The sequence below is a fragment of the Enorma burkinafasonensis genome, assembly GCF_902150035.1.
In the GTDB taxonomy this organism is placed as follows: domain Bacteria; phylum Actinomycetota; class Coriobacteriia; order Coriobacteriales; family Coriobacteriaceae; genus Enorma; species Enorma burkinafasonensis.
In genome coordinates, this window is the sequence record NZ_LR597501.1 from 113,673 (window position 1) to 170,781 (window position 57,109).

General features: G+C 69.6%; 53 protein-coding genes and 1 tRNA gene (2 of these 54 only partly in view). 9 read left to right on the plus strand and 45 right to left on the minus strand.

Annotation, left to right across the window (positions count from 1 at the left end):
* The 21 genes from rpsP to FS885_RS00670 all read right to left on the minus strand — a co-directional run.
* Positions 1-109, minus strand: the 5' portion of a protein-coding gene (rpsP, locus tag FS885_RS00570) for a 30S ribosomal protein S16 (protein WP_144743014.1). The gene continues 239 nt to the left of window position 1, outside the view; the window shows 109 of its 348 coding nt (coding positions 1-109); the start codon lies at positions 107-109; its stop codon lies beyond the left edge, outside the window.
* A 213-nt stretch (positions 110-322) separates the two neighbouring features.
* Positions 323-1,612, minus strand: a complete 1,290-nt coding sequence (gene dinB / locus FS885_RS00575) for a DNA polymerase IV (RefSeq protein ID WP_246060668.1) — start codon at positions 1,610-1,612, stop codon at positions 323-325.
* A gap of 10 nt (positions 1,613-1,622) precedes the next feature.
* Entirely contained in the window at positions 1,623-2,096 is a 474-nt protein-coding gene (gene rsfS / locus FS885_RS00580) for a ribosome silencing factor (RefSeq protein WP_144743015.1), read from the minus strand.
* A gap of 21 nt (positions 2,097-2,117) precedes the next feature.
* Entirely contained in the window at positions 2,118-2,753 is a 636-nt protein-coding gene (gene yqeK, locus FS885_RS00585) for a bis(5'-nucleosyl)-tetraphosphatase (symmetrical) YqeK (RefSeq protein ID WP_246060669.1), read from the minus strand.
* Positions 2,740-3,444 (minus strand): nicotinate-nucleotide adenylyltransferase, encoded by a 705-nt coding sequence (nadD, locus tag FS885_RS00590; RefSeq protein ID WP_144743016.1) that lies wholly within the window; start codon positions 3,442-3,444, stop codon positions 2,740-2,742. Before nadD ends, yqeK begins: the two co-directional genes overlap by 14 nt.
* Positions 3,437-4,897, minus strand: coding sequence for a GTPase ObgE (obgE, locus tag FS885_RS00595; protein WP_144743017.1), 1,461 nt, complete (start codon positions 4,895-4,897; stop codon positions 3,437-3,439). The genes nadD and obgE overlap by 8 nt, the downstream gene beginning before the upstream one ends.
* A 79-nt stretch (positions 4,898-4,976) precedes the next feature.
* Positions 4,977-5,234, minus strand: coding sequence for a 50S ribosomal protein L27 (gene rpmA / locus FS885_RS00600; protein WP_144743018.1), 258 nt, complete (start codon positions 5,232-5,234; stop codon positions 4,977-4,979).
* Between the two features lie 27 nt (positions 5,235-5,261).
* Positions 5,262-5,636 carry a 50S ribosomal protein L21 gene (gene rplU / locus FS885_RS00605; RefSeq protein ID WP_102372082.1) on the minus strand — a complete coding sequence of 125 codons (375 nt, stop codon included), beginning with the start codon at positions 5,634-5,636 and terminating at the stop codon, positions 5,262-5,264.
* A gap of 112 nt (positions 5,637-5,748) precedes the next feature.
* Positions 5,749-6,501, minus strand: coding sequence for a TIGR03936 family radical SAM-associated protein (locus tag FS885_RS00610; RefSeq protein WP_144743019.1), 753 nt, complete (start codon positions 6,499-6,501; stop codon positions 5,749-5,751).
* Positions 6,498-8,375: a TIGR03960 family B12-binding radical SAM protein gene (locus FS885_RS00615; protein WP_144743020.1), complete on the minus strand. Its 1,878-nt coding sequence runs from the start codon at positions 8,373-8,375 to the stop codon at positions 6,498-6,500. Before FS885_RS00615 ends, FS885_RS00610 begins: the two co-directional genes overlap by 4 nt.
* Positions 8,376-8,384: 9 nt before the next feature.
* On the minus strand, positions 8,385-9,290 hold the full coding sequence (locus FS885_RS00620) for a hypothetical protein (RefSeq protein ID WP_144743021.1): 906 nt from the start codon (positions 9,288-9,290) through the stop codon (positions 8,385-8,387).
* Positions 9,291-9,299: 9 nt separating this feature from the next.
* Entirely contained in the window at positions 9,300-10,499 is a 1,200-nt protein-coding gene (locus tag FS885_RS00625) for an FtsW/RodA/SpoVE family cell cycle protein (protein ID WP_144743022.1), read from the minus strand.
* Positions 10,500-10,511: 12 nt separating this feature from the next.
* Positions 10,512-12,578 (minus strand): penicillin-binding protein 2, encoded by a 2,067-nt coding sequence (mrdA, locus tag FS885_RS00630; protein WP_144743023.1) that lies wholly within the window; start codon positions 12,576-12,578, stop codon positions 10,512-10,514.
* A 12-nt stretch (positions 12,579-12,590) separates the two neighbouring features.
* On the minus strand, positions 12,591-13,169 hold the full coding sequence (locus FS885_RS00635) for a hypothetical protein (RefSeq protein ID WP_246060670.1): 579 nt from the start codon (positions 13,167-13,169) through the stop codon (positions 12,591-12,593).
* Positions 13,170-14,198 carry a rod shape-determining protein MreC gene (gene mreC / locus FS885_RS00640; RefSeq protein ID WP_246060671.1) on the minus strand — a complete coding sequence of 343 codons (1,029 nt, stop codon included), beginning with the start codon at positions 14,196-14,198 and terminating at the stop codon, positions 13,170-13,172.
* A gap of 15 nt (positions 14,199-14,213) precedes the next feature.
* A complete protein-coding gene (gene mreB, locus FS885_RS00645) occupies positions 14,214-15,245 on the minus strand; it encodes a rod shape-determining protein (protein WP_144743217.1) in 1,032 nt (343 codons plus the stop codon).
* A 119-nt stretch (positions 15,246-15,364) separates the two neighbouring features.
* Complete coding sequence (locus FS885_RS00650) at positions 15,365-16,756, minus strand: tetratricopeptide repeat protein (protein ID WP_144743024.1); 1,392 nt, start codon at positions 16,754-16,756, stop codon at positions 15,365-15,367.
* 2 nt (positions 16,757-16,758) lie between these two features.
* Positions 16,759-17,322 carry a peptidylprolyl isomerase gene (locus tag FS885_RS00655; RefSeq protein WP_144743025.1) on the minus strand — a complete coding sequence of 188 codons (564 nt, stop codon included), beginning with the start codon at positions 17,320-17,322 and terminating at the stop codon, positions 16,759-16,761.
* A 114-nt stretch (positions 17,323-17,436) separates the two neighbouring features.
* Complete coding sequence (locus tag FS885_RS00660; RefSeq protein WP_144743026.1) at positions 17,437-18,561, minus strand: zinc ribbon domain-containing protein; 1,125 nt, start codon at positions 18,559-18,561, stop codon at positions 17,437-17,439.
* Between the two features lie 18 nt (positions 18,562-18,579).
* Positions 18,580-21,249, minus strand: coding sequence for an aconitate hydratase AcnA (gene acnA / locus FS885_RS00665; RefSeq protein WP_144743027.1), 2,670 nt, complete (start codon positions 21,247-21,249; stop codon positions 18,580-18,582).
* Between the two features lie 7 nt (positions 21,250-21,256).
* Positions 21,257-24,160: an HAD-IC family P-type ATPase gene (locus FS885_RS00670; protein ID WP_246060673.1), complete on the minus strand. Its 2,904-nt coding sequence runs from the start codon at positions 24,158-24,160 to the stop codon at positions 21,257-21,259.
* A 217-nt stretch (positions 24,161-24,377) separates the two neighbouring features.
* Here FS885_RS00670 and FS885_RS00675 point away from each other — a divergent pair.
* From FS885_RS00675 to aroQ, 9 genes are all read left to right on the plus strand, one after another.
* Positions 24,378-24,454, plus strand: a tRNA-Arg gene (locus tag FS885_RS00675).
* 667 nt (positions 24,455-25,121) lie between these two features.
* Positions 25,122-26,153, plus strand: coding sequence for a 3-deoxy-7-phosphoheptulonate synthase (gene aroF, locus FS885_RS00680; protein WP_144743028.1), 1,032 nt, complete (start codon positions 25,122-25,124; stop codon positions 26,151-26,153).
* Positions 26,150-27,046 (plus strand): prephenate dehydrogenase, encoded by an 897-nt coding sequence (locus FS885_RS00685; RefSeq protein ID WP_144743029.1) that lies wholly within the window; start codon positions 26,150-26,152, stop codon positions 27,044-27,046. Before aroF ends, FS885_RS00685 begins: the two co-directional genes overlap by 4 nt.
* Before the next feature lie 38 nt (positions 27,047-27,084).
* Positions 27,085-28,188, plus strand: coding sequence for a 3-dehydroquinate synthase (gene aroB, locus FS885_RS00690; protein WP_144743030.1), 1,104 nt, complete (start codon positions 27,085-27,087; stop codon positions 28,186-28,188).
* A complete protein-coding gene (aroA, locus tag FS885_RS00695; RefSeq protein WP_144743031.1) occupies positions 28,185-29,492 on the plus strand; it encodes a 3-phosphoshikimate 1-carboxyvinyltransferase in 1,308 nt (435 codons plus the stop codon). The genes aroB and aroA overlap by 4 nt, the downstream gene beginning before the upstream one ends.
* On the plus strand, positions 29,493-30,617 hold the full coding sequence (gene aroC, locus FS885_RS00700; protein ID WP_144743032.1) for a chorismate synthase: 1,125 nt from the start codon (positions 29,493-29,495) through the stop codon (positions 30,615-30,617).
* A gap of 38 nt (positions 30,618-30,655) precedes the next feature.
* Positions 30,656-31,801 (plus strand): bifunctional chorismate mutase/prephenate dehydratase, encoded by a 1,146-nt coding sequence (locus tag FS885_RS00705; protein ID WP_144743033.1) that lies wholly within the window; start codon positions 30,656-30,658, stop codon positions 31,799-31,801.
* Positions 31,802-33,100, plus strand: coding sequence for a shikimate kinase (locus FS885_RS00710; RefSeq protein ID WP_144743034.1), 1,299 nt, complete (start codon positions 31,802-31,804; stop codon positions 33,098-33,100).
* Positions 33,101-33,103: 3 nt separating this feature from the next.
* Positions 33,104-33,559, plus strand: a complete 456-nt coding sequence (gene aroQ / locus FS885_RS00715) for a type II 3-dehydroquinate dehydratase (RefSeq protein ID WP_144743035.1) — start codon at positions 33,104-33,106, stop codon at positions 33,557-33,559.
* Positions 33,560-33,591: 32 nt separating this feature from the next.
* Here the strand turns inward: aroQ and FS885_RS00720 are convergent, their stop codons facing one another.
* The 24 genes from FS885_RS00720 to FS885_RS00835 all read right to left on the minus strand — a co-directional run.
* Positions 33,592-35,223, minus strand: a complete 1,632-nt coding sequence (locus FS885_RS00720; RefSeq protein ID WP_144743036.1) for a DNA repair protein RecN — start codon at positions 35,221-35,223, stop codon at positions 33,592-33,594.
* On the minus strand, positions 35,213-36,073 hold the full coding sequence (locus tag FS885_RS00725; protein WP_144743037.1) for an NAD(+)/NADH kinase: 861 nt from the start codon (positions 36,071-36,073) through the stop codon (positions 35,213-35,215). The genes FS885_RS00720 and FS885_RS00725 overlap by 11 nt, the downstream gene beginning before the upstream one ends.
* Positions 36,070-36,876, minus strand: coding sequence for a TlyA family RNA methyltransferase (locus tag FS885_RS00730; RefSeq protein ID WP_144743038.1), 807 nt, complete (start codon positions 36,874-36,876; stop codon positions 36,070-36,072). Before FS885_RS00730 ends, FS885_RS00725 begins: the two co-directional genes overlap by 4 nt.
* 14 nt (positions 36,877-36,890) lie before the next feature.
* Entirely contained in the window at positions 36,891-37,181 is a 291-nt protein-coding gene (locus FS885_RS00735) for an exodeoxyribonuclease VII small subunit (RefSeq protein ID WP_144743039.1), read from the minus strand.
* Between the two features lie 2 nt (positions 37,182-37,183).
* Positions 37,184-37,660 (minus strand): transcription antitermination factor NusB, encoded by a 477-nt coding sequence (gene nusB / locus FS885_RS00740; RefSeq protein WP_144743040.1) that lies wholly within the window; start codon positions 37,658-37,660, stop codon positions 37,184-37,186.
* Between the two features lie 3 nt (positions 37,661-37,663).
* A complete protein-coding gene (locus tag FS885_RS00745; RefSeq protein ID WP_144743219.1) occupies positions 37,664-38,023 on the minus strand; it encodes an Asp23/Gls24 family envelope stress response protein in 360 nt (119 codons plus the stop codon).
* A 31-nt stretch (positions 38,024-38,054) separates the two neighbouring features.
* Positions 38,055-38,618 (minus strand): elongation factor P, encoded by a 564-nt coding sequence (gene efp, locus FS885_RS00750; protein WP_144743041.1) that lies wholly within the window; start codon positions 38,616-38,618, stop codon positions 38,055-38,057.
* 134 nt (positions 38,619-38,752) lie between these two features.
* Positions 38,753-39,892 (minus strand): M24 family metallopeptidase, encoded by a 1,140-nt coding sequence (locus FS885_RS00755; RefSeq protein ID WP_144743042.1) that lies wholly within the window; start codon positions 39,890-39,892, stop codon positions 38,753-38,755.
* A gap of 65 nt (positions 39,893-39,957) precedes the next feature.
* Complete coding sequence (locus FS885_RS00760; protein WP_144743043.1) at positions 39,958-41,061, minus strand: dehydroquinate synthase/iron-containing alcohol dehydrogenase family protein; 1,104 nt, start codon at positions 41,059-41,061, stop codon at positions 39,958-39,960.
* Positions 41,058-41,603 (minus strand): shikimate kinase, encoded by a 546-nt coding sequence (locus FS885_RS00765; RefSeq protein WP_144743044.1) that lies wholly within the window; start codon positions 41,601-41,603, stop codon positions 41,058-41,060. Before FS885_RS00765 ends, FS885_RS00760 begins: the two co-directional genes overlap by 4 nt.
* A 3-nt stretch (positions 41,604-41,606) precedes the next feature.
* Positions 41,607-42,104 carry a YqeG family HAD IIIA-type phosphatase gene (locus tag FS885_RS00770; protein WP_144743045.1) on the minus strand — a complete coding sequence of 166 codons (498 nt, stop codon included), beginning with the start codon at positions 42,102-42,104 and terminating at the stop codon, positions 41,607-41,609.
* Complete coding sequence (mltG, locus tag FS885_RS00775) at positions 42,101-43,420, minus strand: endolytic transglycosylase MltG (protein ID WP_246060675.1); 1,320 nt, start codon at positions 43,418-43,420, stop codon at positions 42,101-42,103. Before mltG ends, FS885_RS00770 begins: the two co-directional genes overlap by 4 nt.
* A gap of 105 nt (positions 43,421-43,525) precedes the next feature.
* A complete protein-coding gene (gene ruvX / locus FS885_RS00780) occupies positions 43,526-43,960 on the minus strand; it encodes a Holliday junction resolvase RuvX (RefSeq protein ID WP_144743046.1) in 435 nt (144 codons plus the stop codon).
* Positions 43,961-43,971: 11 nt separating this feature from the next.
* Entirely contained in the window at positions 43,972-46,620 is a 2,649-nt protein-coding gene (gene alaS, locus FS885_RS00785) for an alanine--tRNA ligase (RefSeq protein WP_144743047.1), read from the minus strand.
* Positions 46,621-46,742: 122 nt separating this feature from the next.
* A complete protein-coding gene (locus FS885_RS00790; protein WP_246060678.1) occupies positions 46,743-48,113 on the minus strand; it encodes an AI-2E family transporter in 1,371 nt (456 codons plus the stop codon).
* Complete coding sequence (locus FS885_RS00795) at positions 48,110-48,901, minus strand: RNA polymerase sigma factor SigF (RefSeq protein ID WP_144743048.1); 792 nt, start codon at positions 48,899-48,901, stop codon at positions 48,110-48,112. The genes FS885_RS00790 and FS885_RS00795 overlap by 4 nt, the downstream gene beginning before the upstream one ends.
* A gap of 1 nt (position 48,902) precedes the next feature.
* Entirely contained in the window at positions 48,903-49,283 is a 381-nt protein-coding gene (locus tag FS885_RS00800) for an ATP-binding protein (protein WP_144743049.1), read from the minus strand.
* On the minus strand, positions 49,276-49,854 hold the full coding sequence (locus tag FS885_RS00805; RefSeq protein ID WP_144743050.1) for a hypothetical protein: 579 nt from the start codon (positions 49,852-49,854) through the stop codon (positions 49,276-49,278). Before FS885_RS00805 ends, FS885_RS00800 begins: the two co-directional genes overlap by 8 nt.
* 106 nt (positions 49,855-49,960) lie before the next feature.
* Complete coding sequence (locus FS885_RS00810) at positions 49,961-51,292, minus strand: replication-associated recombination protein A (RefSeq protein ID WP_144743051.1); 1,332 nt, start codon at positions 51,290-51,292, stop codon at positions 49,961-49,963.
* Positions 51,293-51,301: 9 nt separating this feature from the next.
* The gene (locus tag FS885_RS00815; RefSeq protein WP_144743052.1) at positions 51,302-52,567 is read right to left on the minus strand and encodes a deoxyguanosinetriphosphate triphosphohydrolase family protein; all 1,266 of its coding nucleotides are present in this window, start codon (positions 52,565-52,567) and stop codon (positions 51,302-51,304) included.
* Between the two features lie 397 nt (positions 52,568-52,964).
* The gene (locus tag FS885_RS00820) at positions 52,965-53,432 is read right to left on the minus strand and encodes a prepilin peptidase (protein WP_144743053.1); all 468 of its coding nucleotides are present in this window, start codon (positions 53,430-53,432) and stop codon (positions 52,965-52,967) included.
* An 8-nt stretch (positions 53,433-53,440) separates the two neighbouring features.
* On the minus strand, positions 53,441-54,832 hold the full coding sequence (locus FS885_RS00825) for a hypothetical protein (RefSeq protein ID WP_144743054.1): 1,392 nt from the start codon (positions 54,830-54,832) through the stop codon (positions 53,441-53,443).
* 51 nt (positions 54,833-54,883) lie between these two features.
* Positions 54,884-56,137 (minus strand): glycosyltransferase family 2 protein, encoded by a 1,254-nt coding sequence (locus tag FS885_RS00830; RefSeq protein ID WP_186365728.1) that lies wholly within the window; start codon positions 56,135-56,137, stop codon positions 54,884-54,886.
* Positions 56,138-56,311: 174 nt separating this feature from the next.
* On the minus strand, positions 56,312-57,109 hold the 3' portion of the coding sequence (locus FS885_RS00835; protein ID WP_144743056.1) for an RluA family pseudouridine synthase. The gene runs 213 nt beyond the window's last position; 798 of the gene's 1,011 nt are visible here — the last part of the coding sequence; its start codon lies off the right edge, out of view; the stop codon is at positions 56,312-56,314.

Consider the following 57,109-nt stretch of genomic DNA (forward strand, 5'->3'; position numbering starts at 1 on the left):
CCTCCTCGATGAAGCGGCCGTCGCGCGGCGAGCGCGAGTTGGCGACGACGATGCGGTAGTACGGACGCTTCTTAGAGCCGTGACGGGCAAGGCGAATCTTGACTGCCAATGAAAACTCCTCCAACCATGCAGCATGATGCTGCGCTTACGGACAAACAGGTTGTAATGATACGCCAACGGATGGAGCAGGTGAAGTGGCAGCCGCCAACTTCTTCGGTAGTTCCGCAGGCACCTCCACATATTACGCAAGATTTCCGCGATTGCAAGGCGCCGCGCGAACAATGCGCAAATCGCGACAGCTGCGCCTCCCCCGCGCGCAGGGTCACTTTGCGGGCTTGTTCTGGTTCAGGAACTTGTCGGCGCGGACCAGGTCCTCGCCGAAACGCGCCGCGCGGCCGAAGCCCACCGACGCGTCGCCGAAGCGCTCGCGCACGCGGTCGACCGCGACGGAGAGGTCGCGCCGGTCGCTTGCGACGGCGCCGCGCTCGTCGACCTCGCAGAAGAGATCGGTCTGGATACCGGAGGCGGCCTTGAAGTCGCTCACGCCGATGCCGAGCAGGCGGATGTGCATGCCCTCGCGCCAGACCTCGTCCATGAGGCCGAGGGCGGCCTCGACGAAGATGTTCTCGTCGTCGGTGGGGCGCGCGAGCTTGCGCTGGATGGTGCGGCCCTCGCCGTAGGAGAACTTGATCTTGACGGTGACGGTCCTGCCGGCGAGCCCGCGGCGCCGAAGGCGCCTGCCCACGGTCTCCCCCAGAAGGTGCAGGGCCGCGTCGACGTCGCGCCGGTCAGTGAGGTCGCGCGCGAACGTGCGCTCGTTGCTCACCGACTTGACCTCGTCCTCGACGTCCACCGCGGTGACGGCGCTCGCCTCGAGCCCGCGGGCGCGCAGGCGCATCTGCTCGCCGTTCACCCCGAAGACCGCGCCGAGCACCCCGCGGGGCGCCTCGGCGAGCTGGCCCAGGGTGTGGATGCCGGCCTTCTTGAGCGCCGCCTCGGCGCTCTTCCCGATCCCGCTCATCGCGCGCACCGGCAACGGGGCGAGGAAGCTCTCCTCCGTACCGGGTAGCACCACGGTGAGCCCGCGCGGCTTGTCGCGGTCGCTCGCGATCTTGGCGACCGTCTTGCTCGTGCCGAGCCCGATCGAGCACGTGATGCCGAGCTCGCTCACGCGCCGCGCAATCCGCTGCGCGATGGCGACGGGGCTCTCGCGGGCGAAGCGGCCGGGCGTCACGTCGAAGAACGCCTCGTCGATCGAGACCTGGTCGACGTAGGGCGTCTCGTCGGCGAGGATGGCCATGACCTGGGCGCTCATCTCGCGGTAGCGGTCGAAGTGCCCATGTGTCCAGATCGCGTCGGGGCAGAGCCGGCGCGCCTGCGCGGACGGCATCGCCGAATGCACGCCATAGGTGCGGGCCTCGTAGGAGGCCGTCGACACCACGCCGCGCTCGTCGGCCGCACCGCCCACGATGACGGGCTTGCCGCGCCATTCGGGATGGTCGAGCTGCTCGACGCTCGCGAAGAACGCGTCGAGGTCCATGAGGCCGATCGCCGACCCCTCCCATGCCCCGAAGAGCCCCTCGAGGCCGCCTATGCCGCCCGTGCCCCCCACCGGCTCGTTCTTAGTCGAGGTCGAGCTCGAGTGCGGGCGCGGCGCCCCAGAGCTTCTCCAGGCGGTAGTACGAGCGCGCCTCGGGCGTGAACACGTGCACGAGGACCGAGCCGTAGTCCATGAGGATCCAGGTGCGCTGGTCGCGGCCCTCGATGGAGAACGGGTGCTCGCAACAGCTCGTGGCGACCTTCTCCTCTACCTCGTCGACGAGGGTGTCGACCTGGCGGTTGTTGGCGCCCGTGGCGATCACGAAGTAGTCGCAGACGTCGGAGAGCTCGGTCAGGTCGAGGACGACGATGTCCTCGGCCTTCTTGGCGGACATCGCCTCGGCCGCGACGCGCGCGACCTCACGGGCGGAGACGCCCGCAGAGGAGAGCGAGGCGGCGCTGCGCTCGACGGATGCCACGGAGTCCTCGTGCGCGGGGGCCGCGGCCTCAAGCGCCTCGTCGGCGGCGTCGTTCAGGATCTCGATATCGTTTGCCATGGTCTGCCTTTCTGGTCGGTCCTAGCGCTTCTGCGCGAGCGCGTAGCGGTTGTAGATGGGAAGTGCCGTGGGGTACAGGTAGCGGCCGCCGCCGATGACGTAGACGAGCCCCTGCGCGAAGCAGGTGAAGAAGAGCCGCTCGAGGTCGACCTCGCCCACGAGCGCGCGGAGGTCGTCGGCGTAGCTGCCGCGCCTCCCGGGCTCGATGGCGTCGGCCACGAAGACCACCATGTCGAGCGGCCCCATGTCGAGGGCGCCCACCGTGTGCCTGTCGATCGCCTGGAAGACCGCGCGGTCGAGCTCGGGGAAGAGCTCGGGCAGCTCGCGCGCGGCGACAGGCCCGTGGAGCAGCGGCGCGGCGAGCGCGGGCGACCCCTCGATGGGGATGCGGTAGCGCACCGCGCGGGCCACGAGCTCGCCATCCTCGACGACCTTGTCCCAGTCGTGGAGGAACCCCGCCGCCGCGGCATCGAAGGCGTCCACGCCATAGGTGCGCGCGAGCCCCACCGCCGTGCGGGCGACGCCGAGCGAGTGGACATGGCGCCGGGGCTTCTCCTTCATGCGCACGGCGAGCAGCCCCTCGATGCGCTCGAGAGCCGTAAGCTCCGCGCCCGTGAACCCGAGCTCGGCGCTCACCGATACCTCATGCGTCTCCATCGGCGATCTCCTCCCTGTGGTGGATGGCCGCGAGCTCGTCGCGGTAGAGCCCGTTCTTGCGGATGAAGCCCAGGACCGACTCGGAGGTGAGGTACCGAGCGCTCTTGCCGCTGGCGACGCGCTGGCGGATGTTGGTCGAGCTGATCGCGAGCGCGGGGATCTCGATGTAGCGAACGTCGAAGGGGATGCCCGCCGCCGCGATGCGCATGCGCGCCTGCGCGATATCGTACCCCGGGCGCGAGGCCGCGATGAGCGTGGCGAGCTCGGCGATCTCGGCAGCGTCGTGCCACGAGACGATGTCCAGGATGGCGTCGGCGCCCGTGATGAAGTAGAGCTCGACGTTATCCGGGTAGTGGCTGCGGAGCATCCGCAGCGTGTCGACCGTGTAGGTGACCCCCGGCCGGTCGATCTCGAAGCGGCTCGCGTAGAACGCGTCGTTCGCCGCGGTGGCGAGCACCGTCATGGCGTAGCGGTCCTCGGCGCGCGTCACGCGCTTGTCGAGCTTGAACGCGGGCGAGCCCGCGGGCATGAAGAGCACCAGGTCGAGCGCGAGCGCCTCGCGGGCCTGCTCGGCGGTGACCAGGTGCCCGTAGTGGATGGGGTCGAAGGTCCCGCCCATGATGCCTAGGCGGTAGGTCCTGCCGGCGTCCTCACCGAGCGCGGGGAGCCCCAGCGCCACGCGCTCATCCATCGATATCAGCTCCCCCATCGGCTGCGGGCGGCGCGGCCTCGACGGCAACACCCTCCTCGGGGGCGTCAACGCCATCGGAGCCGTCCGCGGCCACGGCATCGGCCTCGATGGCGAGGTCCTCACCGTCATCGAACTCCTCGGCGCCCTCGTAGTCGAAGGCGCGGCCCACGATGCGCACCTCGTCGCCCGCGCGGCAGCCGGCGGCCTCGAGCGCGTCGTCGACGCCCATGCGGCTGAAGCGGTGCTGCAGGTAGAGGATGGCCTCCTCGTTCTCCCAGTCGGTCTGGACCACGAGGCGCTCGACCTGCGTGCCGATGACGCGGAACACGCCGGGCTCCTCCTGGACCACGCTGAAGCGCGCCTCGCGCTCGCGGCGGCGGCGCTCCCAGCGCTCGTCGTAGACCACCGGCGCGACGTCGCTCGCAAGCTCGCTGCGGAGCTCGGCCACGGCCTCGCCGCAGGCGAGCATGAGCGTGTTCATCCCGGCGCCCGTGACCGCCGAGACGGCGAAGAAGCGGTGCCCGTCGGCGAGCACGGCCTCCTTCAGCCGCGCGATGCGCTCCGCCGTGCCCGTCACATCGCACTTGTTCGCGACGACGATCTGCGGGCGCTCGGCGAGGTCGACGGCGTACCTGCGGAGCTCCTCGTTGATCACGCGGTAGTCCTCCACGGGGTCGCGCCCCTCGAAGCCGCCCGTGATGTCCACGACGTGCATGATGAGCGCGGTGCGCTCGATGTGGCGCAGGAACTGGTGCCCCAGCCCCTTGCCCTCGCTCGCGCCCTCGATGAGGCCGGGGACGTCGGCGACGACGTAGGAGTACTCCCCCGCCCGCACCATGCCGAGGTTGGGCACGAGGGTCGTGAAGGGGTAGTCGGCGATCTTGGGCCGGGCGGCGCTCATGCGGGCGATGAGCGAGCTCTTGCCCACCGACGGCAGGCCCACGAGGGCGGCGTCGGCCATGAGCTTCATCTCGAGCTCGATCCAGTGCTCCTGCGCGGGTTCGCCGAGCTGGGCGAAAGCCGGCGCGCGGCGCACCGACGAGACGAAGTGCGTGTTGCCGAGGCCCCCCTGGCCGCCGGGCGCCACGACGACCTGCTCGCCGTCGTGCGTGAGGTCGGCGATCTCGTACAGGGGCTCCTGCGTCTCGGGGTCGAGCTCGCGCACGACCGTGCCCATGGGCACCTTGAGCACGAGGTCCTCGCCGGCGCGGCCGTCCTTGCGGGCGCCCTTGCCGTGCGTGCCGCGCTCGGCGCGGAAATGGTGCTTGTAGCGGTAGTCGATGAGCGAGGAGAGCTGCGCGTCGGCCTTGATGACGACGTTGCCGCCGCGCCCGCCGTCGCCGCCGTCGGGGCCGCCCTTGGGGACGTGGGCCTCGCGCCTGAACGACATGCAGCCGGCGCCGCCGTCACCGCCCTTCACGTTGATGCGACAGATATCGGTGAACTGTGCCATCTCGCTCCTCGCTTTCAAAAAACGGGAGACCCCCGAAGCAAACGAGGGCCTCCCGCATATGCATGGTATGAAGGGTCTGCTATGCGTTGGCGAACGGACGCACGCTCACGCGATGCTTGATACCGCGCTTGTACTCGACCGTACCGTCGATGAGGGCGAACAGCGTATCGTCCTTGCCGCGACCGACGTTATCACCCGGGTGGATGTGGGTGCCGTGCTGGCGGACGAGAATCGTGCCCGCAGTGACGGACTGGCCGCCGAAACGCTTGCAGCCAAGACGCTGACCGCGCGAGTCGCGGCCATTACGGGAGGAACCGAGTCCTTTTTTGTGTGCCATGTCTCGTACCTACTCTCTCTGAGTGCGCTACTCGGCTACGGGAGCCTCGGCCGGAGCCTCCGCTTCCTTGGTGGTCTTGCGGGCGGCGCGCGACGTAGCCTGCACCTTGGTGATCTTCACCTTGGTGAGCTGCTGGCGGTGACCCTTGAGGCGACGGTAGCGCTTGCGCTTCTTGAACTTGAAGACAAGCTGCTTCTCGCCCTTGAACTGGTCGACGATCTCAGCCGTGACCTTGGCCTTGGCAAGCTTAGCGGCGTCGGTGACGATCTTCTTGCCGTCGTTCAGGAAGATGACGGGAAGCTCGACCTTGGAGCCGACCTCGCCCTCGATCTTCTCGACGGTAATCACATCATCCTGCGCGACCTTGTACTGCTTGCCGCCGGTTGAAACGATTGCGTACATTTGATAGCCCTTCATGCATCTGGTAGTGCAACAGCCGAATATAGTAGCAGCAGGTCGAAACCCCGTCAACAGATATTCGCAGAGTCTCCGCAACCTGCCTTGCCGCCCCGCATCAGAGCGGCGGGACGTGCCCGCCCCGCTCGTCGAGTCCGTACTGCGCGACGCGGTCCACGCGGTAGCGCTCGAAGCGGACGAGGTCCTGGATCCCCGTGGACTCGATCGGGACGTCCGGCTCGCCGCGGAGCTCGGCGTCGAGGGCGGCGAGGAGGATCTCGGGCCTGAGCGCGCCCTCGTTGTCCAGGTAGGTCTCGAGCTCGAGCACAAGGTCGCCGGTGGCGGCGTCGGGGTGCACGGCGAAGCCCGTGAGCGTGCGCGCGAGGTCGAGCCGCTTGGTCTTGCGGCCGCGCAGGTAGGGGATCTCGCCGCGGGCGCGGACGACCTCGAGCGCGCGGGTGAGCTCGTCCGCCGAGACGCCCCCGCCCGCGCACGGCGTGAGCGCGATGGCGTAGTCGGCACGCGTGATGAAGGCCGTGAGGGCCGCCGCGCGCACGTCGACGTAGCCGGCCTCTTGGGGCGCGAGGCCGACTGGCGTCGCCGCCGCGAGCCGTGCGAGCGCCTCGGGTGCCGGGACGAGCTCGGTCATGAAGAGGTCGTACCACTCGCACGACGAGCCCGTGCCCACCGGCAGCGCCGCCGAGAAGCCGGCGCGCAGGTGGGGCGAGAAGCCCTGCGTGACCGCATAGGGCAGCCCCGCGCGGCGCACGGAGCGCTCGATGGTGTGCATGACCTCGAGGTGGCCGAGGTACCTCAGCCGCCCCTCCTTTACGTAGCGCCCGCGGAGCCTGAACAGGCACTGCTCGCTCATGATCGATCACCTGCCAGAACGTTCGAGGCGCCGAGCGTGGGGCAGATCCCGCAGCCCGTGCACGAGGCGCGCGTGCAGTCCGCGGTGGTCTCTCCCGCGAGCGCGCGGCGCCACTCGCGCTCGAGGAACCCGCGGGACTCGCCCGGGCTCACGTGCTCCCAGGGGAGGCGCCACGAGAGCTCGAAGGGCTCGGTCGCGATGCGGCGCAGGTCCATGCCCGCCTCCTCGGCGGCATCGAGCCAGCGCTCGAGCGAGAACTGCTCGGTCCAGGCATCGAAGCGCGCGCCCCGGCGCCAGGCGCCCATGATGACGGGCGTGAGGTCGCGGCCGGCGCGCGAGAGCGCCGCCTCGATGAGCGAGGTCGACGCGTCGTGGTAGTGGACGCGCACCTGGCGGCTGCGCACGCTGTCGACGAGGAGCTGCTGGCGGCGGCGCACCTCGGCGTCGTCGAGCTGGCCGCACCACTGGAACGGCGTGTGCGCCTTGGGGATGAAGACCGAGACCGAGACGGAGACAGAGATGCCGCCGCGCTGGCCCTTGGGGACGACCTCGTGCGCGATGTCGACGACGCGATCGGCGAGGTTCGCGATGGCGACGATGTCCTCGTCGCGCTCGCCGGGCAGCCCCATCATGAAGTAGAGCTTGATGCGGCGCCATCCGGCCCCGAAGGCCGCGCGCGCGGCGCGCTCGAGGTCGTCCTCGGTGACGTTCTTGTTGATGACGTCGCGCAGGCGCTGGCTGCCCGCCTCGGGCGCGAAGGTGAGGCCGCCCTTCTTCTCGCCCGCCACCTCGAGCGCCATGTCCACCCCGAAGGAGTCGAGGCGCTGCGAGGGGATCGAGACCGAGATGCCCGTGTCGGCGAGGCCCCGGTTGAGGCGGCGGAGCACCTGCGCGCAGCAGGAGTGGTCGGTCGTGGAGAGCGAGGTGAGCGAGACCTCGTCGTAGCCCGTGCGCTCGAGGCCGCGCGTCACCGCCGCGACGATCTGGTCGGGCGTGCGCTCGCGCACGGGGCGGTAGGTCATGCCCGCCTGGCAGAAGCGGCAGCCGCGCGCGCAGCCGCGCAGGATCTCGATCGAGAGGCGGTCGTGCACGAGCTCGGCGTAGGGCACCACCGTCTGGCTCAGGGGGTCCGTGGCGCCGAAGTCGGCGACCACGCGCTTGTAGACGACCTCGGGCACGTCCTCCCCCGCCCGCGGCACGGTGTAGCCGTGCTCGGTGCAGGGGCCCTCGTGCGACACCTCGTAGAGCGAGGGCACGTACGTGCCGGGGATGCGTGCGAGCTCGCGCAGGATCTCCGCGCGCGAGGCGCCCGCGTCGCGCAGTCGCTCGTGCGCGCGGCAGACCTCGACGATGGACTCCTCGCCCTCGCCGATGAGCATGGCGTCGAAGAAGGCGCAGATGGGCTCGGGGTTGTAGACCGAGGGCCCGCCCGCGATCACGAGCGGGTCGTCCTCGCCGCGCTCGGCGGAAAGAAGCGGGATGCCCGCGAGGTCGAGCGCCTCGAGGTAGTTGGTGCAGGCCATCTCGTGCGGGACGTGGAAGCCCACCACGTCGAAGGACGAGACGGGCGCGGCGCCCTCGAGCGAGAGAAGGGGCACACCGGCCTCGCGCATGCGGTCGGCCATATCGACCCAGGGCACGTAGGCGCGCTCGCACGCGATGCCCTCCTGGCCGTTCAAGATCTTGTAGAGAATCGCGAGGCCCTGGTTGGGCAGGCCCACCTCGTAGGTGTCGGGGTAGATGAGGCAGGCGCGGTAGGACGCCTCGCCGCCCGCGAGCGCGCCCCATTCGTGGTCGAGGTAGCGGCTCGGCTTCTCGACCTGCGCGAGCAGGAGCTCGAGCTCGGAGAACCTATCTTCGTAGACGGTACGCACAGGCGCCCCCTAGCGCGCCGGGGCGACGGCGACCGAGGCGCCCTCGGCGCCCGCGTGCCCGCGGATGCGACCGAGAAGCGAGCGGATGGCGTCGTTCGCCGCGGAGTAGTCGACCCCGCGCCCGTAGATGCCGGCGAGCGCGCACCCCATGCCATAGGTGCCCGCGGCGGCGATGGCGGCCTTCACGATGAAGGAGCCGTGCGGGATGAGGCGGCAGACGCCGCGGGCCACGGAGCGCAGCGCGACCGCGCAGGCGATGACGCCCGCGACCTCGTAGCCGCGCTCGGGCTCGAGCCGGTAGCCGAAGATCGAGCTCAGCTTGAGCGCCATGCCGATCTGGGCGACGGTCATGACCGGGAAGTCGGCGCCCGGGATGAACACGAGCGCACCGGTCGCCATGTTGGCGAGCGCGCACGACGTCACGATGCGGTTGACCGCGGCGATGCGCATGAAGGGGAAGTTCGCGGCGAAGGCCACGTCCTTCTCCGTGCGGTCGAGGATCCAGCGGGCGAGCGTCTCGAGCAGGTAGGTCTTATCTGTCGCGGCGATGAGCCCGAGCATGGGCGTATCGGCCTTGATGAAGGGCACCTCCACGCTCGACTCGGCGACGACCGCCACGGGCGCCCCGGCGACGAGGAGCTCGCGCACGGCCCCCTCGAGGCGCGCGGACCCGCAGGAGAGCACGAGCACGACATCGGTGTCGGCGCGCGGCTCGAGCGGCTTCTCGGTGATGCGCTCCACGCGCACGAGCGCCGAGGTGGTCTCGGGCACGAACGCGTCGCGGACCGTCTCGACGAGAAACGGCGTCACGCTCCGGTCGAGGTAGACCGCCACGCGCACCGGCGTGTCGGAATCGCGCTTGGTGGAGACGCCCACCTTGAGCGCCTGGGCGAACATGTCGAGGGGGATACGCATTGCAACACCTCACTGAGCCGCATGGCGACGCCATATGGATTGGATGATACCGATGACCATGCACTGCACGAGCATGGACGACGATCCGAAGCTGATGAACGGCAACGGAATGCCGGTGATGGGCATGAGCCCGATGCACATGCCGATGTTCTCGAAGATCTGGAAGAGCCACATGCCCACGAACCCCACGCACACGAGCTTGTAGAACAGCGACTCGCAGCGGATGGCGACGCGGATCGTCGAGAACATGAGCAGGGCGAAGAGCGAAAGCAAAAGGAACGCGCCGGCGAACCCGAAGGTCTCGCTCAAAAGCGCGAACACGAAGTCCGTATGGGACTCGGGCAGAAAGCCCGCCGCGGACTGCGTCGCGTTGCCGAGCCCCTTGCCGAAAAACCCGCCCGAGCCCACGGCGATGAGCGACTGCTGCAGGTTGTAGCCCGCGCTCGAGGTGTCCGACTCGGGGTCGAGGAAGACGAGCAGGCGGTTCATCTGGTAGTCCTGGATGAGCGAGTTCTCGTCGCCGACGATGCCGTCGACGATCGAGTCGGTCGCCAGGATGAGCGAGACGAGGCCGATGATGATCGCGAGCGTGGCGAGGACCCATTCCTTGCGCGCACCGCTCATCATGATGATGATCGCGCCCGAGACGAACACGACGAGGCTCGAGCCCAGGTCGCCCTGGATGATGACGCAGACGAAGGGCACGGCGAGCATGCCGCAGAGCTTCAGGTACTCCTTCACGGAGTCGATGCTGCCGTGGTACTGCGCGCCGAGCGCCGCCATGTAGAAGATGGTGACCACCTTCACGAGCTCGACCGGCTGGAAGTTGAGGCCGATGAGCGGGATCTTGATCCACCCGGTCATGCCCATCGCCGTGACCGAGAGGCCCGGCACATACGGCAGGAAGATGAGCACGATGTCCACGACCATGAGCGTGCTCGACATGTTGGCGAGGTTCGACAGGTCGAGGTTCCACATCACGACGGCAAGCCCCGCGCCGAGGCCGATGCCGAGGAGGTGCCGGGCGAACGAGGCCTCGGGGTTGGTGAGCGACGCCGACCAGATGATGAGCGTGCCGTAGGCCACGAGCCCGATCCACGCCGCGAGCACGCCCAGGTGCACCTGCTGGCGGAACGTGCTCCTGGAGGAGCTCATCTTCTTGTTGACGTGCTTCAGGCTGCTCGCCTGGGCGCCCTGCTTGGCCGGCATGGATGCACCTCCCTATCTGGTCTGGTCGGTCGTGGTGACGGGGACGTCGTCGGGATCGTCGTAGATGACGCCGAGGACGTGGCGGATCGCGTACATGGCCGTCGAGGCGCCGAAGCCGCCCTCCTCGAGGAGGCAGGCGATGACGTACTTGGGGTCGTCGGCGGGCGCGTAGACGATGAACCACGCGTAGGGGTCCTCGTTGTTGCGCTCGCCCGTGCCCGACTTGCCCTCGACGAGCACGGAGAGGTTGTTGAAGTGCGCGGCGCACGAGGGGCTCTCCTCGTAGATGACGCCGCGCAGGCCCGCCTTCACGAGCGCGAGGTCGTCCTCGGAGTTGATGGACGCGGTCAGCCGCTCCTTCGTGCCCGTCTCGTTGTAGAGGTAGGCGTCTCCGCTCCCGTCGCGCGCGACGGCGGAGAGCAGGATATGGGGCGTCTGCTCGAGGCCGCCCATGGCGATGCCTGCGTAGGCCGTCGCCATCTGGAGCGGCGTGACCAGGATGTCGCCCTGGCCGATGACGATGTTCGTCATGTCACCGGGATTCCAGGCGCGATCCTGCTCGGAGTAGTCGGAGAAGTGCTCGTCCTTCCACGCGGCGTCGGGCACGCGGCCCGCGGCCTCGGCGGGAAGGTCCACGCCGGTCTTGGAGCCCAGGCCCCAGCGGCGGAACATCTCCTGCAGGCCCTCGGGGTGGTCCTTGTCGTAGAAGAAGTCCTTGCCCATGTCGTAGAAGACCGGGTCGCACGACCAGGTGATGCCGCCCTGCAGGTTCAGGGTGCCGTGGCCGGAGTGGTTCCAGCACCACTTGCCGTACTCCTCGCCGTTGCCCGTCCACCAGCCGGTGCAGGTGGTGGTGCGCGTCGCAGGGTAGATGCCGTACTCGAGCCCGGCGAAGGCCGAGAAGGGCTTGATGGTCGAGGCCGACATGTACTGGCCGCTCACCGCGCGGTTGAGCAGCGGGTTTCCGCTCTCCTCGCTGTTGAGCTCGGCCCATACGTCCGACGAGACGCCGCCCACGAAGACCGAGGGGTCGAAGGTGGGCGCGCTCGCGAGGCCCAAGATCTCGCCGTTGGTGCAGTCGAGGCACAGGCACGCGCCGTTGCGCGCCTCGCCGTAGCCCGCCTGCTGCGAGATGTTGATGGCGTAGGCGAGCCCCTCCTCGCAGGCGCGCTGGATGGTCAGGTCGAGCGTGAGCTTGATGTCGGTGCCCGCGCGCGGCGGGACCTCCCCCACCTGGCCGGTGACGTTGCCCACCGAGTCGACCGTGACGGTCTGCTCGCCGCGGATGCCCTGCAGGAGGTTCTCGTACTGGCTCTCGACGCCGGCCTGGCCCACGATGTCGCCGGACTGGTACTCGATGGCGCTCGCCGTGTCCTCGCCCGCGTCGATGCGCTCCTGCTGGGCCTGGAGCTGCTCTTGGGTCACGGTGCCGGTGTAGCCGAGCACGTGGCAGGCGAGCGAGCCGTACGGGTACTCGCGCTCCGTGCGGTCCTCGATGTAGACGCCCGGGAACTCGCCAGCGTGCTCCTGGATGTAGGCGACGGTCGAGCGGCGCACGTCGGTGGCGATGGTGTGGCGCGCCTGGGCGCCCTCAGTGTTGTCCTGGATGTTGCGCATGACCGCGATGTAGGGCATGCCGAGCACGTTCGCGAGGTGCCGCACGAGCACGGTGTCCTCGCGCAGGTCGCGGTAGGCGGTCACCGCGAGCGAGGCGCGGTTGCGCACGAGCTCCACGCCGTTGCGGTCGAGGATGCGCCCGCGCGGGGCGGCCGTGGTGACGGTCCTGGTCTGGTTCTTGACGGCGAGCTCGTCGTAGTGGTCCGAGCTCACCATCTGCATGCTCCAGAGCTTGACCGCAAGCGTCGCGAACATCGCGGCGACGCCGGCGGTGAGCAGGGTGAAGCGGCCCTTGTAGGCGAGGCCCTGGGTGTTGCCCTCGCCCTCGGCGGCGCGCGGGCGCGTGCCGTTCTTGGTGTCGAACGTGAAGCGGCCCGAATAGCTCCTCATGAAGATGAGGGAGCCCACGATGGCCGCGACGAGGACCAGACCGGCTATGACGACGAGGAGCTGCGCACTCACCGACGCCACCCCCTACCTGAGTCCCCTACCCCGGCCACGCGAGGCAGACTTGAAGCGGGTGCCGCGGCCGCGGGCGGAGAAACTCGCCCGCGCGGGCCCCATGAAGATCGAGAGCATGAGGAAGGGCACCGAGGCCAGCGTAGAGAGGACCGCGGTCATGAGACCGTGGCCGCCGAGCGAGAGCAGGATGTCGCGCTCCGTGCCCAGAAGGAGGAGCGCGATGCCGTTCACGAGGCACACCGCGAGCGCGAAGACGCCCATGAAGCGCATCGAGGTCGACGAGAGGCCGCTCGTGCCGGCGCTCGCCAGCTGGACGAGCGCGAACGAGCCGACGGTCAGGATGAGCGTCATGAGCCCCACGGGCACGGGCGAGGTGAGGTCGTAGAGAAGCCCCGCCCCGAAGCCGACGAAGACCGCCTGGTCGGGCTTGCCCATGAGGGCCACCGAGCCGGCGAGCGCGATCATGAAGTTGAAGCGGCCGCCCAGAATCGAGATCTGGGGGGCTATGGCCACCTGCAGCACGCAGGCGGCGATGATGAGGATGGCGAGCGTGCGCTGGCCATGTGCGCTGTCGCGGAAGTCCATGGCCATCTACTCCACGCTCCCCGCCTCGGCGATGGTGCCGGCGTCCTCGTCCGTCCCGTCGCCCGAGCCGCCCTCGGCGTCATCGGTATCCTGCGTGTCCTCGTCGGTCGAGGTGTCGCGGCCGGTCCCCTGGGGGTTGGCGTTGGCCTCGGCGACCTCCTCGTCGGTCGCCGCCTGCTCGCTCGTGAGCGAGGTGATGACGAGGACCTCCTCGTTGTTCTCGGTGCCGGACGACGCGGGCGCGACGACGATCGTGTAGTAGGTCGCGTTGTCGGCGCGCGTGACCGACGAGACGGTACCGAGCGGGATGCCCTTGGGGTAGACCCCGCCGATACCGGAGGTGACGATGATGTCGCCCTCCTTGACGTCGGAGTCGACGGTCACGTACTCGAGCCTGAGCGTCCCGTCGGGCTGGCCCTGGAGGATGCCCTGCGCGCGGGTCGCCTGGACCATGGCCGACACGCCCGAGTTCTCGTCGGTGATGAGGCGCACCGTGGCGGTGTTGGTCGAGACCTCGATGATCTGGCCGATCACGCCGGACGAGTTGCAGACGGGCATGTTGATGGCGAGCCCGTCGGCCGACCCCTTGTCGATCTGGACCGTGCGCGACCAGGCGTCACCGGACTCGCCGATGATGCGCGCCGCGGTGGACTGCAGGTTGTAGGTCGACTGGAGCCCGAGAAGCTGCTCCAGGCGGGTCGCCGTCTCCTCGGCCTCGGAAAGCTCGGCCACGCGGGCCGTGAGCTCCTCGTTCTCGGCACGGAGCTCCTCCAAGGTCTCCTGCGAGGCGGTGAGGTTGCCCATGACGTTGCCGAGCGCGTTGAAGGGCGAGGCCACGGCAGATCCCGCCATGCGCACGGGGCTCGTCACCGTGGTGACGAAGCCGCGGACGCCGTGGATGAAACCGGTGTCGCCCTCCCTCAGGTAGAAGGTGAGCACCAGAAGCGACACGATCGTGAGGATCACGAACGGGCGCATCCCCGTCTGGGGCCTGTTGTTGTTGAGCGAGGACGAGAACCCTTGCGAGCGAGGCACGGAGCGCACCCTCTCTTAGGCGTTGCTCTGGACGAACCCGCCGTCGAACGCGTTCGCCTCGAGCACGCGGGCGCACCCGTTGACCACGTTGTCGAGGGCGGTGGGGCTCACGTTGACCGAAACACCCGTCTCCTCGCGCAGAAGCACGTCCAGCCCGCGCAGCAGCGCGCCGCCGCCCGTGAGCAGGATGCCGTAGTACATGAGGTCCGAGGCCAGGTCGGGCGGGGTCGCGTCGAGCGCGTCCTTGACGGCCTTGGTCATCTCGTCGAGCGGCTTCTGGAGGGCGCGGCGGATCTCCTCGCTCTCGATGCGCACGGTCTTGGGCAGGCCCGTGATGACGTCGCGGCCGTTCACCTCGACGTCGAGCTCGTCCTTGAGCGGCACGGCGGAGCCGACCTTGATCTTGATGTCCTCGGCCGTGCGCTCGCCGATCGCCAGGTTGTAGGCGTCGCGCACGTGCGAGAGGATGGACTGGTCGAACTCGTCGCCCGCGACGCGGATGGACTGCGAGACGACGATGCCGCCCATGGCGATGACGGCGACCTCGGTGGTGCCGCCGCCGATGTCGATGACCATCGAGCCCGTGGGCTCCTCGACGGGCAGGTCGGCGCCGATCGCGGCCGCCATGGGCTCCTCGATGAGGTAGGCCTGGCGGGCGCCGGCGGACATGGTGGCCTCGAAGACGGCGCGCTTCTCGACCGACGTCACGCCCGACGGCACGCAGACCACGACGCGCGGGCGCGGCGTCCAGGGATAGCGCTTGTCGGATGCCTTGTCGATGAAGTAGCGAAGCATCGCCTCGGTGACGTCGAAGTCGGCGATGACGCCGTCCTTCAACGGGCGGACGGCGACGATGTTGCCGGGCGTGCGGCCGAGCATGCGCTTGGCCTCGATGCCCACGGCGAGGATGCGGTCGTCGTTCTTGTCGATGGCGACGACGGAGGGCTCGCGGATGACGATGCCCTTCCCGCGCACGGAGACCAGCGTGTTGGCGGTGCCCAGGTCGATGGCGAGGTCACCGGCGTACTGGCCGAACAGCATGTCCATCAAAGAAAACAAGGTTGCTCCAGAAAGGTCGTTGGTGGCGTCGATACGCTAGCAAGCTAGTGTAGAGCACCGCGCCGGGCGCGTGCGGGCGCGCCGCGGCTCTGTGCAAATTACACACGCTACTCGACGGGTGCCTCCTCGGTCGCGGGCTCTTCCGCGGTGTCGGTCGAGGCGGCGTCCTGCTCGGTCGCCTGGGCCTCGTCGGCGGCGGCATCGCCGGCGTCGTCGGCCTCGTCGGAGGACGCCTCGAACTGCATCTCGATCGAGGCGACGGCCCAGCCGACGTGGTTCGCGTTGCGCACGAAGGTAACCTCGTAGGTGGGCTGGCCGCCACGCGGCAGCTCGACGGTCACGAGCGCCGTGGACTCGGTCATCGACTGGTCCATGTTGGTGATCGTGGGCGTCGCGTCCTCGGGGATCGAGGCAACGATCTGCGAGCGGGCGCTGTCGGAGAGGCCGGGCGCCAGGTACTGGTCGGTGTCGCCGCCGTCGGTGACCGCGTCGAAGAGCCCCGTCAGGGCGTCCTGCTGCGAGGGGAAGCCGAAGCCGCGCGTGTAGGCGAAGGCGAGGCCGCCTGCCGCCGCGATGAGCAGGATCAGGATGACGAGGAACACCTTGAGCCCGGTGTGGCGGTGCTTGCGGCGGATCTTCATGTTCTGGCGGTCCTGCTGGATCATCTCGGACTCGGTGAGCGTGAAGAAGCCGGTGTCGGAGGGGTCGGGCATGAACTGGCCGGACTTGCCGAGCGGGTCGAGCGGGTCGAGGCCGCCGACCTCCTGGCCGCCGACGGGCGCCATGGCGTTTTTGGCCGATGCGGCGTCGAGCGCGTCCTGCGAGACGGCCTGGGCGTCGAGCTGCTCGGGCGTGAGCTGGTAGATGCCGTCGGCCGTGGCGAGGCGGAACGCCTCGGCGGCCTCCGTGTGCCGGCCGCAGGCGCTGTAGGCGCAGCCGAGCCCGGCGTTGAGCGAGCGCGTGTCGTCGCGCGGGCCCGCGAAGTCGAGCGCGGTGCGGTAGGACTCGACGGCGTCGGCCGGACGGCCGAGCTTGACGAAGCAGGCGCCGAGCTGGCCCAGGGCAGATGCGGGCGCGGGGTTGGCGCCGTCGATGGCCGCCTGACGGAAGGCCGTGCCGGCCTCAGCGACGCGGTCCTCGGCGAGCAGCGCGCGCCCAAGGCCCAGGTAGGCCTTGTAGGGCGTGGAGTAGGAGTTGTCCTGCGTCGCCTCGGTGAAGCAGGCGATGGCGCCGGCGTTGTCGCCGAGCGCGCTCAGGGCCTTGCCGCGGTTGGTGAGCAGCGCGCCGCGCTTGCCGTAGGCGGTGTCGAGCAGGGCCTGCGCGTAGGCGTCGGCCGCCTCGTGCACGAGACCGAGCCTCATGAGCGCGTTGCCGCGCAGGTGGTCGACCTCGCCCGAGACCTCGGACTCGCCCTTGCACGCCGTGAAGAACTGGACGGCGCCGGAATAGTCGCCCGCGCGATATGCAGCGCGCGCCTGCTCAAGAAGCTGTGAGTTCACGGTTACTCCCCCGCTCGCGTAGCGTCATGGATGATCTCGACGTGCTCGATCGCGTCGCCGGCGCGCAGCGCGCCGATGACGTCGAGCCCCTCGACCGTGGTGCCGAAGACGGTGTACCCCGCATCGAGGTTGTGCTGGGGCCCCAGGCAGAAGTAGAACTGGGAGCCCGCGGAATCCGGGTCCTGGGAGCGCGCCATCGCGAGCGCGCCGTCCACATGGCTGTTGCGCGGGTTCGTGGCGAACTCCGCCTTGATGCGCCAGCCGGGGCCGCCCGTGCCGGGCATGCCGTCCGGGCCTGGCTTGCCGGCCGCGACGTCCTCCCCGCTCATGTCGCGGGTGTTGGGGTCGCCGCCCTGGATGACGAAGCCGGGGACGTAGCGGTGGAACTTGAGGCCGTCATAGAAGCCCATGGTGGCCAGCTCGCAGAAATTGCCCACGTGGATGGGGGCGCCGTCGCCGTCGAGCGCGACGCGGACGGTGCCCTTCGAGGTCTCGATGACGGCGACCTCGTCGCCGCGGACGTCGTACTCGGGGGTATGGAGCTCGGGCCTGGCGAATCCGAACATGCTGATCCTTCCCACGGCAGATACCTTCAATCCATCCAATTCTAGCAATAACCGGGGGCGTTCACGAATTCGGCATGTAGATGGGCCAATTCAAGGAGGGCTTGAGGGCGGGCGCTACGAGCGCTCCGCAGGGCGCCACTCCGTCACGTGGTCGTAGTAGCTCTCGAGCGCGCTCGATCCCGCCTCACGCATGGGCGCGAGGATCTCGTCCTGGTGCTGGCCCATGTGCTCGCCGTCGGGGTAGCCGAGCGACACGTCCCACGACGCGCAGATGGCGTCGATGCGCTCGTACATCCACTGCGCGAGCTGGCGTACGTTCGCGCGGTCGGTCTCGTAGGCAGAGCCCTCCGTGAGCTGCATCTCGTCGAGCTCGTCGATGATCTGCTGCAGCTCGTCGCGGACCTCGTAGGCACCGCGCGAGGCGTCCTGGCGCTTCTGCAGGCTCGAGGCCATGTACCAGCCGTTGAAGGAGTCGATCGCGTCGCCGAAGGCGTCGCCGTCGTTGATGGCGACCACGCGCTCGTAGAGCTCGGTGAGCTCGGCGAGGGCCGCCTCGTCGGAAAGCGTGCGGTCCTCGAGGGTCTGCGGGGCGTCCTCGGCGTCCTCCACGGCATCGGTGCCGTCATCGGCGGCCTCGGCGCCCTCCCCCATCCCCTCGCGGCTCGGGAAGGACTCGCGGGCGGAGGTGCGCACGCTCTCGTAGATGCCCGGCATGACGCCGAGCGGGTCGAGGTAGACGAAGGCCACGGCCCCGCACACGAGCGCGATGGCGGCAAGCGCCACGAGCGCGCCGCGCGGCACGAGCCTGCGCGGGTGGTAGGGGTCCCCGCCGTCCTTGCGGCCGCCGCGGCGAGCGCCGTCCTTCGAGCGGCGCTCGACCTCGTCGCGGTCGAGCACGTTGGTCGCCGACGGGTCGAGCGACTCCGAGAGGACGTCCTGCACCGATGAGGAGCGCGCGAAGCGGCTCCCCCGGTCGCCCTCGAGCATGGCGTCGGTCAGCTTGGGGAAGCTCGCCGTCTTGCCCGCGGCGAGATCCGAGGCCGCCGCCTCGGTCGAGAGGATGCCGGGGGCGGGCCTGCCGCACTTGGGGCAGGTGCGGTCGCTCGGCGCGAGCCGCGCCCCGCACCCCTCGCAGAACACGAAGCTCTTGCGCGCGGGCGCGGAGGCGACGTAGGCATGGCAGTGGGGGCAGACCGACGCGTCGTCATCGATGTGCTTGAGGCACTGGGGGCAGATCACAGGGGGCCTTTCTGGTCGCTAGGATGCGTGCCCGCGGATGAGCCCGTCGAGCACATACGGTAGGATACCACCGCTCGCCATGTACGCGGCCTCGGCCGGGGTGTCCACGCGCGCGATCGCATCGAAGCGGGTCTCGGTGCCGTCGGGCGCGGTCGCGCAGACGCCCACGCGCCGCGATGCGGGCAAGCCGGCCGCCCAGTCGATGGGCTCGATCGAGAAGGTCTCGAGCCCCGTGAGGCCGAGCGAGGCGGCCGTGACGCCCTCCTCGAGCTCCAGGGGCAAGATCCCCATGCCCACGAGGTTGGAGCGGTGGATGCGCTCGAAGCTCTCGGCGATGACCGCGCGCACGCCGAGGAGCGCCGGGCCTTTCGCCGCCCAGTCGCGCGACGAGCCCGACCCGTACATCTTGCCGGCGATGACCAGAAGCGGGATGCCGGCAGCGCGGGCCGACTCCGCCGCGTCGAAGACCGTCACCGTCTCGCCGCTCACCGGGTCGCGGGTCCAGGCGCCGCTCCGGCCGCTCGCGAGCCGGTTCTCGAGGCGCACGTTCGCGAAGGTTCCGCGCATCATGACCTCGTGGTTGCCGCGCCGCGAACCGTAGCTGTTGAACGCGCCCTCCTCGACGCCGTGCTCCTCAAGGTAGCGCGCCGCGGGAGATGCGGGCGCGATCCGGCCCGCCGGCGAGATGTGGTCGGTCGTCACGAAGTCGCCGAGGTAGACGAGGCAGCGCGCCCCCTCGATGCCCGCACCCGGGTGGGCGATGTCGGCATCGTCGACGAACGGCGGGCGTCGCACGTACGTGGAGGCGGCGTCCCACGGGAAGGTCGATGCGGGCGCGCGGTCGCCGAGAAGGCGCCAGCTCGCGTCGCCCTCGAAGAGGCCGTGCGCGGCCCTATCGTAGAGCGCGCGGTCGGCAAAGCGCTCAACGAGCGCGGCGACCTCGTCGTCTGCCGGCAGCAGATCGGCGAGCATGACGGGGCCCCGTGCGCCCTGGCAGACCGGCTCGTGCTGAAGATCGACATCGACGGTGCCCGCAAGCGCGTAGGCCACGACGAGCGCCGGCGCGCACAGATAGTTCTGGGCGACCTCGGGCGCGATCCTGCCCTCGAAGTTGCGGTTGCCCGAGAGCACGCTCGCGAGCTCGAGCTCCCCTGCGCGCTCGGCGAGCTCGGGCGCGATGGGGCCCGAGTTGCCGATGCAGCTCATGCAGCCCCAGCCGCAGACCGAGAAGCCGAGGCGCGCGAGCGGCTCGATGAGGCCGGCGCGGGCGAGCAGGTCAGTCGTGGCATGCGAGCCGGGCGCGAACACGCGCTTCACCCAGGGCCTGGGCTCGCAGCCGAGCTCGACGGCACGGCGCGCGACGAGGCCCGCGGCGATCATCATGGCGGGGTCGGTCGCCGTGGTGCAGCTCGTGATCGCGGCGATGGCGACGGCGCCGTGGCGCACGCACTCGGCGCCCGCGGCGAAGTCGACCTCGACGCCCGAGCCGGGCTCGCGACCGTGGTCGCGAAGCACCGAGCGGAACCGCTCCCTCAGGCCGGGCACCGCGACGCGGTCGTGCGGGCGCGAGGGCCCGGCGAGCGAGGGCTCGACGGCCGAGAGGTCGAGCTCGAGCACGCGCGCGAAGACCGGCTCCGGGGCGTCTGCCGTGAAGCCCTGGGCTTCAAGGTAGACGCGGGCGAGCTCGAGCGTGCCCGGCTCGCGCCCGAAGGTGGCGAGCTGCGCAAGCGTGGCCTCGTCGGGCGGGAAGTAGGTCACGGTCGCGCCGTACTCGGGCGTCATGTTCGCGATCGTGGCGCGCTGCGTGGGCGTGAGCTCCGAGACGCCGGGCCCGAAGCACTCGACGAGCGAGCCCACCACGCGCTCCGCGCGCAGCAACTCCGCGAAGGCGAGGGCGACGTCCATGGCACTCACACCCGGGCGGAGCAACCCCGTGAGGCGCATGCCCACGACCTCGGGGATCCTGATGGCGCAGGGCTGGCCGAGCGCGGCGGGCTCGGCCTCGATGCCGCCCACGCCCCAGCCGAGGACGCCCACGCCGTTGGCGGTCGTGGTGTGGGAGTCCGTGCCGACGAGGGTGTCGAAGAAGGCGAAGGGCTCGCCGTCGTCGACGGCCGTGCGCACCACGGTGCAGAAGCGCTCTATGTTGAGCTGGTGGCAGATGCCTTTGCCGGGCGGGACGATCTCGACGTTATCGAAGCTCTTGGCGCTCCAGGAGAGGAACGAGAAGCGCTCGGCGTTGCGCTCGGCCTCGATGCGGGCGTTCTCGGCGGCGGCGTTCGCGCAGGAGGCGACGTCGGCGGTGACCGAGTGGTCCACGACGAGCGTGCAGGGGATCCGCGGGTTCACGAGGGCGGGGTCGGCACCGCGCGCGAGGGCGGCGTCGCGCATGGCGGCGAAGTCGACGAAGACCGGCACGCCGGTGAAATCCTGGAAGAGCACGCGCGCGGGCATGAACTCGATCTCGTCGCCCGCCGTGCCCGCGAGTCCGGAGCGCACGATGCGCTCGGCGACCTCGCGGCCCGCCTCGGCGGAGGGGGCGTGGCGCACCGCGTTCTCGAGGAGGACCTTCAAGGTCAGGGGCAGCCGCTCGGTGCCCAGGATGTCGGGGATGCTGACGTAGCGGTACGTGGCGCCGTCCACCGTGAGCTCGCGCTCGGCGAAACGGACCTGCTGTGCTGGTGCCATGGGGCTCCTATCTCGCGTGGGGGTCGTCCTCCCCCTGCATCTTAGTGCGCCGCCGTCCCGGCATGCGCACCCTGATCCCGGTTGTCGATTTCGTTACAGAACGAACCGACGTGGACCCCGACCGTCCAGCAGCAGTCGATTGAGCGGAAGAATTCGTTTTCGAGGAGGCGCGGGCCGCTCCCCCATCCGGCGACCCGGTGCCCCGGGGCGCGGGCGCCGCCTGGGAAGCGGGCGCGCCGGCGCGCGCGTTCGGAGCCTGGGCCTCCTGGTCAAGAGCCTGCGCGCCGACGTCATGGGCGTCGCGCTCGCGGCGGCGCGCCATGCGCTCCCTGACCGAGTCGACCATGCGGCGCGCGGACGAGCCGGTCGACGAGACGCGGCCCCGGGAGCCCTTGCGGCCGAGCGACACGCGCACGCCGCGGCCGAAGCCCGTGGCGAGGCGCGCCGTGCGCGGGGCCCGGGAATCCATGAGGGTGGCCACGCGGAAGAACAGGGCGCAGCAGGCGACCGAGATGACGACCATGAGGGCGGCGAGCCCCAAGCCCATGGGCGCGATCGAGAAGAACGCCGGGAAGCCCATAATCCCTGTGGCGAGGCCCGCCACGATCGAGGCGAAGAGCACCGTGCGCACGGTGGTGAACGGCTGCGAGATGCGCCAGATGAGGCAGCACCCCACGCCCGCCGTCGAGACGAGACACATGGTCGAGAGCGTGGCGACGTCGAAGGCGAACAGCGACCCCGCGAGCATGCACAGGCAGGCGCCCACGATGACCGAAAGCGACGCGGGCAGCGCGCGCTTCACCACGTTCACGAGGAAGCTCCCCTCCACGCGGGCTCGGTTCGTCTCGAGGCCGAGCACGAACCCGGGGTAACCGATGCAGAAGAAGTTGATGAGGGTCATCTGGATGGGCTGGAAGGGATAGGGCGGAAACGCGATGCATATGGCGGCGAGTCCCATCGAGAAGAGGGTCTTCGTGAGGAAGAGCGCGGCGGAGCGCTGGAGGTTGTTGATAGACCGGCGGCCCTCGGCGACCACGGCGGGCATGCTCGCGAAGTCGTTGTCGACGAGCACGAGCTCGGCGACGTTGCGCGCGGCGTCGGAGCCGGCCGCCATGGCGACCGAGCAGTCGGCCTCCTTCAGGGCCAGCACATCGTTCACGCCGTCGCCGGTCATGGCGACCGTGTGCCCGCGGCGCTTGAGCGCCTGCACGAGCTCGCGCTTCTGCTGAGGGGTCACGCGGCCGAACACGTGGTAGCGGTCGACCGCCGCATCGAGCTTCGCCGGGGTGTCGAGGGTGGTCGCGTCGACGTAGCTGTCGGAGCCGGGCACGCCCACGACGCGCGCGATCGAGGAGACCGTGCGCGGGTCGTCGCCCGAGATGACGTTCAGGGTCACACCCTGCTCGGTGAAGTAGGCGATGGTCTGCGCGGCAGAGGAGCGGATCTCGTCACGGATGGTCACGAAGCCGAGCGGACGGGCCCGACCCATGAGGTCGCCCTCCTCCGTGAAGCCGTCGACCTCGGCTACCACGAGCACGCGGCAGGTGCTCGCGAGCTCCGCCACGGTGTTCTCGACCTCGGCGAACGCCTCGTCGTCGAGCACGAACTGGGCCGCGCCCATCACGAACGAGCCCTCCGCGAAGGAGGCGCCGCTCCACTTCTTTGCCGAGGAGAACGGCACCACGCGCACCGGCTCGCTTGCGGGCACGGGGTTCTTCTCGAAGTGGTCGAGAAGCGCCTTGCAGGTCTCGTTCGCGTCGGCCGACGTCGCGCGGGCGATGTTGGCGAGCGCGAAGTCGGCGACGGAGACCGTCTCGGGGATGCCGGCGGGCACCCGCGCGCCCTCGACGGGCAGCGGGTAGGTGCCCTCGACCTCCATGCGTCCCGAGGTGATGGTGCCGGTCTTGTCCAGGCAGAGCACGTCCACGCGGGCGAGCGTCTCGATGCAGTAGAGCTGCTGGGCGAGGACGTTTCTGCGCGCGAGGCGGGCGGTCGAGATCGCGAGCACCGACGAGGTGAGCAGCACGAGCCCCTGCGGGATCATGCCGAGCAGCGCACCCGTGACCGAGAGGATCTCCGAGGAGGGCACGCGGCCCGCCGCGAGCTCGGAGAAAAACCACGAGCCCAGGCCGTCGCCGGGGCTCCCCGCGAGCGCGTAGGTCTCCTGGAGGCTCGAGATGAACAGCGCGATGCCCAAAGGCAGCATGATGACGCTCGCGAACCTCACGATGAGGTTCAGCGTGTTCATGATCTCCGAGTTCACCTTCTTGACGTACTTCGCCTCGTTGTTGATCTTGGCGACGTAGTTCTCGGCGCCGACGTGCACCACGCGGGCGTACACCAGGCCCGAATCGAGGAAGCTGCCGCTCATGAGCATGGAACCGGGCTCCTTGCGGATAAGGTTGCTCTCTCCGGTGAGCAGGCTCTCGTTCACCTGCGCCTCGCCGGAGACCACGACCGAGTCGGCGGGGATCTGGTCGCCGCGCCCGAGCTTGATGAGGTCGTCGGCCACGATCTCCTCGAGCTCGACATCGACTTCGGCCCCGTCGCGGATCGCCACGGCCTTCTTCGTGACGAGCAGCGTGAGCTTGTCGACCATGCGCTTTGAGCGCAGGGACTGGACGATGCCGATACCGGTGTTGAGCACGACGATCGCGAGGAACGTCAGGTTCTTGAAGGAGCCGGCGATGATGACGAGGATCGCGAGCACGAGGTTGATGAGGTTGAAGAGCGTGAGCAGGTTCTCTAGCACGAGCTGCTTGACCGATTTGGTCTTGAGCTCCATGTTGACGTTGACGCGGCCCTGGGCGATGCGCTCCTGGACCTCGGCGTTCGTGAGGCCGCGCACCTCGTCGGGCGCCGGCGCGGACGCGTGCGTCTCCTGCATGGGTCTATCGGGCTCCCCCGCCATCTATCCTCCTCGATGTGTAGGCAACGTCGAATAGCTTACCCGCAATCCCCGCGACGGATGCCCGCGCCGCGATATTCGCCCCGCGAACGCGGAACCAACACGAGCGCCCCGCCCTCGCGGGGCCGCCACCTTCCCGCACCATCGGATGGGGCGCCACGAGCTCCCGGCCGCCGCCGTTGCACCGCGCGGGCGTTTGGGTATAATGGCTGTCATCCGCGTCCCATTAGCTCAGTGGATTAGAGCGTCTGCCTCCGGAGCAGAAGGTCACAGGTTCGAATCCTGCATGGGACACCAGCTTATGGCACCCGGGCCGTCCAAGCGGTCCGGGTTTTTCTTAAACGTCCCGTGACGTTCGCCCCTCCCGCATCCGCACACCCTGCCTGGAGCCCGAGCTACCCGGATGTCTCCCCGGCGGATCATAGGCGGTGGCCGCGGCGTTCCCGATCAGGACGCATCGGAACATCGTCCTGGGATGCCGTATGCTATCGTACGTTTTCTTCATTTCTCGAGTGCCCTCGTAAGAATAATGCAGACTTTTATAGAATTCTGCATTATTCTTACGACTGCCTTCACGTTCTGCATTCTTTGTACGATACATTTTCTTGTTTTGCATATTCTGTACGATAGTATTTTCTGGTTTGCATTTTTCTTACGAAGAAGAACTTCATTTTGCAGAAATAGTTCGATAGATAATTTCTATATTGCATTCTTCTTACGATAGTAAACCTATTCGGAAGAAGCCGTACGATAACGCCTCGTATTGCGTCTGTGGACGCCCTCGATCCACGCGCGTCGGCAACGGAAAGCTGGCCGAAACGACGACCCAGACGATACGTTCCGGCGCAGTTGTTTCGATGCGGTTCCGTAAGCCCGTTCCTGCCGGGCGTTACCCCCAAGTACGCTAAACTTCTGCCTATCTGAACGCATCGCTGATGAAACCGGCATGGCCGCAGGAGGGCACATGATCGCGATACTCAAGAAGAGCGCCGACGAGCGCGCCGTAAACCAGCTCGTCGGCTGGATCGAGGGCAAGGGCCTGCAGGCCCACGTGAGCCACGGAGAGAACGAGCTCATCATCGGCCTGGTGGGCGACACCACCAAGATCGACCCCTTCCTCCTCGAGAGCATGGACATCGTCGAGCGGGTCCAGCGCGTCTCGGAGCCCTTCAAGAAGGCGAACCGCAAGTTCCACCCTGCCGACTCGGTCGTGGACTGCGGGAACGGCGTGCTTCTGGGCGGCGGCCACTTCCAGGTGATCGCCGGGCCCTGTTCCGTCGAGGGCGATAACCTCATCCGCATCGCGCGACGCGTGCATGAGGCCGGCGCGACGATGCTGCGCGGCGGCGCGTACAAGCCGCGCACGAGCCCGTACGCCTACCAGGGCATGGGCCCTGCCGGCCTCGACCTGCTCTGCGAGGCCCGCGCCGAGCTGGGCATGCCCATCGTGACCGAGATCATGGACGCGCGCGACGTGCCCGTCTTCCTCGACAAGAAAATCGACGTCATGCAGATCGGCGCCCGCAACGCCCAGAACTTCACCCTGCTCAAGGAGGTCGGCAAGACCCAGACCCCCGTGCTGCTCAAGCGCGGCATGTCCGGCACCATCGACGAGCTCCTCATGGCCGCCGAGTACATCATGAGCGAGGGCAACGACAACGTGATCCTCTGCGAGCGCGGCATCCGAACCTTCGAGACGCGCACCAGGAACACCTTCGACCTCAACGCCGTGCCGGTGCTGCACTACCTCTCGCACCTGCCCGTCGTCGCGGACCCCAGCCATGCGACGGGCTATACCCGCTACGTCGCGCCGATGGCGCTCGCGGCGACCGCGGCCGGCGCCGACGGCCTCGAGATCGAGGTCCACGACGACCCCAGCCGCGCCTGGTCCGACGGCGCGCAGGCGCTCACGCCCGACATGTTCGACGACCTCATGCGGCGCATCGCGCTCATCCGCGACGCGATCCGCCCCGCCGCTAGCGAGGCCGGGCGATGAGCGCGGACGGGCGTCGACTGCGCGTCGGCATCGTCGGCCTCGGGCTCATCGGCGGCAGCTTCGCGCGCGCCTACCGTGCGGCGGGCGCCGAGGTCCTCGCCTGCGATGTCGACCGCGACATCCTCGAGGCCGCCCGCGTGGACACCATCGCAGGCGAGCTCGATGCGGATAGCCTGGGGACGGTCGACCTCGTAGTCCTCGCGGCCTACCCGCACGCCTGCCTCGAATGGCTCGAGGCGCATGCCGAGGCGCTCGGCGCCGCATCCGACCCCGAGCGCGGGACGGGACCGCTCGTCATCGACACCGCCGGCGTCAAGTCGGCCGTCTGCGAACGCGCCTTCGAGCTCGCGCGCACCCATGGCTTCGCCTTCGTGGGCGCGCATCCCATGGCGGGCACCGAGAACTCCGGCTTCGCATACGCGCGGGCCGACCTCTTCCGGGGCGCGCCGATGGTGCTGGTCCCGCCCGAGGTGGACGACCTCGAGCGGCTCATGCTGCTCGACCGCGCCCACACGCTGCTCGCGCCCATCGGCTTCGGCTCCTTCAGCGTCACGACGCCCGGGGAGCACGACCGCACCATCGCCTTCACGAGCCAGCTCGCGCACGTGGTATCGAACGCCTACGTGAAGAGCCCCACCGCCCAGGGACACCACGGCTTTTCCGCCGGCAGCTACCGCGACCTCACGCGGGTGGCGCACCTCAACCCCACCATGTGGGCGGAGCTCATGTGCGAGAACGCCGAGAACCTCAGCCGCGAGCTCACCTGGCTCATCGATGCGCTCGACGCCTACCGCGCGGCGCTCGACGCCGGCGACCCCGAGCGGCTGCGCATGCTCCTCGCCGAGGGCGACCGCATCAAGCGCTCGCTCGACGACGGCGACGTGCGCGCGTAGGCGCCCCGTCTGGCAGAACCGACCCCAAGGAACGACCCATGCACACCATCGACATCCCCGCATCGACCCCCTACCAGGTGCATATCGGCACCATGCTCCTCGAGGCGTCCGGCGAGATCGTGCGCGACGCCTGCGGTGGCGGCCGCGCCGTGATCGTCACCGATTCCAACGTGGGGCCGCTCTACGCCCCCATCGTGAAGCAGAGCCTCGACCGTGCGGGCTACGAGGCCTCCACGTTCACCTTCCCCGCCGGCGAGTGCAGCAAGCGCGCGCCCACGCTCGTCGACATCCTCGAGTTCATGGCATCCCGTGAGCTCGGCCGCGACGACGTCGTCGTCGCGCTCGGCGGCGGGGTCGTAGGCGACGTCGCCGGGTTCGCCGCGGCGTGCTACATGCGCGGGTGCCGCCTCGCCCAGATCCCCACGAGCCTGCTCGCGATGGTCGACTCCTCCGTGGGCGGCAAGACCGCCATCGACCTCGAGGCGGGCAAGAACCTGGCCGGTGCCTTCTGGCAACCGCGCGTTGTCATCGCCGACGTGGGGTGCCTGGGCACCCTCGAGCCCGAGCAGCTCGCCGACGGCTGCGGCGAGGTCATCAAGCACGGCGTCATCGCCGACGCCGCCCTCTTCGAGCAGCTCGAGCAGACGCCGCTCACGACCGAGCTCCTCCATGAGAACCTCGGGCTCGTCGCGGCCATCATCGCGCGCAACGTCGAGATCAAGCGCGACGTGGTCGCCGCCGACGAGCGTGAGGCGCACACCCGCAAGCTCCTGAACTTCGGCCACAGCGCCGGCCACGCCATCGAGGCGCTCGAGGAGTTCCGCCAGGGCCACGGCACCTGCGTGGCCCAGGGCATGGTGCTCATCGCGCGCGCCGCCGTGGCGCGGGGCACCTGCACCGCCGACGTGCCCAGGCGCATCGAGGCGCTCGCGCGCCGCCACGGCCTCGACACCGCCTGCCGCTGGGACGCCGACGCGATCTTCACCGAGGCGCTCCACGACAAGAAGCGCGCCGGGAACGCCATCGATGTCGTCATGCCCCACGCGATCGGCTCCTGCGCGATCGAGCGGATGGGCCTCGAGGACTTCCACGCGCTCGTGGCGCTCGGCGTTGCCGAGAACGCGGAGGTGAGCGCCTCGTGATCGCGCGCATCGAGCCCAAGACCCTCTCCGGCGAGGTGCATGCCATCGCCTCGAAGTCCATGGCACACCGCCTCGTGATCGCGGCGGCCCTCGCCAACGGCCCCACCGAGGTGCTCTGCAACACCACCTGCGACGACATCGACGCCACGCTCGATTGCCTCGAGACGCTCGGGGCACGCATCGAGCGGCGGCCGGGCGTCTTCGAGATCCACCCCATCCCGCAGAGCCGTGAGCACGGCATCCTGCGCGCGCTCGCGGGCCGCACGCTCGACTGCCGCGAGTCGGGCTCGACGCTTCGCTTCATGCTCCCCGTCGCGTGCGCCCTGCGCGCCGACGCGACCTTCACGGGGGCGCCGCGCCTCGGCGAGCGCCCGCTCACGCCCCTCACCGGCGAGCTCATGGCTGCCGGCTGCGACATCGCGACCGCGGGCGGCTTCCCCCTGACCGCACGGGGCCGCATGCGCGCCGGCACCTTCGTGCTGCCCGGCAACGTGAGCTCCCAGTACGTCTCGGGGCTGCTGCTCGCACTGCCGCTTCTGGGCCAGGAGAGCACGGTCGAGGTGCGCGGTACGCTCGAGAGCAAGCCCTATGTCGACCTCACGCTCGAGGCCCTCGCCGCGTTCGGCGTGCGCGTCCGCGTGGAGAGCGACCCCGAGGCCGGCCTCACGCGCTACCTGCTCCACGGAGACTCCTACCGCACGCCCGGGCGCATCCAGGTCGAGGGCGACTGGTCCAACGCCGCCTTCTGGTTCTGCGCGGCGGCCATCGGCAGGCGCCCCATCACGGTGCGCGGGCTCTCGCTCGCTTCGGTGCAGGGCGACCGCACCGTGCTCGCGGCGCTCTCGCGCTTCGGCGCGCGCGTGAACCGAGCCACCGCCGCGGCGACCGTGCGCCCCGACAAGCTGCGCGGCTTCACCCTGAGCGCCCAGGACGTGCCCGACCTGGTGCCCGTCCTCTCGGCCGTCGCCGCCTGCTGCGAGGGCACGACCACGATCCGCGACTGCGCGCGCCTGCGCCTGAAGGAGTCCGACCGCCTGGCCACCACCGCCGCCACGCTCAACGCCCTCGGCGCCCGCGTGCGCGTGGTGGGAGACGACCTCGTCATCGAGGGCGTCCCCGAGCTCACGGGCGGCACGGTGGACGCCTGCCGCGACCACCGCATCGCCATGACCGCCGCCGTGGCCGCCGTGCGCGCGACGGGCCCGGTCGAGATCCGTGGGGCCGAGGCCGTGGCCAAGTCTTATCCGACGTTCTTCGACGACTACAGCGCCCTCGGCGGCATCGTCGAGATTGAGGAGGGGTAGATGTCCTCGACCTTCGGAGAGCGTGTGCGCGTGTCGATCTTCGGCGAGTCGCACGGCGCGGGCATCGGCTGCACCATCGACGGCATGCCGGCGGGCATCCCCGTCGACCTCGAGGGGCTGCAGCGCTTCCTCGACCGCCGCGCGCCGGGCAGGGGCGACACCTCCACCAAGCGCCGCGAGGCCGATGCCCCGACCTTCTTTTCGGGCATCCGCGACGGCCGCACCACGGGCGCGCCCATCGGGGCCGTCATCGCCAACACCGACACGCGCTCGGGCGACTACGAGGGCCTGCGCCGGGTCCCGCGCCCGGGGCACGCCGACTATCCGGCTCGCGTCAAGTACGGCAACTGGCACGACGTCGCCGGAGGCGGGCACTTCTCGGGCAGGATCACCGCACCGGTCTGCATCGCGGGCGGCATCGCCAAGCAGGCGCTCGCGACCCAGGGCATCGAGGTCGCGGCCCATATCGCGACGCTCGGGCCGGAGGGCATCGCCGACGAGCCCTTGGACGCGCTCGCGCTCGACGAGGCGCAGCTCGCCGCCCTGCGCACGCATGCGTTCCCCTGCATCTCGACAGATGCCGCGAGCAGGATGGAGGCCGCGATCCTCGCCGCCCGCGATGGGCTCGACAGCATCGGCGGCGTCATCGAGTGCGTCGCCTACGGCGTGCCGGCAGGCGTCGGCGACCCGATGTTCGACGGCATCGAGAACCGCATCGCCCGGCTCGCCTTCGGGATCCCCGCCGTCAAGGGCGTCGAGTTCGGCTCGGGGTTCGCGGCAGCCTACCTCAACGGCAGCGAGAACAACGATCCCTTCGCGCTGGACGGAGGGCGCGTGGTGTGCACGACCAATAACGCCGGCGGCATCCTCGGCGGAATCTCCTGCGGCATGCCGATCGTCTGGCAGATGGCCGTGAAGCCCACGCCCTCGATCGGCCGGCAGCAGCACTCGGTCGACCTCGACCGCATGGAGGAGACCGAGCTCACCGTGAAGGGGCGGCACGACCCGTGCATCGTCCCGCGCGCGGTGCCCATCGCCGAGGCGGTCTGCGCGCTCGCCCTGCTCGACCTCATGGTCGAGGACGGCTCCTTCGCGCGGCCTGAGCCCCGCGGGCGCGCCTGCTGACGCGCACGCCTACCCTTTCGACCGATACGGGAGCAGCCATGGAACTCACCGATATACGCCGACGCCTGGACGAGATCGACACCGAGCTCATCGGGCTTTTCCAGGAGCGCATGGAGCTCGCCGGCGACGTCGCCCGCGCCAAGGCGGGAACGGGCAAGGCGGTCTTCGACCCCGCCCGCGAGCGCGAGAAGCTGGCGTGGGCGGCTCGCACCGTGCCGAGCGAGCTGAGCGGCCAGGCGGTCACGCTCTTCTCGCTGCTCATGAGCATGAACAAGGCCGCGCAGCAGCGTGCGCTCCGCCGCGGGGACGAGTCCTCGCCCGCGCATGCCGCCTTCCGGGCGCTCATGCCCTACGACCGGCCCTTCCCCGCGCGGGCAGAGGTCGCCTGCCAGGGTGTCGAGGGCGCCTACAGCCAGATCGCCGCCTGCCGCCTCTTCAAGCTCCCCACGATCAGCTTCCAGCCGACCTTCGAGGACGTCTTCCGCGCGGTGCGCGACGGCTCGTGCGCCTACGGCGTGCTGCCCATCGAGAACTCGACCGCGGGCTCGGTGAACGCCGTCTACGACCTCATAGCCAAGTACCGCTTCTCGATCGTGCGCAGCCTGCGCCTCAAGATCGACCACAACCTGCTCGCGAACCCCGGCGCCGAGCTCGGGGACATCACATGCGTCTACTCGCATGAGCAGGCCATCGCGCAGTGCTCGGGCTACCTCGCGCGTCTCGGCTGCCGCGTGCACGTGTGCGAGAACACCGCGCAGGCGGCATCGCAGGTCGCCTCGTCGGGACGCACGGACGTAGCCGCGCTCTCGTCGCGCGACTGCGCCGCGCTCTACGGCCTTACCGTGCTCGACGAGGACGTGCAGGACTCCGACAACAACTACACGCGCTTCGTCGTGATCTCGGCTGAGCCGCAGGTCTTCCCGGGGGCGACCCGCACCTCGCTCATGCTCACGGTCTCGCACGAGCCGGGCTCGCTCTACCGGGTGCTCGAGCGCATCTACGCGCTCGACATCAACCTCGTGAAGCTCGAGAGCCGCCCCATCCCCGGCAGGGACTTCGAGTTCATGTTCTACTTCGATCTTGACTGCCCGTTCGGCTCGCCTGCCCTCGGCGACCTGCTCGACGGCATCGACGACGTCTGCGAGCAGTGCACCTACCTCGGCAGCTACCAGGAGCTGGTCTAGATGGGCGCCGCTGTTCCCGGAGCGGGCGGGCGCGCGGAGGCGCGCTTCGGCCTCATCGGGCGCACGCTCGGCCACAGCTACTCACCTGCCATCTACCGCGAGCTCCTCGGCTTCCCCTACGACCTCTTCGAGCTCGAGCCCGATGAGCTCGGCCCCTTCGTGCGCGAGGGCTCGTGGGCCGGCGCGAACGTGACCGTGCCGTACAAGCGCGCGGTCATGCCCTACCTCGACGAGCTGACGCCCACGGCGCGGCGCCTGGGCAACGTGAACACCGTCCTCAGGCGCGCCGACGGGACGCTCCTGGGCGACAACACCGATTTCGCCGGCTTCCGGGCGCTCGTCGCCTCGCTCGGCGTCGATGTCGCGGGGAAGCGCACGCTCGTGCTCGGCGGCAGCGGCGGGGCGGGCACCACCTGCCGCGCCGTCCTCGCCGAGCTCGGAGCCGAGGTTGTCCCGGTCGGCAGGACCGGTGAGGTCACCTATGCCGACCTTCCCCGCTACGCCGACGCCGCGCTCGTGGTGAACGCGACGCCCGTCGGCATGTACCCCGCCTGCCCAGCCGCACCCTGCTCTCTCGAGACGCTCCCCGCGCTCGAGGGCGTGATCGACCTTATCTACAACCCGGCGCGCACCGCCCTCGTCATGGAGGCGGAGCGCCTAGGCATCCCCGCAGCCGACGGGCTGCTCATGCTCGTCGCCCAGGCGGCCGAGGCGGTCCGCGTCTTCACCGGCGAGGCGGTTTGCTTCGAGCGCGTGCGGGACGTGACCTGCCGCCTCGCGCGCTCGATGCGCAACGTCGTCCTCATCGGCATGCCGGGGGCCGGGAAGACCCGGGTGGGCCGTGCGCTCGCCGGGCTCTGCGGCCGCGAGCACGTCGATATCGACGTCGAGCTCGAGCGCGAGCTCGGGTGCAGCTGCGCCACGTTCATCACCGAGCGCGGCGAGGGGGCCTTCCGCGAGGCGGAGACGCGGGTGCTCGGAGAGGTGGCCAAGCGCAGCGCGCTTGTCATCTCCTGCGGCGGCGGCGTGGTCACGCGCGCGGAGAACTATCCCCTGCTGCACCAGAACGGCACCATCGTCATGCTCGACCGGCCGCTCGGCGAGCTCTCGAGCAAGGGGCGGCCCATCTCGGAGCGCGACGGCGTCGCGTCGCTCGCCGCTGCGCGCATGCCCCTCTACCGGGAATGGGCCGACCTGACCGTGCGCTCGCGCGCGAGCGCCGAGCTCACGGCCGAGGCGGCATGCGAGGCGCTCGGCTTTATGGGCGACCGCGCGGGCGGCGCCGACCGGAAAGGCTGAACCATGAAGGCACTCGTCATCAACGGACCCAACCTCAACATGCTCGGCATCCGCGAGCCCAAGATCTACGGGACCGGCACCTACGCCGACCTCGAGCGCATCTGCCGGGATGCGGGCAAGGCACTCGGCTTCGAGAGCGTCGAGGTGTTCCAGTCGAACCACGAGGGCGCGATCGTCGACAGGATCCAAGGGGCCCTGGGCGCGGTGGACGGCATCGTCATCAACCCGGCGGCCTACACGCACACGAGCGTCGCCATCCTCGACGCCCTCAAGGCCGTCGCCATCCCCGCGGTGGAGATCCATATCTCGGACGTCGACGGGCGCGAGGCGTTCCGCCAGGTGTCCTATGCGGGGATGGCCTGCTTCGCGCGGGTGTGCGGCGAGGGGCTCCCGGGGTACGCGACCGCGCTCGGCATCCTCGCCGAGCACCTGCGCGCCGGCGGCGCCGAGCGGGCCTGATCACAGGTAGCGGCGCGGCAGGCACCCCGCGATCAGGCGCGGCCCGCCTCCTTGAGCAACTCGCGCGCATGGGCGAGCGACGCCTCCGACGCATCGCCCGAGAGCATGCGGGCGACCTCGCGCACGCGCTCTTCGCCCTCCACGGCGCGAAGCTCGGTCTCGGGCACGTCGGCGTCGAGCTTGCGCACGACGTAGTGCCGCTCGGCCATGACCGCGACCTGGGCCACGTGCGTGACCACGATCACCTGGTGCGTGCGGGCGAGGTCGGCGAGCACGGCAGCGAGCGAGCGGGCAACCGCGCCCCCGACGCCGGCGTCGACCTCGTCGAAGACGAGCGTGTCGACCCCGTCGGCGTCGCCGAGCACCACCTTGCAGGCGAGCATGACGCGCGAGAGCTCGCCACCCGAGGCGATGCGCCTGAGGGGTCTGGGCGTGAGGCCGGCGCCGCTGCGGTAGAGCAGCTCGCAGGCGGCCGGGCCGTCCTCGCCCCAGCGCTCGCGCGGGAGCGGCCGCGCATCCCAGATGAGCTCCGCGCGGCCCATCTCGAGCCGCGCCATCTGCTTGCCGACCTCGCGGCAGAAGCGCGGGGCGGCCTCGTTGCGCCGCTTCGTGAGGGTGCGCGCGCACGTCTGGAGCTCGCGCTCGGCCTCATCGAGCTCGGCGCGGGCGCGGCGCACGCGGGTCTCGCCGTCGTCGACGAGCGAGAGCAGCTCGAGCGCCTCGTCCCGCTTGGCGAGCACGTCCGCCATACGCGGGCCGAAGCGCCTGATAAGGCCTTTGAGGGCGGTGTAGCGCTCCTGCAGGCGCGTGAGCTCCGCCGGGTCGAAATCGATGCCGTCGCGGTAGCGGATGAGGTCGCTCACCGCGTCCTCGACCGTGATGGCCGCGCCGGCAAGGGTGTCCGCGGCCTCGCTGAGCTTGGCATCGACCGTGCCCATGCGGGCGAGGCCGGCGATGGCGGCGTTCAGGCCGTCGAGCGCCCCGCCCTCGCCGGAGAGCGCCTCGACCGCCTCGTGCGCGGTGCCCGCGAGCGCCTCGGCGTGCTCGGCGCGCGGAAGCGTCTCCTCGAGCTCCTCGAGCTCACCGGGCTTGGGGTCGACCTCGTCGATGACCTCGCAGGTGAAGCGGGCGTCCTCGAGGCGCGCCCCCTGAGTCGAGGCCGCGCGCTCGACGCGGTCGAGCTCAGCGGCGGCGGAACGCGCCCGCGCGAGCGCCTCCCGATAGTCCGCGAGCGCCGTCGCAACCGGGGACCCCGCCCAGGCGTCGACCATCTCGACATGGGATGACGCGTCGAGCAGGCGCTGGTGCTCATGCTGGCCGCACAGGTCCACGTGCGGCCCCACGAGCGCGGCGAGCTCGCGCACGCTCGATATCGAGCCGTCCACGCGCACGCGGCTCCGCCCGTCGGCGCCCACGCGGCGCTCCACGCAGACGCCCTCGGTGTCGTGCGCGTCCCTGAAGAAGCGGCCCGTCACGAGGGCGGCATCGGCCCCTTCGCGGACCTGCGACGCGTCGGCGCGCTCACCGACGAGCAGCTTGAAGGCCGAGAGCAGGGCCGTCTTGCCGGCACCGGTCTCGCCGGTGAGCACCGTGAGGCCGCTTGCCGGCGCGAACGACGCGGCATGGATGAGCGCCAGGTCGCACACCTCGATCTCATCGACCATGATGCACCCCGTAGAACACGCGCGACACCGAGTTGTAGAAGCTCTCGGGGCCGTAGTCGAGCAGCAGGATGTCGCCGGGGCCGCGGCGCACGACGACCCGGTCGACGGTGGTCTCCTGCGTGATGAACTGGCCGTCGACGGCGATCGCGGGGACCGACGGGCGGTCGCGCGACATGGCGATCTCGACCACGTCGGCCGGCGAGGTGAGGAAGGCGCGCGCCTGGATGGTGTGCGGCGCGATGGGCACGCAGACCATGCCGGTGTAGTCGGGGCTCACGATGGGGCCGCCGGCGGAGAGCGCGTAGCCCGTGGAGCCCGTGGCGGTGGAGACCACGACGCCGTCGCCGCGCAGGCGGTCGATATGGTGGCCCGAGACGGTGATGTCGAACTCGACCATATCGGAGAGCGGGCCACGCGTGAGGGCGAGGTCGTTCAAGGCGAAGGTGTTCACGGTCTCGGGACCGTCGCTCGCGTCCTCGCCGATGACGTCGACGTCCAGGGTGGCGCGGCGGCTCACGTGGAGCTCGCCGGCGAGCGCGTCGCTCACGACGCCGAGGACGTCGCGCTCCGTGGGGCTCGCCGCGGTGAGGAAGCCCACGTGCCCGTAGGAAAGGCCGAGCACGGGGATCTCACGGTAGCCGACGATGCGCGCCGCGCGCAGGAGCGTGCCGTCGCCGCCGAGCGAGATCACGAGGTCGCTTCCCTCGATATCGGGCTTGCTCGCGATCTTCGAGCGCTGGTCCTGCGCCCATGCGACATCATAGCCCTGGCGGCTGAGCCACAGCTCGAGCTTGAGGCCGCTCTCGACCGCCTCGGTCTTGTAGTAGTTGGGTACCAGGAACACCTTCATGCGCCCACGACTCCTTCGACTTGGGAGAGGACCGCGCGGGCCGCCTCGTCGGGGAGCCGGCCATCCTCTAGCATACCCATCCGCGCGATGAGGAAGAACTCGATGTTGCCCTTGGCGCCCGTGATCGGCGAGGTCGAGACGCCGAAGGGCGCAAGGCCGTGACCGGCGAGCACGCGCACCGCCCGCTCGAGGACCGCGCGGCGCACCGAAGGGTCGCGGACCACGCCGCCCTCCCCCACCTCGTCGGCGGCGGCCTCGAACTGCGGCTTCACGAGCGTGAGGAAGACCCCGCCCGGTGCGAGCAGCTCGCAGACCGCATCGATGATGTGCGCGATGCCCGTGAACGACACGTCGCAGACCGCGAGGTCGAACATGGAAGCATAGCCCAACCCCGGCACGTCCAGCACGTTCGTGCGCTCGAGAAGCTCGACTCTGGGGTCGTTCCGCAGCGACCAGGCGAACTGGGCGCGGCCCACATCGACCGCGACGACGCGGCGCGCCCCGCGCTTGAGCAAGCAGTCGGTGAAGCCGCCCGTGGAGCACCCGATGTCGATGCAGGTGAGGTCCGCGGGGTCGAACGCGAAGGCGTCGAGCGCGCCGGCGAGCTTGAGCCCGCCGCGCCCCACGAAGGGGAGCCTCCCCTTCACGTGGATCTCGATGCCGGGCTCGACGCGCATGCCGGGCGAGGAGAGCCGCTCGCCGCGGGCGGAGACCTCGCCCGCCATCAACATGCGCAGGGCATCCGCGCGGTCGGCGCAGATGCCCTGTGCGATCATCTCGTCATCCAAGCGAACGCGCTTCACGGGACCGCCTCCGCCTATTCGGTATCCTCTGGCGCGGGCCCGGCCTCGGGCTCCCCGGCGGTAGCCCCTTCGGTGGCGCCCTCGCCTTCAGCGGCGTCGGCCTCGACGGCCTCGGCCAGCTGCTCGGCCTCCTCGGGGCTCAGATCGAAGCTGTCGACGAGCTCGACGGCGCGGGAGCCGAGCGCGATGCCCTCGTCCAGAAGGTCGAGGCTCCGTTCGAGCGAGGTGTCCTTGGCGCGCACGGACGCCACGATCTCGTCGAGGCGCTCGGTGATGTCGGCGAAGCTGTTGAGCGTGTCCGCCATCGCTAGCGTCCCTCCTCGGCGGGAGTGCCGTCCGCATCCGCCTCGGTGGAGGCGCTAAAGAGGCGGTCGCCCTCGCGCGCCACGCGGCCGAGCACGCCGTTCACGAAGCTCGCGGACTCGTCGGTACCGTAGGCCTTGGCGAGCTCGACGGCCTCATTGATCACGACGGCGTCGTCGAGCCGGTCCTCGGCGAAGCGGAGCTCGAAGACGGCGACGCGCAGCAGGTTGCGGTCGGCGCCCGGCATGCGGGAGAGCGCCCAGTTGTCGGATGCGCGCTGCAGCGCGCGGTCGATGATGGTGAGGTTGGCGGCGCAGCCACGCGCGATCTCGACCGCGTACGGGTCGAGCGGGCCCTTGGAGATGAGGTAGTCCCCCGCGAGGACCTCATCGACGGTCCTGCGGGTGATCTCGGCCTGGAAGAGCAGCTGCAGCGCCTGGCTGCGCGCGAGCGTGCGGCCTCGTTCGACTTTAAGGCTCACGCGCTACTCCTTGGGGAACACGAGGCCGTCGATGCAGACGTCGACACGCGCGACCTCGACGCCGACCTGGGCGTCGATGCCGTGGACGACCGCCTCGCGCACCACGTCGGCGAGCTTCTTGAAGGGGTACCCGAAGAAGACCACCAGGTGCACGGTGATGGCGAGCTTGTCGTCCTCGACCGCGGCCTCGACGGCGGGAGCGGAGGAGACGGTGCGCGTGGAGAACATCGACACCAGGTTGGCCGCGAGGTCCTTCACGCCGACCGACGCGACGCCCTCGATCTCCTCGACGGAGCGCGTGACCACGGTGGCGAGCACCTCGGGCGCGATGCCCATACCGGAAATGTAGATCTCCTGAGACATGAGGTCCCTCATTTCTTCCCCTCGGGGATTGCTAGACGCGGGAAACGAACTTGCCGTCGCGCGTGTCGATCTTGATGGTCTCGCCCTCGTTCAGGTACATGGGGACCTGGACCACGGCGCCGGTCTCGATCGTGGCGGGCTTGGTGGAACCCTGGACCGTGTCGCCCTTGAAGCCGGGGTCGGTCTGGGTGATGGTGACCTCGATGAACATCGGCGGGTTCACGCCCATGAGCTCGTCGTCGGCGTAGAGGAGCTGGCAGACGTCGTTCTCCTTGAGCCACTTGGCGTTGTCGCCGATGAAGTCCTCGGAGACGGGGACCTGCTCGTAGGTCTCGTTGTCCATGAAGATGTAGTCAGTGCCGTCGTGGTAGAGGTACTGCATCTCGCGGGTGCTCAGCATGACGCTCTCGAACTTGGTGCCGGCGTTGCAGGTGTTCTCGACCACGCGGCCGCTCTTGATGTCCTTCGTCTTGTAGCGGACGAACGCGCCGCCCTTGCCGGGCTTGACGTGCTGGAACTCGACGATGGTGACGACCTTGTCCTTGATGCGCAGGCCGATGCCGTTCTTGAAATCAGCGGTGGTGATGGTTGCCATATGCTGCCTTTCCGAATCCGTCGCGGCGGCGTCGCCGCAAAGCGTCGTTGCATGAACGCTCAGATTATACTCTTTCCCGCGAGCTGCCGCGATACGCTGCGAAATAAACACGGCGCGCCCGGGTGCGCGCGGCGCTAGCAGGCGATGACCTGGAGCTCGTGCGGGCTTCGGGTGAAGGGCACAAAGCCTTCCTCGGTGATGAGGCCGAAGTCCTCCAGGCGCACACCGAACTCGCCGGGCAGGTAGATGCCCGGCTCGATGGTGATGACCGCGCCCGCCTCGACCGTGTTGCCCGAGCGTCCGAAGACCGGCAGCTCGTGGATGTCGATGCCCACGCCGTGGCCGAGGCCGTGGCCGTAGTACGCCCCGTAGCCCGCCTCCGCGATGAGCCTGCGCGAGAGCTCGTGGACCTCCCGCCCGTCGACGCCGGCATGCGCCGCCTTCGCGCACTCCTCGTGGGTGCGCCGCACGATGTCGTAGACCTCGCGCTGCCGCGCCGTCGGCTCGCCCACGCACACGGTGCGGGTCATGTCCGACTTGTAGTCGCGGTACCCCGCGCCGTAGTCCATGAGGACGAAGTCGCCGCGCTCGATGACACGGTCGCCCGCGATGGCGTGCGGGTTCGCGGCGTTGGGGCCCGAGGCCACGATCGAGGAGAACGCGAGGCTGTCGGCACCCTGGCTGAACATGTAGTTCTCGAGCTCGAACTTGACCTGCCGCTCGGTGAGGCCGGGCTCGATGTAGGCGAGCATGTGCTCGAAGGCGGCGTCGGTGATCGCCTGCGCACAGCGCATGAGCTCGACCTCCTCGGCGTCCTTGACGGCCCGCATGGCCCGCAGGTCCCCGTGCATGAGCGGGATGGCGAACGCGACGGCGCCATCCTCGAGCGCGCGCACGAGCGCGCGGTGGAAGGCGAGGTCGCAGGTGTCCTCGAGGGCGATAGCGCGGGCGCGGACGGCCGCTGCGCGCTCGGCGACCCAGCACGGGGCCCGGACGCCCTCCTCGTCGACCGTCCACGGGGTCTCCGCCGGGAGGTGCTCGGTGAACGAGTTGAAGTAGCGAGAATCGGTGTGGAGCAGCGCCTCGTCGGCGGTGATGAAGGCGGCGTGCGGGAGCTCGCCTGTGAAATCGAACACGCCCTCCGCCCCGGTGAGCCAACGCAGGTTCGCCTCGTCGCGGATGACAACGGCATCGTAGCCGCGCTCGTCCATGAGGGCGCGCACGCGCTCGATGCGGGCGATGGTTCCGTTTGCCGAATTAACCGAAGCAGCCATGGCAGATTCCTTCCCTTGGGCCTTGCGGTGCTTGAAGCCCGCCTGCGTTCCGGCGGGCGGCGCGATCACTCGGCGAGGAGCTCCGCGCGCGAGGCGCAATAGGCCTCGGCGTGCCGCACGAGCAGCTCGTCGTCGACCGCAGCGAGGCGGATCGAGCCCACCTGGCGCGGCAGGGCGAGCATGGTGCGGTTGGAGCGCCGTGCCTGCTCGGCGCGGATCGCCTCGACGAGGCGGCCCGCATCGAGCTCGAAGCCCAGGTCCTCGATGCCGAGGTCCCAGAGCAGGTCGTCCTCGGCGAAGACCACCTCGGGGTCGAGCCGGCACGCGTCGACGGCGAGGCGCGCCTCGAAGCGCATGCCCTCGGCGAGCAGCGCATAGTCGGGCACGTCCCGCCCGAGGCACGCGCGGAGCGCGGAGGCGGTCACGGTGCCGTAGGCGAGGGCGCGCCGCGCCGCGGGGTTCGCTGCCTTCACGATGTTGCGGCGGGCGATCATGGTCGAGACGAGCAGGTCGGTCAGGGCGTCGGCGTCGTCGGCGACGAGCTCGGCGGCGCGCTCGGTGAGCGCCTCCCAGAAGCGCTTATCGTCCGAGAGCGCCGCCCCCACCATGCGGACGTAGCCCGCGCGGCGCAGGTCCGTATCCATCCCCGGCAGGAACGAGAGGTCGCAGACGACCATCGAGGGCTGGGGCGGCAGCGACACCATGCCGGCGAGCGCGCCGTCCCCGAGCGGGGCCATCTCGGTGGCAAGGGTCGCCATGCCGTCGAAGCCGGTGGGCACCAGGGCGCAGGCGCAGCCGCCGCACCAGATCTTGGCGCAGAACGCGGCGAGCGAGCAGAGCGCGGTGTCGCCGAGGGCGAGCACGAGGTCGTCCTCGGTGATGCCGGAGGCGCCGAGCCCCTCGAGCAGGCGCTCGGCGCAGGCGAGCGCGCGGGCGTCCCCGCCTGCGGCGAAGCTGACCCGCTCGACGGAGAAGCCCGCGTCGATGAGGCCGCGCTCGGCCTTCTGGAGCACGTCCGCGGAAAGATCGTCGCGCACGACGACGAGGGCGCGCCTAGGCTTGCCCACGACGCCCCCCACGAGCGAGGAAAGCTCGTCGAGGGCGCCCGCGCCGATGCGGACGTCGACCGACCGCTGGTTGATGGTGAGCAGCTGACGTTTGATCGTCATAGAAGACCACGCTCCAATAGCATGTCCGCGCAGATGTAGGAAACGTCCTTGAACGAGCGGCCCCTGATGTCGACCGTCATGTCGGCGGCGTCGAGGTAGAGCGGCCTGCGGTGCTCGTAGAGGCGCGCCGCATGCGCCGGCGACTTGAAGTCGGGGCGCGCGGCGAGCGAGCGGATCTGCCGCAGCGAGTCGTCGAGGTCGCCGTCGAGGAAGACGCAGTAGCCCATGCGGTGCATGAGCTCGATGTTGCCGGGGGTCTCCACGATGCCGCCGCCGCAGGAGACCAGAAGACTCCGCTCGGAGGCGAGCGACGAGAGCGCGGCGGTCTCGAGCTCGCGGAAGCGCCCCTCCCCTTCCTTGCGGAAGATCGCCTTGATCGAGGTGCCCGCGCGGCGCTCGACGAGGCGGTCGGTATCGACGTAGCGGCGGTTGAACATGCGGCCGAGGTTGCGGGCGAGGGTCGACTTGCCCGCGCCCAGAAACCCGATGAAGAAGATATGGTCGCACCCGCGCTTCCCGGTGCCAGCCGCCCGCGCCTCCACGGGCTACTCCTCGCAGGTGAGGTTGCGCAGCGCCCGGCGCTCGAAGATGCGGAAGATCTGCGTGTACCACAGATCGACCGTCGTCTGGGGCTTCACGAGGATGGTGTCGATGCCGGCGAGCGTACCCGCCCAGACATCGGTGTAGAGCTGGTCGCCGACCATCACGGTCTCCTCGCGCGAGACGCCGAGGCGCTTCAGGGCCGCGAAGAGCGCGAAGGGCGCCGGCTTCATCGCGAAGCCGATGGCCTCGAGCCCGAGCTCGCCGGCAGAGCGCATGACCTGGTCGTGGTGCCAGTTGTTCGACACCATGCAGAGCCTCATGCCGAGCTCGCGCGCGCGGTCGAGCCAGCGGGCCACCTCGTCGGGGGCCGTGGTGCGGTCGCGCGGCACGAGCGTGTTGTCGCGGTCGAGCAGGATCGCGCGCTTCCCCTGTGCGTAGAGCTCGTCGAGGTCGATCCGCTCGACCGAGGCGACGTAGCGTTTGGGCGAGAAGACGCTCATGAGCGGGAGTCCACGTACTCTTGGCGGTTCACCAGGAACTCGTCGTAGGTCTCGCTGAAGCGGTGCGTGCCGTCGTTGTCGGGGGAGAGCACGTAGTAGAGGTAGTCGGTGTCCGCGGGCGAGACCGCCGCCTCGATGGACGAGACGCTCGGCGAGCAGATGGGCCCGGGCGTGAGGCCGGTGTTCTTGTAGATGTTGTACGGCGAGTCGATCTCGAGGTCGTCGTAGGTGACGGTACCCGAGCCTCCGCCGCGCGCGTAGACGATCGCCGCGTCGATCTGGAGCGGCATGCCGGCGTCGAGGCGGTTGTAGATGACGCTCGCGACCTGCGGGCGCTCGTCGGCGACCGCGGTCTCGCGCTCGACGAGCGAGGCGAGCGAGACGAGCTCCTGCAGGGTGAGACCGTTGGCCCCATCGCCCAGGTTGAGGTCGGCGGTCTCGGTCTCGAACTGGTCGAGCATCACGCGGATGACCTCGTCTGCCGTGGGCTCGGAGAGGAAGGTGTAGGTCTTGGGGTAGAGGAAGCCCTCGAGCGAGTCGTTGTAGGCGCCCTCCAGGAAGGGGTAGTCCTCGGCGTAGTTGGAGGCCTTGGCCTGCGCCAGGAAGTCGGCGGCGGGGATGCCGAGCGTCTCCTCGACGCGAGCGGCCGTCTGGTCGACGGTGAGGCCCTCCTGGATGGTGAGGTCGATGCCCTCGACGTTGGGGCCGGAGATGAGCTGGCGCACCACGTCGAGCGGGTCCATGCCCGTGGTGAGGATGTAGTCACCGGGCTTGAGCTGCGTGTCGGCATGGAGCTCGCGGACCGCGGCGTAGTACTGCTGCGGGTCCTCGATGACGTGGTTCTGCGAGAGGATCGAGGCGATCTGGTCGCCCGAGGCGCCCTCGGGGATGTTGATCTGCACCTCGAGGCCGGCCTCGACGGCGGGCTCGTCGCTGCCCGCGAACGCGCCGGAGACGGCGGGTATCACCACGAAGATGACCCCCGCGAAGACGGCGAGGACGACGGCGATGGCGATGATGAGCGGGATGATGGGCTGCTTCTGCTTGCCCTGCTGGGTGCTCTTGCGGGTGTAGGCCGCCTGCACGCCGGCGCGGTGCGTCCCTCCCTGCGCGCTCCGCGCATGCGAGGGGGCGGCGGCATGGGCGCGATGGGCTGCGGGACGCTGCGCGGTCGAGCCGTAGGAGGACGGGGTGTAAGTCCTCGCCTGCCCGGAGGTGCCGTTTCGCGCGAAGCGCTTCCCGGCGGGACGCGGGGTCGCGCTTCCGCCGTGCGCACCCGCCGTGCGCCTGGGTGTGTTGCCGTCTTGGTACGCCACAGGGCCCCTTTCGATACGCGCGGACCGAACTCGCGCGTGTTGAGTCGTGGTGAATATATCGGCTAGTAGTGTACCGCAGACTTAAGAGCGGCTTAAACTTTCCATCTAACCTTGAAGCCCTGCCTCCGCGTCGCGGCGGGCGTCGAGCCAGGCCTGCAGGAAGAGGCTCGCGGCGACCATGTCCACCCGTCCGCGCATCTGGCGCTCCGAGAGGCCCTGCGCGCGCAGGATCCGCTTCGCCTCCGCCGAGGACAGCCGCTCGTCGACGAACTCGACGGGAAGCCCGCACGCTTCCGCCACCTCGGCCGCGACGGCGCGCACGCGCTCGGCCTGCTGCCCGTCCTCGCCGGCGAGCGTCTTGGGCAGCCCGCAGACGAGGACGTCGGGCTCGTGGTCCTCGAGCACGTAGCGGAAGCTTCGCGCCATGCCGGTGACCTCGGAGGCCGGCAGGACCTTCACGGGCATGGCGAGCCGCCCCGAGCTGTCCGAGGCGGCTATCCCGATACGGGTCTCGCCGATGTCGAGCGCGAGCGCTACCACGCGCGGGGCCTTTAAGCGTCGAGCGCCGCGCGCGCGGCCTCGAGCGCGGCGGGGATGCCGCTCGCGTCCTTGCCGCCGGCCTGCGCCATCTGCGGACGGCCGCCACCGCCGCCGCCCACGAGCGGGGCGATCTTCTTGATGATGTCGCCGGCCTTGAAGCCCGCGGCGACCGCCTCGTCGGTGGCGCCGGCGAGGAGCGCCGGCTGGCCCTTCGAGGTCACGGTCGCGAGCACGCAGGCGACCGGTCCCGCGACCTTCTGGCGCACGGTGTCCCAGACGTTCCGCAGGTCAGCGGCCTCGAGGCCCTCGAGCTTCGCGATCACGAGCTTGTAGGCGCCGCGGTCCTCGGCGGCGTCGATGGCGTGCCCGATGGCATCGGACGACCCGCCCGTGAGCGCGGCCTTGAGCTTCTGCTCCGTGGCGTGCATGCTCTCCTGGAGGGCGCAGACGCGCTGCGGCACCTCGTCGACGCGGCACTTGAGCTCAAGAGCCGTCTGCTCGAGGAGGGCGAGGCGCTCGTTCAGGTACGCGAGCGCGCCCGTGGAGGTGACGGCCTCGATGCGGCGGATGTTGGCGCCGGTGGAGGACTCGGAGACGATCTTCATGAGGCCGAGCTCGGAGGTGTTGCGGGCGTGCGTGCCGCCGCAGAGCTCGCTCGAAACATCGCCGCAGGACACCACGCGCACCTCGTCACCGTACTTCTCGGTGAACAGCGCCATCGCGCCCGACGCCTTGGCCTCCTCGATGCCTATGATCTTGGTGGAGACGGGCAAATCGGCGAAGATCCAGCCGTTCACGACCTGCTCGACCTCGGCGATCTCGGCGGCGGACATCGGCGAGAAGTGCGTGAAGTCGAAGCGCAGGCGCTCGTCGTCGACATAGGAGCCCTCCTGCGCCACGTGGGTGCCGAGCACACGGCGCAGCGCCGCATGGAGCAGGTGGGTCGCCGTGTGGTTGCGGCGGATGCGCTCGCGGCGCGCGGCGTCGACCGAGGCGAGCACCTCGTCGCCGACGGATACCGCGCCCGCCTCGACGGTGCCCGCGTGCGCGGCGATGACCTTCTCCTGCCAGGTGGTGTCGGCCACCGCGAAGGATAGGCCCGCCTCGGAGGTGATGGCGCCCGTGTCGCCGCACTGGCCGCCGCGCTCGCCGTAGAACGGCGTGCGGTCGAGCACGATCTCGACGCGCTCCCCCGCCTCGGCGGACTCGACGGAGCGCCCGTCGCGCACGATGGCGACGACGCGCGCGGTGAGCTCGGTCGCGTCGTAGCCGGCAAACCCGGTCGGCTCGAGCGTATCGGAGAGCGCGAGCCACACCGTGTCGAACTTCGACCACGCGACGTCCTTCACCTGGGCGCGGGCGCGCTCGCGCTGCTCGGCCATGGCGACCTCGAATCCGTCCGTGTCGACCGTGAAGCCGCGGCTCTCGGCGATCTCGACCGTGAGGTCGATGGGGAACCCGAAGGTGTCGTGGAGCGTGAAGGCGCGGCGTCCGTCGAGCACGCCGCCCTCATCGAGCTCGGCGAGGGCATCGTCGAGGTAGGCGGTGCCGTTCTCGATCGTCGCCGAGAAGCGCTGCTCCTCGCTCTCGAGGAACTTGAGGACGAGCGCGCGGCGCTCGACGAGCTCGGAGTAGTGCCCGCCCATGATGTCGATGACGGCCTCGGCGTAGCGGCACATGAACGGCTCGCGGATGCCCAGCAGGTGCCCGTGCATGATGGCGCGGCGGATGAGGCGGCGCAGCACGTAGCCGCGGCCCTCGTTGCCCGGGCGGATGCCGTCGGCGAGCATGAAGGTCACCGCGCGGGCGTGGTCGGCGAGGATGCGCAGGCTGCGGCTCGCGCCCTCGTAGACGCCCGGGACGTACTCGGCGCCCGAGATCTCCTCGCCGAGCGCGATGAGCCCGCGCAGGATGTCGGTCTCGTAGTTCGAGCGCGCGCCCTGCATGATGGCGGCGATGCGCTCGAGGCCCATGCCGGTATCGAGGTTGCGGTGCGGCAGCTCCGGCATGGAGCCGTCCTCCTGGCGGTCGTACTGCGTGAACACGAGGTTCCAGAACTCCAGGTAGCGGTCGCAGTCGCAGCCGGGCGCGCAGTCCGCACTCCCGCAGCCGAACTCCTCGCCCTGGTCGTAGTAGATCTCGGAGCACGGTCCGCAGGGACCGGTCGGGCCGGCGGCCCAGAAGTTGTCGTCCTCGCCGAGGCGCGAGATGTGCCCCGGCAGCGCGCCCAGATCCTCCCAGATCTTGAAGCACTCGTCGTCATCCGTGAACACGGTGAAGTAGAGGCGCTCCATGGGCAGGTGCAGGACGTCGGTGATGTACTCGAGCGAGAGCCTGCAGGCCTCGGCCTTGGGGATGCCGCCGAAGGAGAAGTCGCCGAGCATCTCGAAGAACGAGAGGTGGCGGCCATCGGAGCCGATGACGTCGATGTCGTTGGTGCGCACGCACTTCTGGCAGGACGCCGCACCGACCTCCTTCATGGTCTTCTTGCCGAGGTAGTACTGCTTGAACTGGTTCATGCCCGCGTTCGCGAGCAGAAGCGACGGGTCGTCGGGGATGAGCGACGACGAGGGGAACACCTTGCAGCCGCGCTCCTCGAAAAACGAGAGGAACGTCGAGCGGATCTCGGCGGTGGTCATGGACGGAAACTCTGCTGCCATTGCGCAATCTCCCTAGGGTAGGTGCATCGTGAATGCTGAAAACGTCATAAGTATAGCCAAACCGCGCGGGTCGTGGGCGCCTTGTTCACACACCGCGGGGCGGCACGCGGCGCTAGGCGGCCCTAGCGCCCGTCATCGTCGTCGCGGCCCGCATCGCGCCCCACCTTGAAGTCGGCGGGCAGGTGGATGAAGTTGAGCTTGCTCCAGGGGTTGTCGAGCTCGGGCTTGGGCAGCGCCGAGCCGCTCGGGGCCACGTCCTCGTCGATGAGCTCGGAGTCGGTGACGAAGCTGTCCTCGCCGAGCGCGTCGAACGCGGGTACCGGGCGGTCGCGCTCGTCGCGAAACGGCGTCCCCTTGAAGATGGCGCCGTCGTACGAGACGATGGCGCGCCCCGTGTTCTTCTCGAAGTAGAAGATGAAGAGGCCCTTCAGCGCCGCACACAACGGGATCGCGATGACCATGCCGAGCGCGCCGAGCAGCGCCGAGCCCACGACGAGCGCGGCGAGGCTCATGGCGGGGTGGATCTGCACCGTCGACTGCATGACCTTGGGCGAGATCACGTTGTCCGTGACGTTCTGCGCGACCATGCAGATGATGAGGGTCCACAGCGCCAGCACGGGATCGTAGAAGAGCGCGAGCAGCGTCGCCGCGAAGGCCGAGATCCACGGGCCGAGCACGGGGATGAGGTGCAGAAGGCCGGTGAGCACGCCCATGAGCGACGCGTACGGGTGGCCGGCGATCGCGAGCGCCACGCCGGCGAGCACGCCGTTCACGATCGAGGTGATCACCATGCTGCGCATGTAGCCGCCCACGGAGCGCGAGAGGATGGCCACCATGAAACGGTAGCTCGTCTCGTGCTCGCCGCCCACGATGGCGCCGATCTCGCGGTGGATGCGCGGGTAGTCGAGGGCGAGCCAGTACGCGAGCACAAGGCCCAAAAACACGATGAAGAGCTGGGCCGCGAACGCCGAGACGACCGGCACCACGCCCCTGCCCACGTCGCCTGCGATCTGGGTGATGTAGCCGGACGCCATGTCGGCGAGCGAGGTCAGGGCGGCGTCGAGCTGGCTCGCCCACGTGGACTCGGAGAGCGCCTCGAAGTCGCGGGAGAGCTGCACGACCCACTCGCCGAGACCGCGCAGCTGCTGGGGCAGACGCGCGAGGACCTCGAGCAGCTGGTCGACGATCACGGGGCCGATCACCATGATGAGGCACGTGAGCACCGCGACCACCACCACGAGGCCGATGAGCGCGCCCACGCCGCGCGGGACGCTCCGGCGCTCGAGGGCGTTCACGATCGGGGACTCGACGAAGGCGATGAGCGAGCCCACCGCGAGGAACTCGATCACGGGCGCGAGCACGCCGAGCACGTCGAGAAGGGCCGCGCCGATGACGATCGCGCCGACCACGGTCCAAACGCGCAGCGCAAGGAGGCGCGCGCCGGGGATCTTCGCCTCGACGGCCCTCATGCGGGAGGAGTTCTCTTCGGTCATGATCTGCCCATGACTCCTTCCGGGTCGATCTTGTCCTGGATCTTCTTGAGCGTGCGCCTGAGGAGGCGCGACACCTGGACCTGCGAGATGCCGAGCTTCTCCGCGATCTCGATCTGGGTCATGCCCTTCAGGAAGCGCAGCTCGATGACCTCGCGTTCGCGCGGCGAGAAGCCCTCGAGCGCCTCCTCGATGATGAGGCGGTCGTCGGTGAGCGCGAGCTCGCTGTCCTCGGTCGCGTAGCGGTCGATGATCGAGGGCGCGTCGTCGTTCTCGGAGCTGCCCGTGCCCTCGAGGGGCACCGAGCTGTAGGCCGAGGACGACTCCATCGCCTCGAGCACCTCGTCCACGCTCGCGTCGAGGTAGTCGGCGATCTCGTCGATCGTGGGCGAGCGCTGGAGCTGGGTGGTGAGCGTGTCGGTCGCCTGGTTGACCTTGGCGGAGAGCTCCTGCAGGCGCCTGGGCACGCGCACGCTCCACCCCTTGTCGCGGAAATGGCGCTTGATCTCGCCCAAGATGGTGGGCGTGGCGTACGTGGTGAACTCGAGCCCGCGCTCGGGGTCGAAGCGGTCGATCGCCTTGAGCAGGCCGAGGTAGCCCACCTGGATCAGGTCGTCGAGCGGCTCGCCGCGGTTCTTGAACTTGTTGGCGAGGAACCGGACCAGGTTGAGATGCGACATGACGAGCTGCTCGCGGGCATCCATGTCGCCGTGCTCCTTGTAGCGGCGAAACAGCTCGTGCGTCTTCTGCTTGTCCCAGGCCGACCTACTTGACGTGGTCTTCTCCGCCATATCAGACATCCGCCTTGAGCTCGAGATGGAGCCGCGCCGGCGAGGCCGTCTTCTCGTAGGCGTCGCAGACGGCCCCCAGGATGAGGTCCGCGTAGGCGGCAGGGCCCTCGGCCTCCCCCTCGGGGAGCGGGCCCGCCCCGAGCTCGACGTCGATGGCGACGTGCGCGGGATCGACCTCGAAGCGGAAGGTCACCTGGTCGGTGGCGGCGCCGCAAGCGTAGATGAAGGCCTCCTCGGCCGCCATGCGGATATCCTCGATGCGGTCGACCGACATCGAGGAGAGCGCGGCGACGTTGGCCGCGATCATGCGGACGAGGCGGGCGAGCCTGGGGTCGGGTGCGACGGCGAGCTCGATCGCCTCGATCGGGGTCTCGTTACTCATGGGCGTCCTCCCCCTCTGCGGCCTCGGTGCCCGCGGGCGCGGCGCCGTAGGTGTAGTAGCGCGTAGGCCGGGCGGGCTCATCCGCCGCGGCCTCGGCAGCGGGCGCCTCGGCGGAGGCGTCCGCGCGCGGGGCCTCGCCGGCATGCAGGGCGCGCTCGGCGTCCGCGGCGGGAGCCTTGATCTTGCCGAGGATGCGCTGGACGGCACCGGACGCGCTGTCGGCGACGCCGGCGACCGCCTCCTGCGCGGTGGCGACCGAGCCGGTCACCTGCGCGACGTCGCGCACGACGGCCTCAACCTCGACGAGGTTCGCCGAGAGCGCGTCGACGGCGACGTTGGCGGACTTGAGCAGGGGCTCGACCTGCGAGAGCGCGGGCGTGAGCTCGTCGATGGCGCCGTCGAGCTTCGCGACGACGGGGCGGGTCTCGGCAAGCGTCTCGTTGAGCTCGCCGACCGCGCGATCGACCTCGCCGACGGTGGCGCGGGCGCGGCGGATGGTGAGCGCCAGCTCCGCCACGGCCCAGATGCCCGCGACGACGAGGACGATGAGCAGGATCTGAAGGGGCTCCATGGGACCTCCTCTGTTGGACATACAGACTGTTTGATTCTACCCCAAGCGGGGCACCCGGTTGCGGGGCCGCCGCATCCGGCCGACGTTCTAGAGCGTCTCCACGTAGCTAGGCGCGGTGCTGCCCCCGCTCGAAGCGGAACTGCTCCCATCCCCTGCCGGAGCTCTGCCAGAAGGCGCCCGGCTCGAGCCCCTCGGGAAGGTAGCGCTGGTCGACCCAGCCCTCGGGGTAGTCGTGCGGGTAGCGGTACGCGCCGTACTCGTCCGACCCGGGGCGGTGCCGGTCGCGCAGATGGCTCGGCACCTCGCGCTGGCCCGAGGTGCGCACGTCCGCCAGCGCGGCGTCGATCGAGGCCTCGCAGGCGTTCGACTTGGGCGCGAGCGCGTTGTAGATGGCCGCCTGCGCGAGGTTGATGCGGCACTCGGGGTAGCCGATCACCTCGGCCGCCTTGAAGGCCGCCTCCGCCACGAGCAGCGCCTGGGGGTCGGCGTTGCCGATGTCCTCCGAGGCGGCGATCATGATGCGGCGGGCGATGAACTTGGGGTCCTCGCCGGCGTCGATCATGCGCGCGAGCCAGTACACCGCGGCATCCGGGTCGCTCCCGCGCATCGACTTGATGAAGGCCGAGATGATGTCGTAGTGCATGTCGCCCGACTTGTCGTAGGACAGGCCGCGGCGGGGGTTCGCCATCTGCACGTCGTCGAGCGATATGGGCGTGGGCTCCCCCTCCGCGGGCGCGGGCGTCCCGTCGGTATCGGGGCGGGTGACGGCGATCTCGCTCGCGAGCTCGAGCGTCGTGAGCGCGGCGCGCGCGTCCCCGGCGGCGAGCGTGCAGATGGAGCGCACCACCTCGTCGTCGGCCGAGAAGGCGCCGCCAAGCCCCTGGGGCGACGCGAGCGCGCGGCGCACCACGACCGCGATGTCCTCGTCGGTGAGGTAGCCGAGCTCCACCACGCGCGAGCGCGACAGCAGCGCGGAGTTGACCTCGAAATAGGGGTTCTCGGTCGTGGCGCCCACGAGCACCACCGTGCGCGTCTCGACGGCATGGAGCAGGGCGTCCTGCTGCGAGCGCGAGAAGCGGTGGATCTCGTCGATGAACAGTATCGTCCGCTTGTCGAAGGCCATGAGGCGGCGCTCGGCTGCCTCGATCTCGCGGCGCAGGTCCTTCACGGTGCCGGTGACGGCGGAGACCTCGACGAACTCGCTTCTGGTGTGCGCGGCGATGATGTGGGCGAGCGTGGTCTTGCCCGTGCCCGCGGGCCCGTAGAGGATCACGCTCGACAGCACGTCGTGCTCGATGGCCGAGCGGAGCCAGGAGCCCGGCCCCACGGCATTCTCCTGCCCCACGTACTCATCGAGCGAGCTCGGCCTCATCCGGACGGCGAGCGGCGCGTGCGCGAGCTTGCGGTCGGATTCCACCTGCGTGAACAGCGTCTCCATCGTCATGTCCTAACGCTCGACCTCCCCCGATATGTAGGTGCGCGCAGGGAAGCTGATCTCGGGGAACAGCTTGGTCGCGAGCTCCGTGAAGTAGCCGTCCGTCATGCTCGCGATGTAGTCGACGACCGTCTGGTCGAGGTCGTCCTTCCACCGGTACCTGCGCCCGTAGTGCGCGAGGTGCTCCTGCACGCGGGCGATATGGTGCCTGAAGATGAAGCTCGACTCGTCACGGGCCTTGAGGTCGCCCAGGCAGTGCTCGTACATGAGGCCGAACGCGCGGGCGAGCTCCTCGGCGCGCTCCCCCTCGATGCCGCTCGAACGGTAGATCTTGGCGTAGTTCTCGGCCTTGGCGCGCTTGATCTCGGAAAAGAGCTCGTCGCTCATCTCGATGCGGTCCTTGCCGTAGCTGTGCTCGATGATATCGGCCGAGGCGTGCGTCAGGATCCAGGAGTTGTACGCGCCGCCCAGCCCGTCCTCGAAGGCATCGCCCGTGAGCAGGCCGGCGGCGATGGCGTCCTGGCGGTCGCGCCCCACGTAGGCGATGATGTCGGAGATGCGCACCACGCAGCCCTCGAGCGTCATCGGGCGGAGGTGCCCGATGGCGAGGTCGCCGGTGGCGCAGCAGGCCTCGACGGTGCGGTCGAGCTCGTCGAAGGTGCGAAGGCCCGAGAGCTCGAAGACGCGCTGCTCGTACTCGCCGTTGTGCGTGAGGCAGCCGTCGAGCGTCTGGAGCGTGAGGTTGCGACCGTAGAGCGTGTCGAGCACGCGCACCGAGTGGACGTTGTGGAAGAACCAGCGGCCCGTCCGCGCGTGGAACACCTCGTTCAGGCAGCGCTCGCCGGCGTGCCCGAAGGGCGTGTGCCCCAGGTCGTGCCCGAGGCCGATCGCCTCGATGAGGTCGCAGTTGAGCCCGAGCGCGTAGCCGATGTCGCGGGCGATGCGGGCGACGAGCTGGACGTGCAGGCCGCGCCGCGAGAGATCGTCGTTGGCGCGGAAGCTGAACACCTGCGTCTTGCCCGCGTAGCGGTTGTAGGCGGGTGTGTGGATGATCTTCTCGACGTCGCGCACGTAGGCGGGGCGCCAGATGCTCGCGACGTCGCCGGGCCGGTCCTCGCGCCGGAGCGCGTCGCGGTCGTCCGCGCGGTACGGGTTCACCCATCCGCGCGCCCGGTCGTCCCGCATGCGCTCGATGAGCTCGGGCGAGAGTACCTCGGGAATCGAATCCATGCGCGCCCGAACCTGGGCGCGGTCGAGCGTGTCTGTGCTGTCCGGCATTGCATACCGCCTTTCCTCCCCTCCATCATCGCATACCGCGCCGACATCGGCGGCCCGAAGGGCCATTCGGTGGAGTTTTCGGCCCGATGCGACGCCTGCATGCAACTCGACGTTCATTTGAAGGGCGAGTTGCGCGCAAGCTGCCATTCGATATTCAAATGAAGTGCGAATGGCGCGAAAAGCCATTCGCAAGGAAATTGAACAAACCAGCGGCGAGGCACACGTTGACCGTACCTCATCTACCTGGTGATTTAATAAATATAGTTTGATGAAGACCATTCGATAGAAAAATGAACGTCGAAATCCACACACTTTTCAATCGGATGTCATCCGGGAACCACCGACGCGCCATCCGTGAGGGAACCTGCCCGCCCGTCGCGCGCTCGTCCCCCATGCGCTAGCAGAACGCGCGCAGCGCAACCTCCGCCGCGATGAAGGCGCCGAAAAAGAACGGCAGAAGCGGCAGGCTCGGCTTGCGCAGGGCGAGCGCCGAGGCGGCGAGCAGCGCGAGCGCGCCGATGAACCCGGCGAGCGCCGAGGCGGGGTCCAGCAGCATCGCCGTCCCGAGCACCTTGACGTCCCCCATGCCCAGCCCGATCGAGCCGCGCAGGCGCCGCCACGCGACCTCGAGCACAACGAGCAGGCCGCAGACCGCGAGGGTGCAGGCTATGACCGGCACCCACGACGCGGGCTCCCGCGAGAGGGCAAGGTGCGCCGCGGCGACGGCGAGCATGGCGGCGACGAGCGAGTTCGGAGCCCGGCGCTCGCGCGCGTCGATCGCCGCGGCCGCGAACAGCAGGACGTGGTAGCAGACAAAGCAGCAGCCGGCGGCCGCCCCAGCGATATCGGCTCCCCAGCCCGGCATCGGCTGCCCTACTCGACGACGAGGCAGCCCATGTTCAGGCGGCCCGTGAACTCGCCTATGACCGACGAGCGCCCGCAGCGCGTGAACACGCCGGCGAACCGCCCGTTGAAGAGGTAGAGCCCCTCCATGTTCATGTACGGCACCGGCTCACACGCGCCGGCGGCAGCCCCGCCCTCGAAGTTGGGCGAGGCGTACGGCACCACGTACTCCTGGACCGTACCGCCGGTGGCGGCCATCTCCTCGAGCACGCCGCGCCACGTGCCCTCGTCGCAGTCGCGGCCCGCGCGCACGCCGACGCTGTTGTAGCCGTCGCGGGGCTTCGCGATCCAGCGCTCGCGGTCGCTGAACCGCGCGAGGTCGCTCGAGGCGTCGAGCAGGTAAGTCGCGGGCACGTGCGCGCGCACGAAGGCGAGCTCGTCCTCGTCGAGCAGCTCTGAGGCGAGCGGCCCATGGAGGAAGGCGAACACGGTCTTCGTCGCGCAGGGCCAGGTACGGAAGCCGCCCACGATGGGGACGCGCCCCTCGGCGGCGCACGCCATGAGGGCGTCGGCCCCCGGGCAGGGCTTTTCGAGCATCTCGGAGATGACGACGCGGCGCCAGACGCAGTCGATGGGTCCGGTCGCGTCTGCCAGCACGCCGTCGGCATACCTGAGGTCGCGGATGTCGCTGAACGAGAGCTCGGCCCCGCGCGCGGCGAGGACCGGACGGAACGCCTCGATCTCCTCGGCGACGATGCTCTCGGCATAGTCCACGGCGACGACGCGCGGGCGCTCGGCGACACCGCCCGCCTCGCGATAGCACGCGAGCACCGCGTCGGCACAGGAGCCCAGGATGTCGAAGGTGGAGACGCGGTGGCGTCCCGCGAAGCGCGCGCCCGCCTCAGTCGCCAGGTTCGCGCGGGTGGCGCCCTCCGTCACGAGCATGCCCGAGGAGCCGTCGGTGTTGAGCTCGCAGAACTTGAACGAGCCGGTCTCCTCGTCGAGGAAGATGTCCACGCGCGCGATGGGGATCTCGGTCGCGAAGGCGTTCGGCATCGTCGCGAGCCGCTCGATGGCGGGGTCGAGCGCGAAGGCGGCGCGGACGCGCGCATCGGCGACGAACGCGCGCGTGACCTTGTCCATGATGCGGCCCATGGTCTCGGCGATCCAGGCGAGGTAGGCGATATCGCGGCCGGAGAACACCTTGGGCACGAACGCCCACTGGATGGGACCGCCGTGATAGAGGGCGCCGGCGTCGACGAGCACGGCGTCCGCCCGGGAACGCGAGGCGGCGTCGCCATCGAGCGCGCGGGCGTACTCGAGGTACTCGTCCTCGAGCGCGACCGCGTCGAGCGGGAACGCGCCCGCGCGCACGGGCGCCACGGGAAGCGCGACGCGTGCGCGGTGGTTAAGTTCGGCCATGGGAACTCCTTCCAGCCGGGTCCGCGCACGGGCGGGCGCGCCGGCGACAGATCAGGACGACGGCTCGCCCACGACCTCGTCAAGCGTCAGCGACAGGCTGTGCGGCGTGGGGACCCAGTCGACCTTGAGGAACAGCGCCGCGACGATGAGCGGGATGTAGGTGAACATGAACAGCGGGAACGTGAAGATGTTGAGCACCACGCGCCAGCGCTTGCCGCAATGGATATGGCGGCGCTCGAGGACGGTCGTGAAGAGCCCCATCCAGAAATAGGTCTGGTAGAGCGCCACGAACGTCATGATGATGGACTGGAGGCAGGTCTCGATCTCGGTGTCGGTGGCGAGGAACCCGTGGCTCAACAGACCGACGATGAGGAAGGTGCCGTTGGCGAGGATCGAGATGAGCGTGATGAGGTTGCCCGGGGCCACCGTCATGAACATGTCGTAGGCCGAAAAGCGCCTGAAGCGCACCATGGACTTGACCAGATGGGCACCGTATGTGAAGAAAACCTGGTAGAAGCCCTTGGTCCAGCGCATGCGCTGCTTCCATGAGGCCTTGAAGGCGACCGGCTGCTCGTCGAAGAACTCCGCGGGGGCATAGGCGATCCTGACGCCGTGGATGGCGCAGAACGTCGAGAACTGGATGTCCTCGGTAAGCGTGTGGAACTGCCAGCCGCGCATGGCCTCGATGATCTTCGCCGACACGAGGTAGCCCGAGCCCGAGACCGCGCAGGAGGTGCCGCAGATCATGCGGGCGTTGTTGAGGAAGCGCGCCTCGCGCAGGTAGGCCGTCGCATAGGCGGCCGACACCCAGGAGCTGCCGAAGTTCTTCGAGTTGCGGTAGCCGGTCACCGCCATGTAGCCCTGGTCGAACGCCTCGTTCATGATGGTCGTGTAGTCGGGGCTCACGAGGTTGTCGGCGTCGAAGATGAAGAACCCCTCGTGCACGCCCGGGTACTCGCTGAGGATGCGCGCGAACCCAAAGTCCATGACCCAGCTCTTGCCCTTGCGGGCGAGGTCGTGGCGCTCGTAGACGATGGCGCCCGCCTCGCGCGCGACCTCGGCCGTGCGGTCGGTGCACGAGTCGGCCACGACGAAGACGTCGATGAGCTCCTGGGGGTAGTCCTGCGCCTTGATGGAGCGCACGAGGTTGGCGATGACCTGCTCCTCGTTGTGGGCGGCGATGAAGAACGCGTAGTGGTGGTTGCGCGCCGCCTTGGGGTAGCGCACCTCGCCGCGGAGCGCACCGATGACGAAGAACACGGCCTGGTAGAAGAAGAACACGGTGAAGAAGCCCACGACCAGCATGTTGAACTTGACGATGGGCGTGGCCTCGAGAAACGCTATGACGAAATCCGGCACGGGCACCCTCCCGGGGATGTACTTATCACGCGACCAAGTTTAGACCACCCGCCCGCCCGGGGCCCCTGTCCGCATGGGGGCGCGTGCCGTTTCCCAAGAATGCACACGCCCTCAGGAGCGCTAGAGGAGCTGCGGCACGATCTCGTCGCCCGCCGCCGTGCGGCCGAGCGAGAGCTCCTCGATGTCATCGAGCACCGCCGCGAGGTCCCACGGCAGGGTGTCGCGGCACTCCACGGTCTCCCCCGTCACGGGATGGGTGAAGCGCACGCGCCAGGAGTGTAGGAACTGCCGCGTGAGGCCGCGGTCGGCGCGCTCGGCGCCCTTGCCTTTGCCGTAGAGCGGGTCGCCCACGAGCGGATGGTTGATGTGGCGCATGTGCACGCGGATCTGGTGCGTGCGCCCGGTGTAGAGATGGCATTCGACGAGGGTGTAGCCGTCGTCGCCCCTCCCCGCCTCGAAACGCTCGAGCACCCGGAACGTGGTGATGGCCTGCCGCGCGAAGGGGTCGTCGGTCACGGCCATCTTGACGCGGTCGCGCGTGGAGCGGGCGATGCCGGTGTCGATCGTCCCCTCGTCGTGCGCGATGTAGCCGTGGACGAGCGCGATGTAGCGGCGGTCGAGCGTGCGCAGGCGGATGAGGTCCTGGAGCGCGCGCTGCGTGTCGTCGTCCTTCGCGGCGAGCATGAGCCCCGAGGTGTCCCGGTCGAGGCGGTGCACGATGCCCGGGCGGTCCTCGCCCTGGAGGGTCCCCAGGTGGTCGGCGCCGCAGTGGTAGACGAGCGCGTTGGCGAGCGTGCCCCGGTCATGGCCCTGCGCGGGATGGCAGACGAGCCCGCGCTGCTTGGAGAGGACGATCAGGTAATCGTCCTCGTAGCGGATATCGAGCGGGATGTTCTCGCCCTCGACGACGCCGGGCTC

What these genes read in the sequence shown, in the direction of transcription:
- rsfS (WP_144743015.1), bottom strand. Translation starts at nt 2,096, where the DNA reads ATGGCAAACGATATCGAGATCCTGAACGACGCCGCCGACGAGGCGCTT.
- yqeK (WP_246060669.1), bottom strand. Translation starts at nt 2,753, where the DNA reads ATGGAGACGCATGAGGTATCGGTGAGCGCCGAGCTCGGGTTCACGGGC.
- nadD (WP_144743016.1), bottom strand. Translation starts at nt 3,444, where the DNA reads ATGGATGAGCGCGTGGCGCTGGGGCTCCCCGCGCTCGGTGAGGACGCC.
- obgE (WP_144743017.1), bottom strand. Translation starts at nt 4,897, where the DNA reads ATGGCACAGTTCACCGATATCTGTCGCATCAACGTGAAGGGCGGTGAC.
- rpmA (WP_144743018.1), bottom strand. Translation starts at nt 5,234, where the DNA reads ATGGCACACAAAAAAGGACTCGGTTCCTCCCGTAATGGCCGCGACTCG.
- rplU (WP_102372082.1), bottom strand. Translation starts at nt 5,636, where the DNA reads ATGTACGCAATCGTTTCAACCGGCGGCAAGCAGTACAAGGTCGCGCAG.
- FS885_RS00610 (WP_144743019.1), bottom strand. Translation starts at nt 6,501, where the DNA reads ATGAGCGAGCAGTGCCTGTTCAGGCTCCGCGGGCGCTACGTAAAGGAG.
- FS885_RS00620 (WP_144743021.1), bottom strand. Translation starts at nt 9,290, where the DNA reads ATGCGTATCCCCCTCGACATGTTCGCCCAGGCGCTCAAGGTGGGCGTC.
- FS885_RS00625 (WP_144743022.1), bottom strand. Translation starts at nt 10,499, where the DNA reads ATGCCGGCCAAGCAGGGCGCCCAGGCGAGCAGCCTGAAGCACGTCAAC.
- FS885_RS00635 (WP_246060670.1), bottom strand. Translation starts at nt 13,169, where the DNA reads ATGGCCATGGACTTCCGCGACAGCGCACATGGCCAGCGCACGCTCGCC.
- mreB (WP_144743217.1), bottom strand. Translation starts at nt 15,245, where the DNA reads ATGGACATGCTGTTCGGCCAGTACGCCGGTGACCTCGCCATCGACCTG.
- FS885_RS00655 (WP_144743025.1), bottom strand. Translation starts at nt 17,322, where the DNA reads ATGTTCGGATTCGCCAGGCCCGAGCTCCATACCCCCGAGTACGACGTC.
- acnA (WP_144743027.1), bottom strand. Translation starts at nt 21,249, where the DNA reads ATGGCACCAGCACAGCAGGTCCGTTTCGCCGAGCGCGAGCTCACGGTG.
- FS885_RS00670 (WP_246060673.1), bottom strand. Translation starts at nt 24,160, where the DNA reads ATGGCGGGGGAGCCCGATAGACCCATGCAGGAGACGCACGCGTCCGCG.
- aroF (WP_144743028.1), top strand. Translation starts at nt 25,122, where the DNA reads ATGATCGCGATACTCAAGAAGAGCGCCGACGAGCGCGCCGTAAACCAG.
- FS885_RS00685 (WP_144743029.1), top strand. Translation starts at nt 26,150, where the DNA reads ATGAGCGCGGACGGGCGTCGACTGCGCGTCGGCATCGTCGGCCTCGGG.
- aroB (WP_144743030.1), top strand. Translation starts at nt 27,085, where the DNA reads ATGCACACCATCGACATCCCCGCATCGACCCCCTACCAGGTGCATATC.
- aroC (WP_144743032.1), top strand. Translation starts at nt 29,493, where the DNA reads ATGTCCTCGACCTTCGGAGAGCGTGTGCGCGTGTCGATCTTCGGCGAG.
- FS885_RS00705 (WP_144743033.1), top strand. Translation starts at nt 30,656, where the DNA reads ATGGAACTCACCGATATACGCCGACGCCTGGACGAGATCGACACCGAG.
- FS885_RS00710 (WP_144743034.1), top strand. Translation starts at nt 31,802, where the DNA reads ATGGGCGCCGCTGTTCCCGGAGCGGGCGGGCGCGCGGAGGCGCGCTTC.
- aroQ (WP_144743035.1), top strand. Translation starts at nt 33,104, where the DNA reads ATGAAGGCACTCGTCATCAACGGACCCAACCTCAACATGCTCGGCATC.
- FS885_RS00720 (WP_144743036.1), bottom strand. Translation starts at nt 35,223, where the DNA reads ATGGTCGATGAGATCGAGGTGTGCGACCTGGCGCTCATCCATGCCGCG.
- FS885_RS00725 (WP_144743037.1), bottom strand. Translation starts at nt 36,073, where the DNA reads ATGAAGGTGTTCCTGGTACCCAACTACTACAAGACCGAGGCGGTCGAG.
- FS885_RS00735 (WP_144743039.1), bottom strand. Translation starts at nt 37,181, where the DNA reads ATGGCGGACACGCTCAACAGCTTCGCCGACATCACCGAGCGCCTCGAC.
- FS885_RS00745 (WP_144743219.1), bottom strand. Translation starts at nt 38,023, where the DNA reads ATGTCTCAGGAGATCTACATTTCCGGTATGGGCATCGCGCCCGAGGTG.
- efp (WP_144743041.1), bottom strand. Translation starts at nt 38,618, where the DNA reads ATGGCAACCATCACCACCGCTGATTTCAAGAACGGCATCGGCCTGCGC.
- FS885_RS00755 (WP_144743042.1), bottom strand. Translation starts at nt 39,892, where the DNA reads ATGGCTGCTTCGGTTAATTCGGCAAACGGAACCATCGCCCGCATCGAG.
- FS885_RS00760 (WP_144743043.1), bottom strand. Translation starts at nt 41,061, where the DNA reads ATGACGATCAAACGTCAGCTGCTCACCATCAACCAGCGGTCGGTCGAC.
- FS885_RS00770 (WP_144743045.1), bottom strand. Translation starts at nt 42,104, where the DNA reads ATGAGCGTCTTCTCGCCCAAACGCTACGTCGCCTCGGTCGAGCGGATC.
- alaS (WP_144743047.1), bottom strand. Translation starts at nt 46,620, where the DNA reads ATGGCAGCAGAGTTTCCGTCCATGACCACCGCCGAGATCCGCTCGACG.
- FS885_RS00790 (WP_246060678.1), bottom strand. Translation starts at nt 48,113, where the DNA reads ATGACCGAAGAGAACTCCTCCCGCATGAGGGCCGTCGAGGCGAAGATC.
- FS885_RS00795 (WP_144743048.1), bottom strand. Translation starts at nt 48,901, where the DNA reads ATGGCGGAGAAGACCACGTCAAGTAGGTCGGCCTGGGACAAGCAGAAG.
- FS885_RS00800 (WP_144743049.1), bottom strand. Translation starts at nt 49,283, where the DNA reads ATGAGTAACGAGACCCCGATCGAGGCGATCGAGCTCGCCGTCGCACCC.
- FS885_RS00805 (WP_144743050.1), bottom strand. Translation starts at nt 49,854, where the DNA reads ATGGAGCCCCTTCAGATCCTGCTCATCGTCCTCGTCGTCGCGGGCATC.
- FS885_RS00810 (WP_144743051.1), bottom strand. Translation starts at nt 51,292, where the DNA reads ATGGAGACGCTGTTCACGCAGGTGGAATCCGACCGCAAGCTCGCGCAC.
- FS885_RS00815 (WP_144743052.1), bottom strand. Translation starts at nt 52,567, where the DNA reads ATGCCGGACAGCACAGACACGCTCGACCGCGCCCAGGTTCGGGCGCGC.
- FS885_RS00820 (WP_144743053.1), bottom strand. Translation starts at nt 53,432, where the DNA reads ATGCCGGGCTGGGGAGCCGATATCGCTGGGGCGGCCGCCGGCTGCTGC.
- FS885_RS00825 (WP_144743054.1), bottom strand. Translation starts at nt 54,832, where the DNA reads ATGGCCGAACTTAACCACCGCGCACGCGTCGCGCTTCCCGTGGCGCCC.
- FS885_RS00830 (WP_186365728.1), bottom strand. Translation starts at nt 56,137, where the DNA reads ATGCTGGTCGTGGGCTTCTTCACCGTGTTCTTCTTCTACCAGGCCGTG.